The sequence below is a fragment of the Paraburkholderia sp. RL17-337-BIB-A genome (genome assembly GCF_046025895.1).
GTDB lineage: Bacteria > Pseudomonadota > Gammaproteobacteria > Burkholderiales > Burkholderiaceae > Paraburkholderia > Paraburkholderia fungorum_C.
In genome coordinates this window covers 691055-747901 of the sequence record NZ_JARESY010000001.1, presented here as the reverse complement: position 1 = coordinate 747901, position 56847 = coordinate 691055, and the positions used below count along the sequence as shown (strand labels likewise).

52 protein-coding genes (2 of these 52 only partly in view) are annotated in these 56847 nt (G+C 63.2%); 30 read left to right on the top strand and 22 right to left on the bottom strand.

Going from position 1 to position 56847, the window contains the following annotated elements; all coding sequences use genetic code 11:
- The 3 genes from P0D84_RS03520 to P0D84_RS03510 all read left to right on the top strand — a co-directional run.
- Positions 1-315 carry the 3' portion of an ABC transporter ATP-binding protein gene (locus P0D84_RS03520; protein WP_408332493.1) on the top strand. It extends 1866 nt beyond the left edge of the window, so 315 of the gene's 2181 nt are visible here — the last part of the coding sequence; its start codon lies beyond the left edge, outside the window; the stop codon is at positions 313-315.
- A gap of 491 nt (positions 316-806) precedes the next feature.
- A complete protein-coding gene (locus P0D84_RS03515; RefSeq protein WP_408332491.1) occupies positions 807-1760 on the top strand; it encodes a hypothetical protein in 954 nt (317 codons plus the stop codon).
- Positions 1761-2290: 530 nt separating this feature from the next.
- A complete protein-coding gene (locus P0D84_RS03510; RefSeq protein ID WP_408332489.1) occupies positions 2291-2785 on the top strand; it encodes a hypothetical protein in 495 nt (164 codons plus the stop codon).
- A gap of 81 nt (positions 2786-2866) precedes the next feature.
- Here P0D84_RS03510 and P0D84_RS03505 read toward each other — a convergent pair whose 3' ends face one another.
- On the bottom strand, positions 2867-3712 hold the full coding sequence (locus tag P0D84_RS03505) for an aldo/keto reductase (RefSeq protein ID WP_408332487.1): 846 nt from the start codon (positions 3710-3712) through the stop codon (positions 2867-2869).
- Between the two features lie 228 nt (positions 3713-3940).
- Here P0D84_RS03505 and P0D84_RS03500 point away from each other — a divergent pair, with 228 nt between their 5' ends.
- Positions 3941-4687, top strand: coding sequence for a GntR family transcriptional regulator (locus tag P0D84_RS03500; protein WP_408332485.1), 747 nt, complete (start codon positions 3941-3943; stop codon positions 4685-4687).
- Between the two features lie 9 nt (positions 4688-4696).
- Here P0D84_RS03500 and P0D84_RS03495 read toward each other — a convergent pair whose 3' ends face one another.
- Positions 4697-6088, bottom strand: coding sequence for a CoA transferase (locus tag P0D84_RS03495; protein ID WP_408332483.1), 1392 nt, complete (start codon positions 6086-6088; stop codon positions 4697-4699).
- A 116-nt stretch (positions 6089-6204) separates the two neighbouring features.
- Here P0D84_RS03495 and P0D84_RS03490 point away from each other — a divergent pair, with 116 nt between their 5' ends.
- Positions 6205-7440, top strand: coding sequence for a citrate/2-methylcitrate synthase (locus P0D84_RS03490; RefSeq protein ID WP_408332481.1), 1236 nt, complete (start codon positions 6205-6207; stop codon positions 7438-7440).
- Positions 7441-7522: 82 nt separating this feature from the next.
- Here P0D84_RS03490 and P0D84_RS03485 read toward each other — a convergent pair whose 3' ends face one another.
- Entirely contained in the window at positions 7523-7828 is a 306-nt protein-coding gene (locus P0D84_RS03485; RefSeq protein WP_408332479.1) for a DUF2917 domain-containing protein, read from the bottom strand.
- Positions 7829-8228: 400 nt separating this feature from the next.
- Between P0D84_RS03485 and P0D84_RS03480 the strand changes: the two genes are divergently transcribed.
- The 3 genes from P0D84_RS03480 (at position 8229) to P0D84_RS03470 (ending at position 13096) form a co-directional block, all read left to right on the top strand.
- Entirely contained in the window at positions 8229-9647 is a 1419-nt protein-coding gene (locus P0D84_RS03480; RefSeq protein WP_408339648.1) for an aminotransferase-like domain-containing protein, read from the top strand.
- A gap of 280 nt (positions 9648-9927) precedes the next feature.
- Complete coding sequence (gene mdtD / locus P0D84_RS03475) at positions 9928-11388, top strand: multidrug transporter subunit MdtD (protein WP_408332477.1); 1461 nt, start codon at positions 9928-9930, stop codon at positions 11386-11388.
- Positions 11389-11821: 433 nt separating this feature from the next.
- A complete protein-coding gene (locus P0D84_RS03470; protein ID WP_408332475.1) occupies positions 11822-13096 on the top strand; it encodes an EAL domain-containing protein in 1275 nt (424 codons plus the stop codon).
- On the opposite strand, the gene P0D84_RS03465 is transcribed toward P0D84_RS03470, so the two are convergent.
- On the bottom strand, positions 13052-14026 hold the full coding sequence (locus P0D84_RS03465) for a sigma-70 family RNA polymerase sigma factor (protein ID WP_408332473.1): 975 nt from the start codon (positions 14024-14026) through the stop codon (positions 13052-13054). The two genes, P0D84_RS03470 and P0D84_RS03465, sit on opposite strands and share 45 nt — an antisense overlap.
- A 457-nt stretch (positions 14027-14483) precedes the next feature.
- On the opposite strand from P0D84_RS03465, the gene clpP reads away from it, so the two are divergent.
- Positions 14484-15131, top strand: a complete 648-nt coding sequence (gene clpP / locus P0D84_RS03460) for an ATP-dependent Clp endopeptidase proteolytic subunit ClpP (protein WP_408332471.1) — start codon at positions 14484-14486, stop codon at positions 15129-15131.
- Positions 15132-15486: 355 nt separating this feature from the next.
- Entirely contained in the window at positions 15487-16923 is a 1437-nt protein-coding gene (locus P0D84_RS03455) for an NYN domain-containing protein (protein WP_408332469.1), read from the top strand.
- A 550-nt stretch (positions 16924-17473) separates the two neighbouring features.
- Here P0D84_RS03455 and P0D84_RS03450 read toward each other — a convergent pair.
- The 5 genes from P0D84_RS03450 to xseA form a co-directional block, all read right to left on the bottom strand.
- On the bottom strand, positions 17474-19243 hold the full coding sequence (locus tag P0D84_RS03450) for a PQQ-binding-like beta-propeller repeat protein (protein ID WP_408332467.1): 1770 nt from the start codon (positions 19241-19243) through the stop codon (positions 17474-17476).
- 291 nt (positions 19244-19534) lie between these two features.
- Positions 19535-20110, bottom strand: coding sequence for a glycine zipper family protein (locus P0D84_RS03445; protein WP_408332465.1), 576 nt, complete (start codon positions 20108-20110; stop codon positions 19535-19537).
- A gap of 507 nt (positions 20111-20617) precedes the next feature.
- Positions 20618-20899 (bottom strand): hypothetical protein, encoded by a 282-nt coding sequence (locus tag P0D84_RS03440; protein WP_408332463.1) that lies wholly within the window; start codon positions 20897-20899, stop codon positions 20618-20620.
- A gap of 214 nt (positions 20900-21113) precedes the next feature.
- On the bottom strand, positions 21114-21692 hold the full coding sequence (gene sodB, locus P0D84_RS03435; RefSeq protein ID WP_323045035.1) for a superoxide dismutase [Fe]: 579 nt from the start codon (positions 21690-21692) through the stop codon (positions 21114-21116).
- Between the two features lie 220 nt (positions 21693-21912).
- Positions 21913-23292: an exodeoxyribonuclease VII large subunit gene (xseA, locus tag P0D84_RS03430; protein WP_408332461.1), complete on the bottom strand. Its 1380-nt coding sequence runs from the start codon at positions 23290-23292 to the stop codon at positions 21913-21915.
- A gap of 592 nt (positions 23293-23884) precedes the next feature.
- Here xseA and lpxK point away from each other — a divergent pair.
- The 5 genes from lpxK (at position 23885) to P0D84_RS03405 (ending at position 27990) form a co-directional block, all read left to right on the top strand.
- Positions 23885-24901 carry a tetraacyldisaccharide 4'-kinase gene (gene lpxK / locus P0D84_RS03425; RefSeq protein ID WP_408332459.1) on the top strand — a complete coding sequence of 339 codons (1017 nt, stop codon included), beginning with the start codon at positions 23885-23887 and terminating at the stop codon, positions 24899-24901.
- Complete coding sequence (locus P0D84_RS03420) at positions 24882-25085, top strand: Trm112 family protein (RefSeq protein WP_179733995.1); 204 nt, start codon at positions 24882-24884, stop codon at positions 25083-25085. The genes lpxK and P0D84_RS03420 overlap by 20 nt, the downstream gene beginning before the upstream one ends.
- Positions 25086-25252: 167 nt before the next feature.
- Complete coding sequence (gene kdsB / locus P0D84_RS03415) at positions 25253-26053, top strand: 3-deoxy-manno-octulosonate cytidylyltransferase (protein ID WP_408332457.1); 801 nt, start codon at positions 25253-25255, stop codon at positions 26051-26053.
- A 216-nt stretch (positions 26054-26269) separates the two neighbouring features.
- Positions 26270-26935, top strand: coding sequence for an adenylate kinase (gene adk, locus P0D84_RS03410; RefSeq protein WP_408332455.1), 666 nt, complete (start codon positions 26270-26272; stop codon positions 26933-26935).
- 296 nt (positions 26936-27231) lie between these two features.
- Positions 27232-27990 (top strand): 3-hydroxyacyl-CoA dehydrogenase, encoded by a 759-nt coding sequence (locus P0D84_RS03405; protein WP_408332453.1) that lies wholly within the window; start codon positions 27232-27234, stop codon positions 27988-27990.
- Positions 27991-28170: 180 nt separating this feature from the next.
- Here the strand turns inward: P0D84_RS03405 and P0D84_RS03400 are convergent, their stop codons facing one another.
- The gene (locus tag P0D84_RS03400) at positions 28171-29013 is read right to left on the bottom strand and encodes a SirB1 family protein (protein ID WP_408339646.1); all 843 of its coding nucleotides are present in this window, start codon (positions 29011-29013) and stop codon (positions 28171-28173) included.
- 5 nt (positions 29014-29018) lie between these two features.
- Entirely contained in the window at positions 29019-30569 is a 1551-nt protein-coding gene (gene murJ, locus P0D84_RS03395; protein ID WP_408332451.1) for a murein biosynthesis integral membrane protein MurJ, read from the bottom strand.
- Positions 30570-31179: 610 nt separating this feature from the next.
- On the opposite strand from murJ, the gene rpsT reads away from it, so the two are divergent.
- Positions 31180-31458: a 30S ribosomal protein S20 gene (gene rpsT / locus P0D84_RS03390; protein ID WP_179734007.1), complete on the top strand. Its 279-nt coding sequence runs from the start codon at positions 31180-31182 to the stop codon at positions 31456-31458.
- A 217-nt stretch (positions 31459-31675) separates the two neighbouring features.
- Here rpsT and P0D84_RS03385 read toward each other — a convergent pair whose 3' ends face one another.
- Positions 31676-32023, bottom strand: a complete 348-nt coding sequence (locus P0D84_RS03385) for a DUF3579 domain-containing protein (protein WP_408332449.1) — start codon at positions 32021-32023, stop codon at positions 31676-31678.
- A 438-nt stretch (positions 32024-32461) separates the two neighbouring features.
- Between P0D84_RS03385 and argF the strand changes: the two genes are divergently transcribed.
- On the top strand, positions 32462-33391 hold the full coding sequence (gene argF / locus P0D84_RS03380; RefSeq protein WP_408332447.1) for an ornithine carbamoyltransferase: 930 nt from the start codon (positions 32462-32464) through the stop codon (positions 33389-33391).
- A gap of 237 nt (positions 33392-33628) precedes the next feature.
- Positions 33629-34855, top strand: a complete 1227-nt coding sequence (locus tag P0D84_RS03375; protein ID WP_408332445.1) for an argininosuccinate synthase — start codon at positions 33629-33631, stop codon at positions 34853-34855.
- A gap of 257 nt (positions 34856-35112) precedes the next feature.
- Here the strand turns inward: P0D84_RS03375 and murB are convergent, their stop codons facing one another.
- Positions 35113-36153 carry a UDP-N-acetylmuramate dehydrogenase gene (gene murB, locus P0D84_RS03370; RefSeq protein ID WP_408332444.1) on the bottom strand — a complete coding sequence of 347 codons (1041 nt, stop codon included), beginning with the start codon at positions 36151-36153 and terminating at the stop codon, positions 35113-35115.
- A gap of 183 nt (positions 36154-36336) precedes the next feature.
- Between murB and P0D84_RS03365 the strand changes: the two genes are divergently transcribed.
- Positions 36337-36822, top strand: a complete 486-nt coding sequence (locus P0D84_RS03365; RefSeq protein WP_028197943.1) for a YajQ family cyclic di-GMP-binding protein — start codon at positions 36337-36339, stop codon at positions 36820-36822.
- A gap of 389 nt (positions 36823-37211) precedes the next feature.
- On the opposite strand, the gene plsY is transcribed toward P0D84_RS03365, so the two are convergent.
- Both plsY and ybaK read right to left on the bottom strand, forming a co-directional pair.
- Positions 37212-37856, bottom strand: coding sequence for a glycerol-3-phosphate 1-O-acyltransferase PlsY (gene plsY / locus P0D84_RS03360; RefSeq protein ID WP_408332441.1), 645 nt, complete (start codon positions 37854-37856; stop codon positions 37212-37214).
- Between the two features lie 113 nt (positions 37857-37969).
- A complete protein-coding gene (gene ybaK, locus P0D84_RS03355; protein ID WP_408332439.1) occupies positions 37970-38461 on the bottom strand; it encodes a Cys-tRNA(Pro) deacylase in 492 nt (163 codons plus the stop codon).
- Between the two features lie 140 nt (positions 38462-38601).
- Here ybaK and P0D84_RS03350 point away from each other — a divergent pair, with 140 nt between their 5' ends.
- A complete protein-coding gene (locus P0D84_RS03350; RefSeq protein WP_408332437.1) occupies positions 38602-40167 on the top strand; it encodes a class I adenylate-forming enzyme family protein in 1566 nt (521 codons plus the stop codon).
- Between the two features lie 111 nt (positions 40168-40278).
- Here P0D84_RS03350 and xerD read toward each other — a convergent pair whose 3' ends face one another.
- From xerD to queG, 3 genes are all read right to left on the bottom strand, one after another.
- Positions 40279-41214 (bottom strand): site-specific tyrosine recombinase XerD, encoded by a 936-nt coding sequence (xerD, locus tag P0D84_RS03345; RefSeq protein ID WP_408332435.1) that lies wholly within the window; start codon positions 41212-41214, stop codon positions 40279-40281.
- Positions 41211-41681, bottom strand: a complete 471-nt coding sequence (locus P0D84_RS03340) for a methylated-DNA--[protein]-cysteine S-methyltransferase (RefSeq protein WP_408332433.1) — start codon at positions 41679-41681, stop codon at positions 41211-41213. The genes xerD and P0D84_RS03340 overlap by 4 nt, the downstream gene beginning before the upstream one ends.
- Positions 41682-41823: 142 nt before the next feature.
- Positions 41824-43065 (bottom strand): tRNA epoxyqueuosine(34) reductase QueG, encoded by a 1242-nt coding sequence (queG, locus tag P0D84_RS03335; protein ID WP_408332431.1) that lies wholly within the window; start codon positions 43063-43065, stop codon positions 41824-41826.
- A 17-nt stretch (positions 43066-43082) separates the two neighbouring features.
- On the opposite strand from queG, the gene tsaE reads away from it, so the two are divergent.
- Positions 43083-43703 (top strand): tRNA (adenosine(37)-N6)-threonylcarbamoyltransferase complex ATPase subunit type 1 TsaE, encoded by a 621-nt coding sequence (gene tsaE / locus P0D84_RS03330; protein WP_408332429.1) that lies wholly within the window; start codon positions 43083-43085, stop codon positions 43701-43703.
- Complete coding sequence (locus P0D84_RS03325) at positions 43685-45280, top strand: N-acetylmuramoyl-L-alanine amidase (RefSeq protein ID WP_408332427.1); 1596 nt, start codon at positions 43685-43687, stop codon at positions 45278-45280. Before tsaE ends, P0D84_RS03325 begins: the two co-directional genes overlap by 19 nt.
- Before the next feature lie 112 nt (positions 45281-45392).
- Here P0D84_RS03325 and P0D84_RS03320 read toward each other — a convergent pair whose 3' ends face one another.
- The gene (locus tag P0D84_RS03320) at positions 45393-46274 is read right to left on the bottom strand and encodes an EamA family transporter (protein ID WP_408332425.1); all 882 of its coding nucleotides are present in this window, start codon (positions 46272-46274) and stop codon (positions 45393-45395) included.
- 178 nt (positions 46275-46452) lie between these two features.
- Here P0D84_RS03320 and P0D84_RS03315 point away from each other — a divergent pair, with 178 nt between their 5' ends.
- Entirely contained in the window at positions 46453-47328 is an 876-nt protein-coding gene (locus tag P0D84_RS03315; protein WP_408332423.1) for a pirin family protein, read from the top strand.
- A 109-nt stretch (positions 47329-47437) separates the two neighbouring features.
- Positions 47438-48286, top strand: coding sequence for a thioredoxin (gene trxA, locus P0D84_RS03310; RefSeq protein ID WP_408332421.1), 849 nt, complete (start codon positions 47438-47440; stop codon positions 48284-48286).
- Between the two features lie 128 nt (positions 48287-48414).
- Here trxA and tcdA read toward each other — a convergent pair whose 3' ends face one another.
- Positions 48415-49272 (bottom strand): tRNA cyclic N6-threonylcarbamoyladenosine(37) synthase TcdA, encoded by an 858-nt coding sequence (gene tcdA, locus P0D84_RS03305; RefSeq protein WP_408332419.1) that lies wholly within the window; start codon positions 49270-49272, stop codon positions 48415-48417.
- A gap of 232 nt (positions 49273-49504) precedes the next feature.
- On the opposite strand from tcdA, the gene pdxH reads away from it, so the two are divergent.
- From pdxH to P0D84_RS03290, 3 genes are all read left to right on the top strand, one after another.
- Complete coding sequence (pdxH, locus tag P0D84_RS03300; protein WP_408332417.1) at positions 49505-50146, top strand: pyridoxamine 5'-phosphate oxidase; 642 nt, start codon at positions 49505-49507, stop codon at positions 50144-50146.
- A gap of 141 nt (positions 50147-50287) precedes the next feature.
- Positions 50288-51502: a class I SAM-dependent methyltransferase gene (locus tag P0D84_RS03295; protein WP_408332415.1), complete on the top strand. Its 1215-nt coding sequence runs from the start codon at positions 50288-50290 to the stop codon at positions 51500-51502.
- 102 nt (positions 51503-51604) lie between these two features.
- Positions 51605-53092, top strand: coding sequence for a DUF72 domain-containing protein (locus P0D84_RS03290; protein ID WP_408332413.1), 1488 nt, complete (start codon positions 51605-51607; stop codon positions 53090-53092).
- Between the two features lie 25 nt (positions 53093-53117).
- On the opposite strand, the gene msrA is transcribed toward P0D84_RS03290, so the two are convergent.
- Complete coding sequence (gene msrA / locus P0D84_RS03285; RefSeq protein ID WP_408332411.1) at positions 53118-53666, bottom strand: peptide-methionine (S)-S-oxide reductase MsrA; 549 nt, start codon at positions 53664-53666, stop codon at positions 53118-53120.
- 256 nt (positions 53667-53922) lie between these two features.
- Between msrA and P0D84_RS03280 the strand changes: the two genes are divergently transcribed.
- Positions 53923-54432 (top strand): flavin reductase family protein, encoded by a 510-nt coding sequence (locus tag P0D84_RS03280; protein ID WP_408332407.1) that lies wholly within the window; start codon positions 53923-53925, stop codon positions 54430-54432.
- 91 nt (positions 54433-54523) lie between these two features.
- Here P0D84_RS03280 and P0D84_RS03275 read toward each other — a convergent pair whose 3' ends face one another.
- A complete protein-coding gene (locus P0D84_RS03275; protein ID WP_408332405.1) occupies positions 54524-55033 on the bottom strand; it encodes an Lrp/AsnC family transcriptional regulator in 510 nt (169 codons plus the stop codon).
- 130 nt (positions 55034-55163) lie between these two features.
- On the opposite strand from P0D84_RS03275, the gene kynB reads away from it, so the two are divergent.
- Positions 55164-55802, top strand: a complete 639-nt coding sequence (kynB, locus tag P0D84_RS03270; protein WP_408332403.1) for an arylformamidase — start codon at positions 55164-55166, stop codon at positions 55800-55802.
- 80 nt (positions 55803-55882) lie between these two features.
- On the top strand, positions 55883-56847 hold the 5' portion of the coding sequence (gene kynU / locus P0D84_RS03265) for a kynureninase (protein WP_408332401.1). Its footprint extends 286 nt past the window's final position; 965 of the gene's 1251 nt are visible here — the first part of the coding sequence; it begins with the start codon at positions 55883-55885; its stop codon lies off the right edge, out of view.

Here is a 56847-nt window from a genome sequence, read left to right as displayed (position 1 = left end):
GACGGCCACGAGAACAGAGCCCGCATACGCCTCTCCGGCGATCTGCCGAGCGCGGCGTCGCCGCCATCCGGCTGCGTGTTCCATACGCGTTGCCCGCGCAAACTCGGGGCCATCTGCGAGCAGCAGGCCCCCCCCTTCCTCGAAGCTGGCGGCGGCGATTCTGTCCAGCCGTCCGCGCATCGCATCCGCTGCCACATCCCCATCGACGAACTGCGCGCGCTGCAAGCCGTCTCGCGCAATCACGTCGACGAGGCCGGCAAGGCCTCGGGCAGCGGCTCGGAAAACGCACCGGAAGATGCCGCGCGCAACGAATAGCCCGCAATAAAGCGGCTTTCCGCCCACGCGTTTCATCGCCGAAACGTTTTTGTGCGCTTTTTCCTCGCGGGCATCGCACGTCCCTATTCGATACCTGTCGCCACAAGGCTTTGCAGGCAATGGCATGGATATCGCTAATTACCGTCCAGAGATTCGAAGCCACATAAATCGGAAGGGAATCGGGAGTGCCGCTCGCGCGAATCGCCGTGGCAAGAAGCGATATGCAACGTAGCGTGCTCGGACGGTATCTGTTGAAGCGCGTTGCTCAAGAATGCCGCCGTGCGAAGTCCATCGCATCGGTACGGGATTCGCATGCAAGCGCTTGTCGGCGCACTGGCTGCGAAGCCGGGAAGACAGTGAGGGTGTTTGACTTGCATCCGCAAAGCAGACTCGGGGGGCGACGAGGCCCGCGTTCAGACAGGCACGCCGCCGGCGAATCAGCGTGAGAGATGGCGGCAACGAGGTGTCGACGTTCCCTCGGGAGAGACGTGATGAAGACCAGAAGATTCAATCAGTACTACTGCGGGGTCATACGGAGTGCGGCAATCGTGGCGGGCGTGGCGTTGCTGGCGACCCAGGTCGCGTACCCGGCGTCGACCGATGTGATTCCCAAATGGATGGTGCTTGCCGATGCGTCCTTGCCGGCGAGCGGCACGCACGGCGCGACGCAGCTCGCGCAGGACGATGGTTCGGCGGCAGGCGCAGTGGCCACCGGCACCGCGCCCGGCGAACCAACGGCTGCCGACGATGCGGCCCTGGTGTTTCAGCCGCATGACTGCACCACCGGCAATGTCAGCGGCTGCGTGCAGCGTGGCGGCGGCAGCGGCAACGGCGCAGCGAGCGCGGGCAACAGTGGTGGGGGTGCGAGTGGCAACGGTGCCAGCGGAGGCGCGGGCAGCGGCGCTGGCAAGGGCAACGGCGGTGGAAGCAGTGGCGGTGGAAGCAGCGGCGGCGGCAGCGGCGGCGGCAGCAGCGGCGGTGGAAGCAGTGGCGGCGGCAGCAGTGGCGGCGGCAGCAGTGGCGGTGGAAGCAGCGGCGGCGGCAGCGGCGGCGGCAGCAGCGGCGGTGGTAGCAGTGGCGGCGGCAGCAGTGGCGGCGGCAGCAGTGGCGGTGGTAGCAGTGGCGGCGGCAGCAGTGGCGGCGGCAGCAGCGGCGGTGGTAGCAGTGGCGGCGGCAGCAGTGGCGGCGGCAGCAGCGGCGGTGGAAGCAGCGGCGGTGGAAGCAGCGGGAGCGGCGGCTGCGGTTGCGGTGGTGGTGGCTCCAGCGGCGGCCCTGGTGGTGGAAAAGGAGGCGGCCCTGGTAGCGGCGGTGGCTTCGGTGGTGGTTTTGGCGGAGGCTTCGGTGGCGGGTTCGGCGGCGGCTTTGGCGGAGGCTTCGGCGGCGGTCACGGAGGCAAGGGTAGCGGCGGTAACGGTGGTGGCAATGGCGGAGGGAACGGGCATTAACAGTCGCCTGGTTCTCGGGTAGGGGGCCCCCGCGCCCTACCCGTCGCTAACGGCAGATTTCCGGATCCCGTCCGCAGTCCGCCGGCATCGGCGGTGATGCCTCGATCCCCCGGTCGAGCGTCACCGCCCGAGACCGGTCGTCTGGGCACGATCGCTTGGATCCGGTCACTTGGATCCGGTCGCTTGGGTCCGGTCGCTTGGGTCCGGTCATTTGGGTCCGGTCACTTGGGTCCGGTCACTTGGGTCCGGTTGCTTGAGTCCGGTTGCTTGAGTCCGGTTGCTTGAGTCCGGTCGCCTGGTCCGGTCGCCTGGTCCGGTCGTCTGGATCTGGTCGCCTGGGTCCGAGCCGCCTTAGGCCGGGCGCAGCCGACAGCGTCCACAGATAGCCCAGCAACCCGCCGCTGACCGCCGACAAGCAGCTCTTGCACACGGTTAAAACCAAAACAATCGATCGCGTCGCACGTGACCGGAACCAAACCGAAGCGATTGCCTCATATCAAATTCAACGTTCGATATGAGGGCAACACAACATGCAACGAAACGTCCCCCACTTCATGGCGCGCACGGCCACCGGCCTGCTGATGGTCACCGCGCTCGGCCTCGCATCGCTCGCTCATGCGCAAACTCCAGCGCGAACACCTACTCAAACGCCGCCCACGTCGACCCAGCCGCAGCCACAAACCCTCTCGCAAGCCGCCCCGCCTGTCGATCCCACCTTCTCCGCCTATTCCCTCGCGCAGACCTGCAAACAGAAAACCGACAACGTCGCGCAAGGTCAATGCGTCGGTGCGATCCGCGGCATCATCCACGGCTATCAGTACGGTGTGCTGTTCCTCGGTCAGCGCGCGTCGCTGCCGCCCAACGAAACGCAGCGGGTGTCGCTGTGTCTGCGCAATATCCAGGTGTCGTCGATCGTCGACGAATTCGTCGCCGACGCCGCCCAGGTCAATGAAGATTCGCTCAAACACACGCCCGCTGAAGTCGCCGTTCTGGGCTCCGTGCACATGCACCACGCTTGCAATTAATAAAGCAGCCGCAGCACACGCACGCGCCGATTGCAAGGCGGCTGCAGAGCGGTTGCGATTCTCTAACCGCCGCCATTGCGCTCACAGCATTTCGAGTGGCCGCTTGCTGCGCGGCGGTTTGAAATACGTGTCGATGGCAGCGATTTCAGGCGCGCCGAGTTGCAGTTGCGAGGCCCGTTGGTTGTCGCGCACGTGTTCGACCCGGCCCGCTTTCGGAATTGCGAACACACCCGGCTGTTGCAACACCCACGCCAGCGCCACCTGAAACACCGAAACGCCGCGTGCGTCGGCGATGTCGTCGAGCGGCGAGCGCTTCGGCAAACGCCCGTGATCGACCGGGCTGTATGCCATCGCCGGCATCTTGCGCGCGGCAAGCCATGGCAACAGGTCGAATTCCGGTCCCCGGCGCGCGACGTTGTAGAGAATCTGATTGGTCGCGCAGGCCTCTCCGCCAGCTGTGGCGACAAGCTCTTCCATATCGTCGGTATCGAAGTTGCTGACGCCCCAATGGCGAATCTTGCCCGCGCGGCGTAATGCCTCGAATGCCTCGACGGTTTCCGCGAGCGGCACCGAGCCGCGCCAGTGCAGCAGGTACAGATCGAGCCGATCGGTTTTCAGGCGCTTGAGGCTCTGCTCGCACGCCGCGACCACGCCGCGCCGGCCCGCATTATGCGGATATACCTTGCTGACGAGAAAGACCTGATCGCGCAGCCCCGCCAGCGCTTCCCCGACGAGCGATTCGGTGGCGCCGTCGCCGTACATTTCCGCTGTGTCGATCAGCGTCATGCCTAGTTCGATGCCGCAGCGCAGCGCGGCGATTTCGGTAGCGCGGCGCGACGGTTGTTCACCCATCTCCCAGGTACCCTGTCCCAGTTTCGGAATGCGTTCGCCGTCGGGCAGGCTCACGCTAGCGATATCGGTCGTCATGCTTTCTCCTTGAAGTGGCTAAATTGGCTAAGCGGAGCGCCACGCGCATACGGCAACGCGTGCATGTCGATGCGCGCACATCGATCGATGCGGCAGCGCATGCTGCGCAAATCATAGGGACGAGTTTAGCGGTTGGACGGGTATTGGATCGGGCACCAGGCAAAAGCCCGCTATAACGGAGCGCGCCGATGTCTTAGAATTGCCCCTTGCCCTTCTTGCGTGAGCCCCATGACCTCTGCCTCGGAAGACCGCTGGCGCGATCTGCGCCCGGACCCGGAAAACGACACGCCGCTATATCTGCAACTCGCTCGCAAGCTCGGCACGGCGATTCACGAAAACCGTTGGAACGCGGGCGAGGCCTTGCCCTCCGAGCGCGTGCTGTCCGAAGCGCTCGGCGTATCGCGGATCACCTCGCGCAAAGCCATTGCCCTGCTGGTCGAACAGGGCTTGATCCGCCGCACTCAGGGCGCGGGCAGCTTCATCACGCCGCGCTACGACGATCCGCTGTCGCGTCTGTCGAGTTTCAGCGAGATGCTGCGGCGGCGCGGCTTTACGCCGAGTTCGAAGTGGTTGTCGCGGGAGATTTCGCCGGCTAACCGCGACGAGGTGATTCAACTGGGCTTGTCGCCCGCAGCGGCCGTGACCCGCTTGCGGCGCCTGCGCCTCGCCGACGGCATCGTGATGGCCGTGGAGAACTCGACGTTCCCCGCGGCGATGATTCCTGATCCTCAGGCGATTGGCGATTCCTTGTACACGTACCTGGAGAATCGCGGCCTGGGGATTGTGCGCGCGCTACAGCATTTTCGCGCGGTGAATGCGAGCGAAGAAATCGCGCAGCAGATGAGCATTGCCCCTAACGAGGCACTGCTGCTGATCACGCGCGTCGGGTATACGGCGGATCAGCGGGCGATTGAGCTGACCGATACCTATTGCCGGAACGACTACTATGATTTCGTGGCGGAGTTGAGGAAATAAGCCATACCTTTACGCCCATTTCGCCTCATGCGCCCCGAGCCGAGCCGGCGGCAGATCAAAATAGGCGGGCGTCTCATCCAGACGCTCGGCCGGCAGAACCCCTAGAACACGCCCGAACTCGGACTGAACAGTCGCAAGGCAATCCCGCACATCGTCGATCGAGACATCGGGCGCCTTCCAGCCGTCGGGAAGTAATCCAAACGACTGCAGCCACCGCCCCGTCTGCGCGAGCGACACTCTCACGTGCCAGCTGCCGCCTTCGGTGGCTCTCCGCGCCAAGGCGGCCATCGCGCCGAACGCTGCCAGATACCCCGTGGCATGATCCAACGCCTGACACGGCAAATGCTTCGGCTCATCCCATCCCGCCGCCTCGCGTTCAGTAAAAGCAATTCCGCTCGCCGACTGCACCAGACTATCGAAGCCGCGCCGCGCTGCCCACGGCCCCTCGTGTCCATAAGCGCAAACCGAGACATACACGATCCCCGGCCGTATCCGCGCCAGCTCCTCGGGACCAAATCCGCGAGCTGTGAGCGCCCCCGGCCGGTACGCCTGCAAGAACACATCCGCGTCGCCGGCGAGGCCACGTAACGTTTCCCGCCCTGCTGCCTCGCGCAGATCGACAAGCGCCGAGCGCTTGCCACGCCCGTTGTCGATCACCAGCGGCGCAATGTTCGGCAAGTGCGGACCGTTGATCATCAACACGTCGGCGCCATGCTGTGCGAGCGCGCGCCCCGCCACCGGTCCCGCGATGATGCGCGACAGATCCAGCACCCGCACACCCGCCAGCGGCCGCTCCGCACCGCCCGGCCGCGGCGGTTCGACCGGCGCGTCGCCAATGCGCTCGATCTCGAACAAGGGCAAACGCGCAATCGCTTTCGCCTGATCAAGCGCGGCCCACTCGTCGGGCGTGCGAATCAATGCGGCGCATAAGCCGGCGTCGGCGAGCGTCTGGTCGAGCGTCGCGCCATCCCAACCGCGAATCGCGGCGGCCACCGCCGCGCGATCGTTCGCGCAGCCGAGTACCTTCAGCACCCCGTCGAGATGATGTGGAAAGTTGGTGTGCAGTTGAATCCAGCGGTCGTCTCGCGTCGCGTAGAAACCCATCACCGGATCGCGCAAGGCGGGCGGCGGCCCGTCGTCGATGCGCAGATAGCGCTCGCTGCGAAACGAGGCCAGTGCGCGCCGCATCTCCACCGTGACGTGCTGCCGGTGCCCCGTGCGCAAGCGCTGGTATTCGGCAGCCGCAAGACCGCTCGCGGCGATGGTCGCCGAGGCCAACGTGCCGACCCGATAGACCGACGGCAAGCCCGGATCCGTACCGGCAAACGAAACGGATCTCAGTGCGGTCGGATCGCCTTCCGCGGTCATCCAGATATGTTTGAGAGCGAGTTCAGGCGTCATGGCGTTCAGACGGGAACAGAGAGAAAGTGAATCGAGTCTAGAATTCCGCCCTGTCACAATCAATCTTGATTATGATAATCAATATATATTGATTTCTTCGGTTTCTCTCCGTTTCCATGCCTGACTCCCCTTCCCTGACCGCTGCCGAGGCCGCCGCCGCGCTCGGCATCAGCCTGCCTACGCTGTATGCCTATGTTAGCCGCGGCATGCTGAACTCGTCGCCGGATGCGCACGGCAAGCACCGGCTCTACGACGCCGGCGAGGTGCGGCGGCTCGCGCGGCGCAAGGAGGACGGCAAGCGCGCCGGCAAGGTCGCGCAGAAAGTGCTGGACTGGGGCGTGCCGGTGCTCGAATCATCGATCACGCTGGTGGCCGACGGCTGCCTGCTGTATCGCGGGCATGACGCCATGGAACTGGCGCGCACGGCATCGCTGGAAGATGTCGCGGCGTTGCTGTGGGAATGCAGTGCCAGGCGTATTGCCGATGCACCGGCAGTCCCGTTCGCCGCTGCCCAGTGGGCGGCGTGGCTCAAGCTCTGGAGCGACAGCACGCCGCTCGACCGCGCGCTCGTGCTGCTGCCGGCCGCCGCGGCGCAAATGCCGCGAGTGTGGGCGCTCGGTCGCGATGCGCAGCTCGATACCGCTGGCGCGGTCATGCGGCTGCTGGCCGCCGCGATGGTCTCGGCGGCGCCGTCGAACGAGCCGCTGCACAAGCAGCTGGCTTCCGCGTGGAACGTGCGCAACCGGCAGCAGGCAGGGCTGCTGCGCGCGGCGCTGGTGGCATGCGCGGATCATGAACTGAATGCGTCGACCTTCACGGTTCGCTGCATCACGTCGACGGGAACGCACCTGTTCGGCGCCGTGGCGGGTGGTCTGGCTGCGTTGGCCGGGCCTCGGCACGGCGGCGAGACAGTACGGATTGGCGCGCTGCTCGATGAAGCGTCGCGCGCCCCCGATCTCGATCGCTATCTCGCGAACCGGCTTGCGCGCCACGAACACGGCGCGCATGGGCCGGTGCTATCAGGCTTCGGCCATCCGCTTTATCCCGACGGTGACCCGCGTGCACGTCTGCTGCTCGGCATGCTCGTTGACTGCGCGCCCGCCCGCTCGCCGCTGGGCGAAGTGCAGGCGCTCGCGCGCGCCGTGCGCGACACGACCGGCGCGGAACCGACCGTCGACTTTGCGCTCGCCGCCATCGAACGGGTCCTCGGCTTGCCGGTTGGCGCTGCGTTCACGCTGTTCGCGGTGGGCCGGGTGGTCGGCTGGATTGCCCATGCAATGGAGCAGACGCGCGACGGCAGATTGATCCGGCCACGCGCGCGCTATATCGGGGAGTATGACGCGGCCAGGTGAGGGGCCGGCGAGCTTGGCAGGCCATGGCAGCCATGGCCGTCATGGCTGCTACGTTACGCAGTTGCCGCGCTTGTCTGTCGCGTTACGCCACGCCCAGCCAGCGGGGCAACCAGTTCAGAATCGGCGAACCGCGCAATGGCCGCGTTGCTGCACGTTCTGAGCCGCTCGCCAGCGCGAAACGCGCACCGGCCTGCCCTGCGCTGATCCACGCTACCGTGCCCCGCGGCAACTCGGTCGATTGCCCGGTTGCCAGCCAGTGATCCATGTTGTCACCTTCGACGGTCAGCCAGATCTCGCCCGAAATCACCTTGAAGATCGACGGACGCGCGACACGCCATGCCGACGCGGGCTCGCCATGTTCCAGTTCAAAAATACGGACTTCACGCATCGCTGCTCTCCTTCAAAGAACTTTTCTGTTGTACCGATTATTGACGTGCAATCATCGGATACCCATGCACAGTTCTGAACACTTCTATCGGAACTGTTCAGTCGAAAAACCGGACAGTTGGTGGTAGATGCACGTAGGTGCACGTACGTGGGCGTGTGCACGCAGCGCGTATGGGCGCGCGGTATGCGTCGTGTTGCTGGGTGGCTGGGTGGCTGGGTGGCTGGGTGGCTGGGTGGCTGGGTGGCTGGGTGGCTGGGTGGCTGGGTGGCTGGGTTGCCGTGCTGCCGTGCTCGTGCTGCCGTGCTCGTGTTGCCGTGCTCGTGTTGCCGTGTCGGCGTGTCGGCGTGTCGGCGTGTCCGCGTTCCGGCCGAACGGCTGTCCGGTGAAGGAGAAGAACCGCATGAAATTCGAAATCCAACTCGATCGGGATAACGGCGTTCCGCTCACCGAGCAGATCGTCACCGGCGTTACCGCATGGATTCGCTCACGCACCGCCCACCCCGGCGCAAAGCTGCCGTCGATCCGTCAGTTCGCAGCCGACTACGGCGTGAGCCGTTTCCCCGTGATCGAGGCCTACGACCGGTTGGTATCGCTCGGCTATGTCGACTCGCGTCACGGCTCAGGCTTCTATGTCGCCGACCGTCTGCCGGCGAGCACGCAATGCCAGGGCACCTCGGACCCGCGCCGCGCCGAGGACGAATCGGGGCACATCCTCCAGCAGTTCAACCACCCGGGCGAAACGCTCAAGCTCGGCAGCGGCTTCATTCCCGATGCGTGGCGCGACATGGACAGCCTCGCGCAAGCAATCCGCCACGTATCGCGCACCGACACCGCAAGCATGATCGATTACGCGACCCCGCTCGGCAATCTGACCTTGCGCGAACATCTGCAAGGCCGCATCGGTCAGTTGGGGATTCAAGCGGACGCCTCGCAGATTCTGATCACCAACGGCGCGAGCCAGGCGCTCGATCTGCTGATGCGCTACATGCTCAAAGCCGGCGACACGATGTTCGTCGAGGACCCCGGCTACTACAACCTGTACGGTCTGCTGAAGCTGCACGGCGTCAAGCTGATCGGCATTCCGCGCACCCGCAACGGCCCCGATCTCGATGTGTTGCAGGCGCAGTTGCAACTGCACCGGCCGAAGCTGATGTTCATCAACACGGTGTTCCACAACCCGACCGGCACGACGGTCGCGCCGCCGGTGGCATTCCGGCTGTTGCAACTGGCACGTGAGCACGGCTTCACCATCATCGAAGACGACATCTACGCCGACTTCCAGACTGACGTCACCGACCGTCTCGCGACCCTCGATCAACTCGAACGCGTGATCTACGTAGGCGGTTTGTCGAAGACGCTGTCGTCCTCGCTGCGAATCGGCTGCGTGGTGGCGAGCCACGCGATCATCAAGGATCTGATCGACATCAAGATGCTGACGAGTCTCGGCGCTTCGCGCTTTGCCGAGGCGGTCGCCGTGTCGCTGCTGGAGCGCGGCGCCTATCGCAAGTATCTGGAGCGGCTGCGCCGCCGCATGCGCGACGCGCTCGGCTCGACCATCCAGACACTCGAAGACGCCGGCTGGGAGGTGTTCGAAAAGCCCGTCGGCGGCAAGTTCGTGTGGGCGCGCGTGCCGCACGTCGACAACGCCGAACGGCTGGTCGCATGCGGCGCGCCGCTCGGCGTGACAGTGTTGCCCGGCAGCTATTTCCGGCCGAACATGGAAGTGAGCCCGTGGATCCGGATTCACGCGGCATTCGGCAACGAGCCGCGTGCGCAGGCGTTTTTCCTTGCTGCCGCGGCGTTGCCTGCGTCGGGGTGATCTGTTTGCCGAACCTTCGCTTGCGTTGCCTGCGTCGGGGTGATCTGCTGGCCCAGCCTTCGCGCTTAACGCGTACCCTCGGGCAAAAGAGCCGCCTGGCTGAGCGCGCGTAATAGCGCTGCGCCGCTGCACGAAAGCGCGCAACCGTCGCGGCGCTTGCTCACGTCGCGCCAGATCGAGCCTCAAGCCAGGCGATCCATCCGAAATACCCGCTGCGTTGGGCCACGCTTTTCCCTAGAATAGCGAGTCCAGCCCGTCCCTGAGCGCCCCGCCGCCGTTCATGTCCACGCCGCCGACCCTGCCCGCCGCCGCAGTTGCTGCCGTACCAGCCCCCTCGGCCCGCTCGCTGACCGTGATGCTGTGGCTCGTCGCCACCGGCTTCTTCATGCAGACGCTGGACTCAACCATCGTCAACACCGCGCTCCCCGCGATGGCAACAAGCCTCGGCGAATTGCCGTTGCGCATGCAATCGGTTGTGATCGCCTATTCGCTGACAATGGCGGTGATGATTCCAGTGTCCGGCTGGCTCGCCGACAAACTCGGCACGCGGCGCGTGTTTTTCAGCGCGATCCTCGTGTTCGGGGTCGGCTCACTGCTGTGCGCCAACGCGCATACCCTGAATCAACTGGTGATCTACCGCATCATGCAAGGCGTGGGCGGGGCGATGCTGCTGCCGGTCGGCCGGCTGGCGGTGCTGCGCACCTTTCCGGCGGAACGCTACTTGTCCGCCTTGTCGTTCGTGGCGATTCCAGGGCTCATTGGGCCGCTGATCGGCCCGACACTCGGCGGCTGGCTCGTGAAGATCGCGTCGTGGCACTGGATCTTTCTGATCAACGTGCCAGTGGGGATCGTAGGTTGCATCGCCACGTTTATCTTTATGCCGGATAGCCGTAACGAGCACACCGGCAAGTTCGATCTGAAAGGCTATTTGCTGCTAATCGTCGGCATGGTGACGATTTCGTTCGCGCTCGACGGCCGCACCGAGTTTGGTATTCAGCACGCCACCGTGCTGGTGCTGCTGATCCTGAGCCTTGCCAGCTTCGTCGCCTATGGTTTGCACGCCGTGCGCGCGCCCGCGCCGATCTTCCCGCTCGACCTGTTCAAAATCCACACCTTCAGCGTCGGTCTGCTAGGCAATCTGTTCGCGCGAATCGGCAGCGGCGCGATGCCGTATCTGATTCCTCTGCTATTGCAGGTGAGTCTCGGCTACAGCGCCTTCGAAGCCGGCATGATGATGCTGCCGGTGGCGGCAGCAGGCATGGTCGCCAAACGCGTTGTCACGACGCTAATCGTCAAATACAGCTACCGACGCGTGCTGATCATCAACACGGTGCTGGTCGGCCTGACCATGGCGAGCTTCGCGCTCACCAGCGCCGGCCAGCCGCTGTGGTTGAGGCTCGTGCAACTCGCGTTCTTCGGTGGCGTCAATTCGATGCAGTTCACCGCGATGAACACGTTGACGCTCAAGGACCTCGGCACCGGTGGCGCGAGCAGCGGCAACAGCCTGTTCTCGCTGGTGCAGATGCTGTCGATGAGTCTCGGCGTGACGGTGGCAGGCGCGTTACTCGCCACCTTCACCGGCCTGCTGCCGCGCGTGACGGCCGCCAACTCGCTGCCCGCGTTCCATGCGACGTTCCTGTGTGTCGGCATCATCACCGCGGGGACCTCGTGGATCTTCGCGCAACTGTCGCCGGACATCCGCACGCTGGGGACAAAGACTGATCCTTCGGAGCGGACCTGAGTTTCGCGCGGGGAGCGGTGATGACGGCGTGATTCGCTATGGCTCACTGTGACCCACTGCTGGGACCCGCTGAGGCTCATTGTTGGAACCCGCTGCGGATCACTGGGACCCGGCCGTGGCCCGATGCCATTCGGCACGACTCGTTCTGACTCGTCGCCGTCTCCCGTGACCGCCGCAACCCTCTTCGCGGTTATTCGCTACGGCCGCCGTCGCCGACCCCCAACGGGGCGCGGGTCGCACCACCGAAGTGCGAATCATCGCCTTGGCACCCGCGCTGGCGCACAATCTTCGTACTGACCGTGGCAACCACGCGCGCACAGTATGTTTCCGCTCGCGCATAGTTCTTGCTCGCCTATCCTGTAAACTCGCATTTTGCGCGTGCCGGCTCATATCGAGCATGCGAGCGCGCCGCCACCTCCACACGACTGACATGATGAGCATGATCGAACTCGATCCTCCCGGCTTCCAGCCGCCGCGCCCGATGGCCGGCGACGAGGGCTCCCGGCGCACCGTTCTGTACGGCGGCTACACCGTTTTCAGCGTGTTCCAGCCAGTTTTCTCGGTGTCGCACCGGCGTGCGATCGGTTATCACGCTTCGCTGCGCGCACACGACGAACATGCGCTGCAAGTGCCGTCGCACGAGGTTTTCACGCAGGCGGCGCGGCGCGGCGACCTGCTGGAACTCGGGCGTCTCGCCGAATCGCTGCATCTGGGCAATTTCAATGCATTCGACAGCCACGACGAATGGCTTTTCCTGAGCCTGCACCCGGCAGCGTTGATGGACACCAGTTACGGCGACGCACTGCTCGCCGGCCTCAAGGCGCTGGGCCTGCCGCCGCAACGGGTGGTGCTGGAAGTGTCCGAGCAGGCAGGCGGTGAAACCACGCGCTTCGCCGAGATCGTCGACGCGTTGCGCAAGTCCGGCTTCCTGATCGCGCTGGACGGCTTCGGCGCGAAGCATTCGAACATCGACCGCGTGTGGAATCTGCGGCCGGATATCGTCACGCTCGACCGCTGCATCCTCGCGCAAGCGAGCGAGCACTCGCACATCGAACGCGTGCTGCCGGGGCTTGTCTCGCTGCTGCACGAATCTGGCCAACTGGTGCTGATGGGCGGCCTGAGCACCGAGCGCGATGCGCTGATCGCGCTCGAATGCAACGTCGACTTCGTGCAGGGTGCGTTCTTCGCAGGCCCCAGCGTCGAACCGGTGAAACCGCAAGCGGCGGCCGGTTTGATGGACTCGCTCTCAGCGGCGCTACGCGAACGGGTTGCGACGCGCGAACGCGTACAATCCGCGCGGCTTGCGCCCTATGTCACGGCGCTGGAAACGGCGGCTGCCCAACTCGTGGCCGGGGAATCGGTTACCCAGGCGACCGCGCCGCTGCTCACGCTCGGCGAAACCGCGCGCTGCTTCGTACTCGACGGTTCGGGGCGTCAGATCGGCGACAACGTGCTGCCGCCGGGGCGTGCTTCGCAACGCGCGAAACGCTTCCGGCCGTTACTGCATTCGGAAGGCGCGAGCTGGGAGCGCCGGCCGTACTTCATTCAGGCGATGCGCGTGCCCGGCCGGGTGCACCTCACCCCGCCCTACCTGTCGATCAACGAGGCGCACTTGTGCGTGACGGCCTCGATCGCCGCGCACACGCCGCACGGCACACAGGTGCTATGCGTCGACATCAACTGGGAAGTCGCTGCGCATCGTAATTGAGGCAATGGTGTTCTGCTGGATCCGCGCGAGCAGCTTCATGACGGCCGCGCGACCCAGCAAGCGGTTGGCTGCCTGCAAACGCACCGCGCTGGTGACGGCGCGCAACGCGACGATCTTCACCGAACCGTCCGCAAGATTTTGCGTGGAAACGTCGATTACTCCGACAACCTCGCCTTCGCAGAGCAACGCAATACACAGTGCGCCTTCGACCGACACCACCTCTGCATGGCTCGCCTGATGCGCAAGCGCGGTCACCGTCTCCATCCAGGCCACCGGCGCCAGTTCTTGCGTGCACACTGGCACGTCGCTGACCACTTCGGGCGCATCGCTAAAGAGACGCAGTAAACCAACTCGATCCTGAGCCTCTAGCGCTGTGCGCAGGCGCTCCACGATCCGCGCATGCGCGGCAGGATCGGGCCGCGCCAGCGGCGCACCCGCGCGCTGCAGACGCGCCTTCGCACGGTGAACGATCTGACGGCAACTGGCCGGCGTACGGTCGAGGATTTTTGCAATCTCCGCGTAGTCGCAATCGAAAGCTTCGTGCAGTACGAATGCCGCGCGTTCATCCGGTTTCAGACGCTCGAGCAGCAGCATCACGCCGTACGACATCTGCGCCGCGCGCAAGGCCAGTTCCTCCGCCGATGGCGCCACCTCGTCGAGCCAGGGCTCCGGCAACCAGCCAGCGGCCTGTGACGCGCGTTCACGCTGTACGTGGCGCAGCCGGTCAATCGCCGTGCGCGTGGTGAGCGTGGTGAGCCAGGCGGCCGGTGTCTGCACCTCTTGTGTCTCGGCGAGATGCCATTTGAGCCAGACGTCCTGCACCACGTCTTCCGCTTCAGCCCGGCTGCCGAGCATCCGGTACGCCAGCGCGAGCAGGCGGGCGCGCACGGCCTCGAAGCTGGATGCCTTGTCGATTTCTTGTTCCGTCATGCGTAGACCTCCAGATCGTGGGTGGTGAAAAAGCGCGCGACGCCATGCGTGCTTGTCGAGTTAGCCGCCTGCCTAGCTCGCGTGCCTGCGTGCCTGCGTGCCTGCGTGCCTGCGTGCCTGCGTGCCTGCGTGCCTGCGTGCCTGCGTGCCTGCGTGCCTGCGTGCCTGCGTGCCTGCGTGCCTGCGTGCCTGCGTGCCTGCGTGCCTGCGTGCCTGCGTGCCTGCGTGCCTGCGTGCCTGCGTGCAACATTGTCCGTGGGCGCTGCTGCATCTGCATCCTTTTCAGCTTGACGACTGAGCATGAGTGAATGTGACAGCCCGACGCAAAAATATTCCTGTCACGTTGCCTCGCTCTGCTCCGTCATATGGGCAACAACCGGCGCAACGGATGTGCCGTTGTTCGAAACACCCACCCCTACCGGCTAATCGGCACCGTGCCACCTGAAACGAGGTAAACATGCATTCCAGCTACCCCTGCGTCACCGGCCTCGGGCTCGTGCCCACCGTGATCGAGCATTCCGGCCGCGGCGAGCGCGCTTACGACATTTATTCGCGTCTGCTGCGCGAGCGGATCGTTTTTCTGGTCGGACCGGTGAACGAACAGTCAGCCAGTCTGATCGTCGCGCAGCTGCTGTTTCTGGAATCCGAAAATCCCGACAAGGATATTTCTTTTTACATCAACTCGCCGGGCGGCTCGGTGTATGACGGCCTCGCCATCTACGACACGATGCAATTCATCAAGCCCGAGGTGTCGACCTTGTGCACCGGCTTTGCCGCCAGCATGGGGACGTTTTTGCTGACGGCCGGTCAGCGCGGCAAGCGGTACGCTCTGCCGAACGCCCGCATCATGATTCATCAACCGTCGGGCGGCGGTCAGGGCACCGCTGCCGACGTCGAAATTCAGGCCAAAGAGGTGCTCTACCTGCGCGAACGCCTCAACGCGATGATGGCCGAGCGCACCGGGCGCAGCATCGAGGAAATCGTGCGCGACACCGACCGCGACAACTTCATGTCGGCCCACGGCGCAAAGGCGTATGGCCTCGTCGACGAGGTGCTGGAAACCCGCGCGGCGCTACGCGACCCGGCTCGTCATCGTGACATGTAGCGAGCGCGCCGAGGCTGGCGGACGCCCTCCTCATACGCGTCCGGCGTAAAGAGCTATCTCGTCTTGCGCCAATATCGCGAGCAGCCGCTTGCGTTCACGGCGAGCAGGCGTTGCACGGTTGAGCTCTTACCCTTCCAGGGCCGCTGAGCTCGCACAAGCACAAGCGCGCGTCCGTTCGTCCCGCTGCGTGTGCAAACCGCCAGCCCTGAGCGTTGCCGCCAAAAGTCCTCCGTGCCGAACGGTTTTTCGCCTGACCTATCGGTGCGCCAGGAACACAAAAGCTGATCACCTCCGCAGGAGCCGCTATCATGGTCGCGATTCGTCGAATTTGACGATCGCTTCAATGGAGATATTCATGGCGTCATCCAGTGAAACCGTCAGCATGGCGCTATTCTGCGACTTCGAAAACGTTGCGCTCGGCGTGCGCGACGCGAAGTACGACAAGTTCGACATCAAGCTGGTGCTCGAACGTCTGCTGCTCAAGGGCAGCATTGTCGTGAAGAAGGCGTATTGCGACTGGGACCGCTACAAAAGTTTCAAAGGTGCGATGCACGAGGCCAATTTCGAGTTGATCGAGATTCCGCACGTGCGCCAATCGGGCAAGAATTCCGCCGACATCCGGCTTGTGGTCGACGCACTCGACCTCTGCTATACGAAATCGCACGTCAATACCTTCGTCATCATCAGTGGCGACTCGGACTTCTCGCCGCTGGTGTCGAAGCTGCGCGAGAACGCCAAGCAGGTGATCGGCGTCGGCGTGCAGCAGTCCACCTCCGATCTGCTGATCGCAAACTGCGATGAATTCTTCTTTTACGACGACCTCGTGCGTGAGAGTCAGCGCACAGTAGCCAAACGCGAATCGTCCCGCCCGCAACAGGCCGCGCAGCAGACGGCCAAACGTGCGCCCGACGAAGAAAAGTCGCGCAATAAGGAAGACCTCGAAAAGCGCCGCACCAAAGCGGTCGAGATCGCGGTGCAAACGTTCGACGCGCTCGCATCCGAACGTGGCGACAGTGGCAAGATCTGGGCGTCGGTGTTGAAGAATGCGATCAAGCGTCGTAAGCCGGATTTCAACGAGACGTACTACGGTTTTCGCGCGTTCGGCAATCTGCTGGAAGAGGCACAGGCGCGCGGGCTGCTCGAGTTCGGCCGCGACGAGAAGTCAGGCGCGTATGTTTATCGGGGCACGGCTGCAAATGTGGGTGCCGAAAACGTGAGCGAGCCGGCCGAACCTGGTGAATCGGCGGAACAGATGTATGAGGCACAGGTTGCCGAGACAGTGGTCGCCGAGTCGGGCGGCAAGCACGAGTCGCGCCGCCGCGGCCGTGGCAATCGCAAGACCGGCCGTGGTGGGCAGCAGGAAGCCTCTCACGAAGAGCGCGCGGCGCTCGGGCGCGGCGAGCACGCGCAAGTTCACACGGAACACGTGCAGCCGCAATCGCCATCAACCAGCGAGCCCAGCTTCGAACAGCCAGAATCGGCTTGGGCGGAGCCGGAGACCTTTGCAACTGAACTGCCGGTCGCGGTAGGCAACGAAGAGGCACAGGAAGAGAGCGTCGCTCAACCCAAACGCGGCAAGCAACGCGCGCCACGCAAGACGGCGGCGAAGAAGGTGAAAAAGGCCACCCCGCGAACGATCGATGACATACCAGAGATCGCGGCGCCTGCCGAAGCACCGGAGCCGTCCGTCAGCACGGAAGAAGCACCCGTGGCGGCAAAAAAGGCCGCGCGCAAAACCGCGCCGCGCAGCCGTCGTCCGCGTAAGACAGCGGCGACGAGCGACGCGGAGTAAACGTCTCGCTTCGCGTGATGTGCGCGAACTGCTTCGGTGTTGCTCACAGCACTTTGGTGTTGCCTGTAGTACTTCGGTGTTGCCTGTGGCACTTCGGTGTTGCCTGAAGCGCCCCGGTGTTGCCTGTGGCGCTCCGGTGTTGCCTGTGGCGCTCCAGTGTTGCCTGTGGCGCTCCAGTGTTGCCTGTGGCACTTCGGTGTTACCCGTAGCACTTCGGCGTTACCTGTGGCGCTCCGGCGTTACCCGCAACACTCCGGCGTTACCCGTAGCACTTCGGCGCTACCTGTGGCGCTTCGGCATTGCCCGCGTAGCACCTCGCTGTCGCCCATAGCAACCTGAGCGCCGCCGTATAAACGCAGCGGCAACAAAAAGCCCCTGCTTGTGATGAACAGGGGCTTTTCCATTTCCGCTCGGAAGCGCAGCGATCGGTCTGAAACTGCAACGGCACCAACAGAACACATATTCACCAGCTAGCGGCCCTGCAACCGCAAACCGCAAACTGCAACTGCAACTGCAATCGCAACTCCAACCGCACCCAAACTCGCTACGCTCAAAGCAACCCAAACACCGCAACCCCATTAGTCGCACCCACATACACTTTCCCTCGCGCGATCATCGGCGTGATGAATTTATTGCCCGCGCCCCATTGATCGCGCGCACCAGCCTGATTGCTGTTGTACAACTCATTCCCGAGATTGCCGGCATCGTACGCATGCAACGCGCCCGTCGTGCCGTTTTCCGCAGCCCAGACAATACCGTTGCTCGTGCCGTTGGCCGACACGGCCGGTGTCGCGCCGGGATAGACAAAGGTGATTGCACTCCTTGATGAGGCGGTGGTCGCGAGGAACGCACCCGAGACCGGCAGCGCCTTCAGGCTGTCGCCCATGCCGCCGTAGTACACCACCCCGTTGTAGTAAGCCGGCGAGCCCCAGATGCCGCCCGCGAGCGTGCCGGTCAACACCTGCCAGATATTGTTCGTTGTCGGATTGAATTTACCCATCGAGTCGCGATCGACCACATAGATCAGGTTGTCCTTGCCCGCCGCCACCGCGAGGTGCTTGACAACGCCGGCCGTGGTCGTCTGATCCGGCAACAGCATCACGCCACCCGAGCCGAAATCGTTGTCCGCGTTTGCCTCGGCCACGACGTTATTCATCGCGAAGTAATCGGTGACCTGCAGGTTTCCTAACGACAGCTTCATCAGCGAGTTGCCGAAGTCGCCGTCCACCGGAAAGCCCTGCGCGTTCAGCGTGGTGCCGAATGTGCCGTTGCCGTCCACGACGTAAATCGACGTGCCGTCCGACGCCATTCCCGAGCCGGCCATCCAGATCGAACCCTGGCTGCCGTTCGGCGCGACGTCGAAGACACTGGTCTGCTTGAGCGTAGCGGCGCTATAAGCCATCAACCAGCCGGTGTAGGCGCCCGACATGCAGTGTGCAGTCCAGCCCATGTAGACGTTGCCGCCGACCAGCGTGAGGGCCGCGCGTACCGTGTGGAGCGACGGATTGAACGTGAGGACGCCGTTGACGCCCTCCGCGCCGTTGCCGGGGAAAGTCGCCGCGATCTCCGTCGGACCGCCGAGCACCTCGGCTCCCGTCGTCAGATCGAGCGCGTGCAGGCGATGGTGGTATGCACCGCCGCTGTCCTTGGTCATCGCCACGGCATACAGCACGCCATTCGTGCCGCGATTGCGATCGATCACCGGCGTCGACGTAATGCCGATTTCCGGCGTGATGTCCTGGCAACCGTGGTCGTCACTAGGTGTCTCGCCATTGCCGACCAGGGAGACCTTCCACAACTGGGCGAAGCTGGTGGCGTCATAGGCGTACACACTGTCGTGTTCGGTCGCGACGTAGACCACGTCATGCGGCGTGCCGCCAATCGGCAGACTGGTCACGAACAGCGGCTGTGCATCGACCTTGCCGTCCGCGGCGAGAAACGCAACCTTGCCGAAGCTGGCTGACTTGACGTTCGCGGTTGTCAGTGTCGTCTCGGCAAGCATCTGCCCGGTGCGGGCGAGATCGTTGTGATGCATCAGCACGTCGGTGGCGAATGCCGTCGTTCCCGTGGATGTGCTGCCCGACCCGCTTGAGCCGGTGCTTGAGCCAGTCCCGCCCGCGCCGCCGGTGGTCGAGCCACCGGTACTTCCGCTGCCACTGCTGCTACCGCTGCCGCCTGCCGAACCCGAGGCGACACCTGATGTACCGCCCGAGCCCCCGCCGCAAGAAAGGAAGCAGGCAGCGACGAATGCAACGCCCAGCCACCCGCACACGCGGGACCACACTCTCGGATTGAACGTCCCGGTTTGTGGTCGCTGCATAGTCGCCTCGTTTGCACGATGCCCGGCCAGGTCCGTACGCCGGGCTACGTCGAACGGCGAAGTCAGAAAGGGCGTTGGCCGGCAGGGATGGAATAGAGTTGCGGGCTGCTTAGGAGCGCCAGATACCCGGCGCCCCTAGCCCTTGTCCCCAACCTACGCCCTTTGCCCGGCCGCCTGCCGCCATCGTTTCGCGTCTTTCCGCCAGAGAGGACGAAAGCTCGACAGCAACAAGCTTGCCTGGTACCTGGCGCAAACGGCTCGTTTCAGTGAAGCGCAGTTGCCGATCGACCTTTAGTACGGGTAAGGCGCGTACATCACCGGAGGCGGGGCGACATACCTCGGCGGCGGCGCGTAGTAATACGGCTGCGGTGCGTAATAGGCCGGTTGCGGTGCATAGTAGGCCGGCGCCTGCGGCTGCGAAATTGTGTTGCCCTTCGAGGTCATGCACTGCGCGTACGCGGCGTCGTAGCGCGCTTGCAGGCCGGCGGCGGAATACTGCGCGCCATTTGCCCCGTTCGCGCCGCCTATCAACAATCCACTGCCCGCCCCAATCGCCGCGCCCGCGCCGGCATTGCCCGCCGCCGCGCCGAGCAGTGCGCCGACGGCCGCGCCGCCGAGCGTGCCAAGCGCCGCACTATTCACGCTGTTCGTGGTTGCGGCCTGAGCGGCCGCGTTCGGGTCGGTCGAACGGTTCGCGTAGTCGCGACATGCATAGTCGTCCTGCTGGAACTGCCCGAGCGGCTCGCCGCTGCGCGGCAGGGCAACCACACTCGGACCGCCCGGCGGCATGACCGCGCAACCGCCGAGCGCGAGCGCAACGAGCGCGGCAGGAATGGCGATGCCTATCGATTTGGTGCTGGAGATCATGTTGGTGCGCTTCTAGGACATTGGGAATTCAAACGTTAGGCCAAACGGCACCGTCCCTGGTTACAGGATCGTTACAGAAAGTTTTTCGCTTACATTCCACATTCCCGCCCTCGTCCGCGCGGACGGCATCGCGCCCTGCAAGCCGCGCTCAATCACGTCATACCGAGTAACGCTTGTAAGTGAAACCGCAATCTGTTTGCGCAGCGAGTGGCCTAAACTGGCTCGCGCCAACATCGCGCAATCCGCTCACCGAACGGCACGGTATGTGACATGCCAAGGCAGTCCGACTGAGCGAGCGGGCACTTTGCCCTCGCGGTCAACGGACACGGTCAATAAAACAGAGGATAACTCGATGAACCGGCTTGTTTTCGTAGCGGCGACGGCTTGCGCCGCCTGCATATCGCCCGTTTTCGCGCAGTCGAATACGACAGTCCAGAGCAGCGTGTTCCAATCGCCGACCACGACATTTCCCAGCGCGTCGATCGCGCAGAATTTCCAGTACATCAATCACCCGCCGCCGCCCGCCCCGGCGAGTTCGGTTTCGCCCAGCGGCGGCAGGCGCGGCGGCGGTCGCCACCGGCAGATGTCGGCCGATTCCGATACGACCGGGACCGCGTCGACACAACCTTGAACGAACGTGCGCAAGATCTGAATCAATGCGGTGCAATGGTCCGCAGACGTCGCCGCAGTTACCAACTGTGACAAAGCTGGCACTCGCCGTCGGTCCGGCAGGCGGGCGCCGTTGACCAGCGCGCCGGCGTAGATCACGGTCGTCAATTGATTCGTCACGTCGGGCTCCGCTTAGCGTCCACCGGCGGCAGGCTGTATCCACTCTCGAGGCGCTAAAAAACGGAAAGCCCTCGCGAAGGAGGGCTTTCCATTTTACTACCCGTTCCAGACTTCATTGCAGCGATCCGTTCGGACCGCCGATTTAGTTGGAAATCCGAACTATGTTGTCACGCTAAGTTTTCAGCTAAAGACAACCAGCCGGCAACCAGCAATCTCACGCGAAGTTCTTCGACGCGAATTCCCAGTTGGCGATGTTCCAGTATGCTTCAACGAACTTCGGACGCGCATTGCGGTAGTCGATGTAGTACGCGTGTTCCCACACGTCGATCGTCAGCAGTGCCTTCGCATCGGTGGTCAGCGGCGTGGCGGCGTTGCTCGTCGACACCAGGTCGAGCGAACCGTCAGCCTTCTTCACCAGCCATGCCCAGCCCGAGCCGAACGTGCCGATTGCGGTCTTGGCGAATTCTTCCTTGAACTTGTCGAACGAACCCCACTTGGCGTTGATCGCGTCGGCCAATGCGCCGGTCGGCGCACCGCCACCTTGCGGCGACAGGCTGTTCCAGAAGAACGTGTGGTTCCACACTTGCGCTGCATTGTTGAAGATACCGCCCGATGCCTTCTTGACGATCTCTTCGAGCGACAGATTTTCGAACTCGGTGCCCTTGATCAGATTGTTCAGGTTGGTCACATAGGTCTGGTGATGCTTGCCGTAGTGATACTCGAGCGTCTCTTCCGACATGTTCGGAGCGAGTGCGTTTTTCGCGAACGGCAGCGGCGGGAGCGTATGTTCCATGGTGCTTTCCTTGTGTCTGTATCTGTTGTGGGGGGAGTCTGCGGATAACGCTTTAGAGCACTCGATTGTAGGCGAGTTGGAATAACCCCGCAAACCAACGGACTTTATGTCGGGCATCGCCGAACATGCCGGACATGTAGCGTAATTAGTGCGTTCACAGAGGTCGTGCCTGGCCCCTGCGGAGGTTAAAAGTACGCGTTGGCATGCTGTCGGCGAAGTGTCAGAAACCGTCGGTCAAGCGCGGTTGCACATCGGCGAGCGCAATGTCCGCTGCGCCTTCGGCAAGATGCACCGTGAGACGCCGCCCGGGTTTCAGCGACGACGGCGCGCGCACCGCGCGGCCGCTCTGCGCGTCTAGCACGGCAGCATAACCACGCTCCAGCGTGCGCTGCGGACTCAACACCTCGAGCCGCGCGGCCAGCGTGTCGATCCGCGCTGACTGACGTTCATGCTGGCGTAACAAAGCTGCGTCCAGACGCTGCGTGAGATTGCCGAGCCTCGCCTGATGCGCGGCGAGATCAGGGCGCCAGCGCTGCCAGCGCATCTGCAACAGAGAAAACCGCGCTCGGGCGTCACGTACGGGACGCGCGCCCGCCGATGCCAGCCGCACGCTCAATTGCTGCACGTGCGTGCGTTGCCGCGCGAGCCGCTCCGCTGGCGACACGAGCCGGCGCGCGAGCCAGTCGAGTTGTTGGGCGCGCCGCTCCATCATGCGGCCGAAGCCACGGGCGAGCGTCGCATGCCGGTGATCGAGCTCGCGCAGCAACAGCACGCGCTGCGGACTGACGAGTTCGGCGGCGCCAGTGGGCGTCGGTGCGCGCACGTCGGCGGCAAAGTCGGCGATCGTGAAATCGGTTTCGTGACCCACGCCGCTTACCACTGGTATCGCGCTTTCAGCGATCGCGCGCGCAAGCACTTCTTCGTTGAACGCCCACAAGTCTTCAATCGAGCCGCCGCCGCGGCACACGATCAGCACGTCGACTTCGCGCCGCGCGTTGGCCACATCGACCATCGCGGCCAGTTTGGCGCTGACGCCCACGCCCTGCACCGGCGCCGGGTAGACGATCACCGGAATATGCGGCGCGCGACGCGACAAAGTGGTCAGGACATCACGCAATGCCGCGGCCTGGAGCGATGTCACGATGCCGATCGCGCGCGGATGGGCCGGCAAAGCACGTTTGCGTTCGGCGGCAAAGAGACCTTCGGCTTCGAGTTGCGCCTTCAGCCTGAGAAACGCTTCGTACAGACGCCCTTGCCCGGTGCGGCGCACCGCTTCGACGTTCAGTTGCAGTTCGCCGCGCGGCTCGTACATCGTCACCAGCGCGCGCACTTCGATGCGATCGCCTTCGCGCGGCGTGAACTCGGCGTACTGCGCGCGTCCGCGGAACATCACGCACCGCATCTGCGCCTGCGCGTCCTTGATCGAGAAATACCAGTGGCCGCTCGCGGCGCGCGTGAAGTTCGACACCTCTCCGGCCACCCAGACAAGCGGAAACGAGCGCTCGAGCATCGTGCCAATGGCACGGTTGAGCGCGGAAACGGGGACGACGACTTCACCGCCGGGCGTGGCCGACGAGGCAAAAGGGCTTTCGGGATTCATGCGAGGGGTATCTGTGACTGGCCGGACAGACGATAGACCGAGTGGCCATCGGCGTCTAGCGCAGCAGAAGAATTGTTAAAAGTGTCCACATGTCGGGACCCACTACACGAGTGCCGTCAGATCGCCCGCCAGGCCGCGACACTTGGAAGCATGTCTTTGATTTATATGGTGTTTATATCTCGCTAATAGGAGCGATTGCCGATACGGAGCGCTCGGCGCGGCCTTCTCAGCCCATCGACTGGCGGGTTCTCCACAAAGTTATCCACAGGCAGTGGATGCCGTTCGAAGCGCTGTGTCGCCGCGCCGCGCGAGGCGCCCGACTTGCCGGGCGGGACGCACGCGCGCTAGAGTGGCGGGTTCGACGGCATGCCGAACGCCCCACAACGCTCGCCCTTGCGGCACACTGCACCACACTGCGCGAGCGCATCGGCAGTTGCCGCTGCTTCACCTCTTTGCTGCACTTTTCACTTCACCTTTCGATCGTCCGGAGAACCGCGTTGATGCTTGCCCCGCGTCTTGCGCCTAGCGCTTCCACGCCGCCGTCCCGGCTCCATTGGGCGTGCGGTGCATCGCCCGTCCTTGCGGCTTGCCGATGAGCGAACTGAACAACCGTCTCGAAGCACGCCTTGCGCGCGAATGGCAGCAGCGTGGCCCGCTGGCGTGGGCGCTGATGCCCTTCGCGTGCGTGTTCGGCGCGATTGCCGCCGCGCGTCGCGCCGCTTTCTCGTTCGGCTGGCTGAAGTCCGTGCGCATTGGCGTGCCGGTGGTGGTGGTCGGCAATGTGACCGTCGGCGGCACCGGCAAGACGCCGACCGTCATCGCGCTGGTCGAAGCCTTGCGCGCCGCCGGCTTCAAGCCCGGCGTGGTGTCGCGAGGTTACGGCGCACGCGTCAAGGGCCCGACGGCGGTTCTCTCCACGTCGGCGGCGAGCGTCGGCGGCGACGAACCGCTGCTGATCGCGCGCCGCACCGGCGCGCCGGTGTGGGTCTGTCCGGATCGCGTCGCGGCCGCGCAGGCGCTATGCGCCGCGCACCGCGACGTCGACGTGATCGTCAGCGACGACGGCTTGCAGCATTACCGCCTCGCCCGCGACGCCGAACTGGTGGTGTTCGATCACCGGCTCGGCGGCAACGGTTTTCTGCTGCCGGCGGGTCCGCTGCGCGAGCCGTTGTCGCGCCGCCGCGATGCAACGCTGATCAACGATCCGTACGCCCGCACGCTGCCCGCCTGGCCGAACACATTCGCACTGAAACTGGCGCCAGCCGATGCCTGGCATCTCGACAATCCGGGGCTCCGCCGCCCGCTCACCCAGTTCAGCGGCGATCGCGTACTGGCCGCAGCCGGCATTGGCGCGCCGGAGCGTTTTTTCGCGACGCTGCGCGCGGCCGGCCTCACGCCCGCCACCCGCGCGTTGCCGGATCACTACGCGTTCGAGCGCAATCCTTTTACGGACGTCGACGCGGACGCCATCCTGATAACGGAAAAGGATGCGGTAAAATTAGGGTCCTGGCACGACGCGCGCATCTGGGTTGTTCCGGTCGAAGCCGCGCTCGATCATCGCCTCATTGCATTAGTTGTGGAGAAAGTCCGTGGACGCTCGCCTGCTTGAAATTCTCGTCTGCCCGATCTGCAAGGGCCCGCTCAGCTACGACCGCTCCGCGCAGGAACTGACCTGCAACGCGGACAAGCTTGCCTATCCGATCCGCGACGGCATTCCCGTCATGCTGGTCGACGAAGCGCGGCAGACCGTGGAAGGCACGCCGGTCGATCTGAATCCGGGCTCCGTCGCCTGAGTCAGCTTTGCCCGATGCAGGGCGCCGGGTTCCGCGTTCTGCGCGCCCCGCGCTTTGGTCTGCATCATTGATCAGCGTTCGCGATCCGCATTTGCCGTCTTTCCCGTCAGCGCCCGCGGTATGCTCGCGAGCGCTTCCTTCCGGTTTCATCGCCGCGCCCCCTTCCGATGACCAACGCCAACGCCACTACTCCCCCCTTCATCGCCGTCGTGCCGGCCCGGCTCGCCTCGACGCGTCTGCCCAACAAGCCGCTCGCCGACATCGGCGGCAAGCCGATGGTGGTGCGGGTCGCCGAACGCGCACGCGAATCGGGCGCGCAACAGGTGCTGATCGCCTCCGACGCGCAAGCGGTGCTGGATGTGGCCCGCGAGCACGGCTTCGAAGCCGTGCTGACGCGCGCCGACCATCCGTCGGGCACCGACCGTCTCGCGGAAGTGGCGGCGCAGTTCGGCTGGAGCGACGAGACGATCGTGGTGAACGTGCAGGGCGACGAGCCGCTGATCGACCCGGCGCTCGTGTGCGGCGTGGCGTCGCACCTCGCTTCGAGCCAAGGATGCGCAATCGCCACCGCCGCGCATCCCATCACCGACCCCGCGGAAATTTTCAATCCGAACGTCGTCAAGGTCGTGCTCGACGCGCGCGGCGTCGCGCTGTACTTCTCACGCGCGCCGATTCCTTGGGCACGCGACACGTATCAGCCGCATTGGCCCAACGTCGCTTCGATGCCCGCCCCGCCGGCGCCTGGGGTCGTCCACCGGCACATCGGCCTGTACGCCTATCGCGCCCAATTCCTGCGCACCTATCCGAGTCTCGCGATCTCACCAATCGAACAGGTCGAAGCGCTCGAACAACTGCGCGCGATGTGGCACGGTGAACGGATCGCGGTGCTCGTCACTCAGAATGCGCCGCTGCCAGGCGTCGACACGCCCGCCGATCTCGCGCGCGTGCAGGCTCTATTCGGGTCTTGAGCGTAAAAACCCATGGCATAATCGGACGGTTATGCGCGCCTCCCGCTAAACGCGAGAGTCAGGGTTTGCCCCGGTCGCGCGCCGTGTTCATCTTGCAGCGCCGTCGTGTTCGACGTGCAGCGCGAAACTCGAACCGGCAGCTGACGCGGGTCCCTCGACGAATCGTGGGATGGCTGCAGCGCCAACAAAGAATTCACATAGATCTGGAGATATCACATGCGTTTGATCCTTTTGGGTGCGCCCGGCGCGGGTAAGGGCACTCAGGCAAACTTCATCAAGGAAAAGTTCGGCATTCCGCAGATTTCCACCGGTGACATGCTGCGCGCAGCCGTCAAGGCAGGCACGCCGCTTGGCCTCGAAGCCAAACGCTTCATGGATGCCGGCGAACTGGTCACGGACGAGCTGATCATCAACCTGGTGAAGGAGCGCCTGCAGCAGCCGGATTGCGCGAACGGTTATCTGTTCGACGGTTTTCCGCGCACCATTCCGCAAGCTGAAGCCATGAAACATGCGGGCGTCGCGATCGATTACGTGCTGGAAATCGACGTGCCGTTCGACGAGATCATCGTGCGTATGAGCGGGCGCCGCTCGCACGCCGCGTCGGGCCGCACGTACCACGTCAAGTTCAACCCGCCGAAGGTCGAAGGTGTTGACGACGTGACGGGCGAAGCGCTGATCCAGCGCGAAGACGACAAGGAAGAAACAGTCAAGAAGCGCCTCGACGTGTACGTTGCCCAAACCAAGCCGCTGATCGAGTACTACAACAGCTGGGCGCAAAACGGCGATTCGTCGACCTCGCTGAAGGCGCCGCAATATCGCCGCATTTCGGGCCTCGGCACGGTCGACGAAATTCGCGACCGTGCGTTCGACGCGTTGAAGTAATTCCCCGCATCAGCGTTGCTTGTTCGAAAGACCCGCCCGATTCCGGCGGGTTTTTTTATGCCGCGTCGCACGGCGCACGTTCTTGTGCGTAATTGCGTGTTCTTGCGTGCGCTCCTTTTCCGCCGGCTTCAGTATTGATTAGCCATCCATAGCGGTTCGCAGGCGGAAGACCGCGCCACGCCCTACCCGCTGCCCCACCCGTCACTTCGCTTTCCGCGCTGCAACATAGCCGTTACAATCGATCATCGAAAGGATATTCGATCGAGACATTACTGAACCGAAGCAAAGGAGAAGACATGGAGATTCCTGACAACGTATTCCTGATCACCGGCGGTGCATCGGGCCTCGGCGCGGCCACAGCGCGCCTTCTCGTCGAGAACGGCGGCACGGTGGTGCTCGCCGATCTGAATCAGGATGCTGGTGAGGCACTGGCAAAGGAACTCGGCGGCGTGTTCGTCAAATGCGACGTGAGCCGCGAAGACGACGCCACCCAAGCCGTCGAAGCCGCCACGAAGCTTGGCACGCTGCGCGGCCTCGTCAATTGCGCGGGCGTTGCGCCGGCAATCAAGACAGTCGGCAAAGACGGTCCGCATCCGCTCGAATCGTTCGCACGCACCATCTCCATTAATCTGGTCGGCACCTTCAACATGATCCGGCTCGCCGCCGCGGCCATGTCGAAGAACCAACCGAATGCGAATGGCGAGCGTGGTGTGATCATCAACACCGCATCGGTGGCGGCGTATGACGGCCAGATTGGCCAGGCCGCTTATGCGGCGTCCAAGGGCGGCGTGGTCGGCATGACGCTGCCGATCGCACGCGATCTGTCGCGCAACGCGATTCGCGTGATGACGATTGCACCAGGCATCTTCGAAACGCCGATGCTGCTCGGCATGCCGCAGGAAGTGCAGGACGCGCTTGGCGCGATGGTGCCGTTCCCGCCGCGTCTCGGCAAACCGGCAGAGTACGCGATGCTGGCCAAGCAGATCTTCGACAATCCGATGCTCAACGGCGAAGTGATTCGCCTGGACGGCGCGATCCGCATGCAGCCGAAGTAAGGCTGGATCCCGCGTGCCGCTTGGTGCGGCCGCGCCAATGAAAAACGCCTGCGCATGAATCATGTGCAGGCGTTTTGATTTGACCGCGTTTTGCTCATCAACGGTAGCTGGAGGCAGCCGCTAATTCCTTGCCTTCGCTGCTTGAGCTATGAGCCTGATCCGCGGGCGCACAAAGCGCTTTTAGTCGCGGTCGTCGTACTGGGTGCGTTGGCGCAGTTCATGTAGCTGCGACTCCACCACCGTTGCGTCTTCGGCATCCGGCCGGTCGCCGAGATAGCGCTCGAGATCATCGAGCGCCGGACGCAGGTAATCGAGCCGCGCATACGCGAAACCGCGATCGCGCACTTCCTCGATACTTTCCGGCAACAGGATCACGAGACGCTGCTGCACGGCCAGCAGACGCTGCCAGCGTTCCGTCTGAAGATAAGTCGACTTCAGATTGCGCAGCATCCGGGCGATGATCTCGCGGCGCGTGGCCGGCTGCAGCAACATGCGCAGCGCCCTGCTCACCGACTCGCCCGCCGACGCCACATACGGCTCCAGCATGTCCACCATCTGCGATTCGGACAGCGAATGCCCGCTGGTCGGATCGAGCATCACGTCGCCATCCGGCGTCGTCACGCGCAACAGGAAGTGGCCCGGAAACGACACGCCGCGCGCCGGAATGCCGATCTGTTCGGCCATCTCCAGATACAGCACTGCCAGCGAAATCGGAATGCCACGGCGCCGCTTGAGCACCGCGTTCAGATGGCTGTTGTCCGGATCGTAATAATCGTTGAGGTTGCTGGCGAAACCCAGCTCGCGGAAGAAGAACCGGTTCAGAATGCCGACCTTCTGCCTGATGTCGGCATCGTCCGGCATACGGCGCTGCAGGCGCACGACCAACTCGTCGATCTCGGCCAGCGTGCCTTGCAAATCGAGATCGGGATAAGCGTCCTGCGCGAGCGAGAGGGCCGCCTCGGTCAGCGGCAGGCTGTCATCTTCGGCAACCAGCGTGCTGAAATAGTCGAGAACTCGCGTCATCGTGATCACTTCACTCGCCTTTTGAAATACGCGTACTTGAAGCCCATCAGCCAAAGCATACCGAAATATAGCGCGGCAAACAGAACGAGGCACGCACCCAGCAACACGATACGGTCGACCGGCCGGCTATGCATGCCGATCCAGTCGAAGCTGATCGCGAGCCAGTGCATGGCGCCGGCCAGCACCAGACAGGCGCCGAGCAATTGCACGAAAAACTTCAGCCAGCCATGCGACGGCGTATAGATGCCGCGTTTGCGCAGGCCGAGGAACAGGAACAATGCATTGACGCAAGCGCCGAGCCCGACGCTCAGCGTAAGGCCTGCATGCGAAAAAATGGGCACGAACAGATAGTTGCTCAGCTGCGTGACGATCAGCACACCGACGCCGATCTTCACCGGCGTCTTGATGTCCTGCTTCGCGTAGAAACCGGGCGCGAGGATCTTGATCAGAATCAGGCCGATCAGGCCGATGCCGTAGGCCGACAGCGCGCGGGCGACCATCACCACCGAGTTGCCGTCGAACTTGCCGTAGTGGAACAGCGTGGCGGTAAGCGGCTGGGCGAAGAAAAACAACGCGACGGCGCTCGGCGCGGCCAGCAGGAAGGTGACGCGCAGCCCCCAGTCGAGCAGCGACGAATACTCGTGCGGATCGGCATCCACGTGCGCCTTCGAAAGGCTCGGCAGCAGGATCGTGCCGAGCGCGACGCCGAGCAGCGCGGTCGGGAACTCCATCAGCCGGTCGGCGTAGTTGATCCAGGAGACCGCGCCCGGACCGATGCGCGAAGCAATATTGGTATTGATGATCAGGCTGATTTGCGCGACCGACACGGCGAACATCGCCGGCACCATCTTCGAGAGCACCCGCTTCACACCGCGATGCGCGAGCGCCTTCACCGGATTCAACCCGATGCGCGGAATCATGTCGATTTTCTTCAGACCCGGCAGTTGCACGAGGAATTGCAGCACACCGCCGGCGATCACTGCCCACGCGAGCGCATAAACCGGCGTTTGCAGGCGCGGCGCGACGAACACCGCCGCGACGATGAAGGCGACGTTCAGCAGGACCGGCGCGAACGCGGGCAGCGAAAAGTTCTTGTACGTATTCAGCACGCCGGACGCCAGCGACGTCAGCGAGATGAAAATGATGTACGGGAACATGATGCGCGTCATGGTGACCGCGAGCGCATACGCCTGGCCCTCATGCGCGAGACCCGAGGCGACGATGAACACCACGCCCGACGCCCCCACCACCCCGATCAGCGAGAGAATCGCGAGCGCCCAGGCAAGCACCGTCGACGTGGCGTCGACTAGCGCCTTGGTGGCGTCGTGTCCTTGCTGGTTCTTGAACTCGGCGAGGATCGGCACGAAGGCCTGCGAGAACGCGCCCTCGGCGGAAATGCGGCGCAGCAGGTTCGGAATACGGAAGGCGACGTAAAACGCGTCAGTGAATTGACTGGCGCCGAACGCGCGAGCGATCAGCGTTTCGCGGGCCAGTCCGGTCACGCGCGACAGCAGCGTGAAGCCGCTGACCGTCAGCAGGGCTCGGAATAGATTCATGGGGCGCTTATTATACGGGTGCCGCAGGTGCGGACGACGAGCCGGAACGCGAATCGGACCGATTTGCGCCGCAGACGTTCGTTCGGATGCGCGGATCGGGTTGTTTTTTGTTGTTTGCGGCACGCGTTGCGCGCTTGAACAACCGAAGTTGTCGGACTGGTTCGACGCGCTGATGCGCGGTGTGGGAGTGGCGGCTGCCCCCCGCTCGCCCGGTGCGCTGCCGATGGCACACGCCCCCTTCCCCCGGCCCCTCTCCATTGAGGCTTACAAATCCAAGGCATGTCCGGCAGCGCGCGCATATCGAATTGGCGATTCTCCGTTGCCACGTGCCTGATTTTGTTGCTATAATCGCCGGTTTCGAAGCTCGCTCAATTTTCGGACGGGGTTCAGGCACGCAGTACGCGAGCATCGCTCAAGCCGTATTGAGGCGCCGACCAAACCTCGAAACACACCGGAACACGGGCCCGCCTTCGCGTAGTCCGATCGAGTTTTTCGACTCATTTCGACACTTTTGCGCTCTTGGGCAATCGCTTCCAGGAGTTCGATCTAAAAGCAGCACCTACCACTTGAAGGTCAGGTACTGGAAACAGGAACAGGATAAGGAACCGTCATGGCTAACACCGCACAAGCACGTAAGCGCGCCCGCCAGGCCGCCAAGGCAAACTCGCACAACTCGGCACTGCGCTCGAAGTTCCGCACGGCTATCAAGGCTGTTCGCAAGGCAATCGAAGCCGGCGACAAGGCTAAGGCCGCTGAGATCTTCCAGGCATCGTCGAAGACCATCGACATCATTGCCGACAAGAAAATCGTTCACAAGAACAAGGCAGCTCGCAACAAGAGCCGTCTGGCTGCAGCCCTCAAGGGTCTGCAAGCACCCGCAGCGCAGTAAATTCGGTCAGCCCGCTTCGGTGGGCTACCTCCTGTTTCCGCTGCAACGGAAAGGCTCGCTTCGGCGGGCTTTTTTGCTTTGAACTGACAGATCCGCACCGCAGCCTGTGACTTGTCGCGTCGCGCTCGTAGCCGACAAACTACTCACCGAGGCCTCAGCCATAAAAAAACCCGCTGCTTGCGGGTTTTTTTTCTTTTACCGTTCCGGCTGACTTGCGCTATATCACGTGCCTTTTCTCTAGCGGCGTGGCGTGCTCAAGCTGCAACTCGCACGCCTCAGTCACAACGAGGTCATTGTCTTTCGCAAAGTTCAGGACGAAATCGAAGGCCATCGGCTCGACGTCGCGCAAGCGCGAATCGAGAATCACGCATTTGAGGTCGCCGATCATGGTGGGCCGGACGTACAACGAGTATTGCAGGTAGGCATTCGGCCCCTTGCCACGCGGGCTAGGACCAAAGCATGCCATCACACCCGCGAGCCGCTCCGACCAGTCGCTCGGCCGAAACTTTTTCCCGGTCGACGTGATGCCCTGAATGAAATATTCGGTTGGAGCTGCTTCGGCCATGTAGGAATACCTGTGTGACTGCCCAGCGGGATGACGGCAAAGCGGACTGCAAAGTGGCTTTGGGACGCCTGGACACGTTGACCGCGCCTGAATGGCGAGCTGCGCCGCCAGAAATCGCGAAGGGCCGGACAAGCCGCCTCGGCGCTCATCATGACGGCGGACCGCGCGAGGAAACTTTCCGGAGCGCGCGAGCCGTGTCCCGCAAGCTCAATACCGGCCTGCTGGGCTTAGGAATAACCGGTAGATTATAGCGCAGCACACCTTTTTCCGCAGCGCACACAAGCCCTTCGCAAGGTTACAAAAAGCCTTCAAAGCGCTTTTCCGGCCTTTTGGCCGACTCGTCAAACGGGGCGAAATCCTTTATGCTGCATTGAGTTACCACAAACGACGGCGGCGCCGTCCGGCAATCCTGCCGGGTGAGACCGCCGTATTTGTTTCATGACCGCCAAGAAAATTCGCCACTACCTGCAGTTCAAGGATTTCTCGCTGGAAGACTACGAGTACGTGCTGGAACGCGCGCGTATTCTGAAACGCAAATTCAAGAACTACGAGACCTACCACCCGCTGCACGACCGCACGCTGGCGATGATCTTCGAGAAAAACTCGACTCGCACGCGCCTTTCGTTCGAAGCCGGCATCTTCCAGCTGGGCGGCCACGCCGTCTTCATGAGCACGCGCGACACGCAGCTCGGCCGCGGCGAACCGATTGAAGACGCAGCGCAAGTGATCTCGCGCATGGTCGACATCATCATGATCCGCACGTTCGGCCAGGACATTCTCACGCGCTTTGCCGAGAATTCGCGCGTACCGGTAATCAACGGGCTGACCAACGAATACCATCCGTGCCAGGTGCTGGCGGACATCTTCACGTACTTCGAGCATCGCGGTCCGATTCGCGACAAGACGGTCGCGTGGGTCGGTGACGCGAACAACATGCTGTACACGTGGATCGAAGCCGCCCAGATTCTCGGTTTCAAGCTGCGCCTGTCCACGCCGCCGGGCTACAAGCTCGACCGCGCCATGGTCGCGGCTGAAAGCGCACCGTTTTATCAGGAATTCGACGATCCGAACGAAGCCTGCACAGGCGCCGATCTAGTCACCACAGACGTGTGGACCAGCATGGGCTTCGAGGCCGAAAACGAAGCACGCAAGAAAGCCTTCGCAGACTGGTGTGTGGACGCCGACATGATGGCGCGTGCCAATTCCGATGCATTGTTCATGCACTGCCTGCCCGCCCACCGCGGCGAGGAAGTCAGCGCAGAAGTGATCGACGGCCCGCAAAGCGTCGTGTGGGACGAAGCGGAAAATCGTCTGCACGTGCAAAAGGCGTTGATGGAATATCTGCTGCTCGGCAAGCTGAATCATTAAGCAAGCCACGTGCAGCACCTGCGTGAAGCGCGACGGGGCCTTGAATACGAGGCAAGGCGTCCACGTTTAGCGCCACGCATCGAGCCGCGGTCCACAGCTACACGCGGACCCGGCTATGTCACCGCACTGCCCCGAAAACGCGGGCAGGCGGTGGTTTAGTGTCAAAATAGTGGTTTTCCGCGCTCCGGAACCGCCGGTGCGCCTTGTTTTCCCGCTTTCTCCAGCTACGAGTTCATCATGAGCGATATCAAGAAAGTCGTGCTCGCCTATTCGGGCGGCCTCGACACCTCCGTCATCCTGAAGTGGTTGCAGGACAATTACGACGCCGAAGTCGTCACGTTTACGGCCGACATCGGCCAAGGCGAAGAGCTGGAACCGGCGCGCAAGAAAGCCCTGCAACTCGGCATCAAGCAGGAAAACATCTTCATTGAAGACCTGCGCGAAGAATTCGTGCGCGACTACGTGTTCCCGATGTTCCGCGCCAACACGATCTATGAAGGCGAGTACCTGCTGGGCACGTCGATTGCCCGTCCGTTGATCGCCAAGCGTCAGATCGAAATCGCCCGCGCCACTGGCGCGCAAGCGGTGTCGCACGGCGCGACCGGCAAGGGCAACGACCAGGTTCGCTTCGAACTCGGTTACTACGCGCTAGAACCGGGCATCAAGGTGATCGCACCGTGGCGTGAATGGGATCTGCTGTCGCGCGAAAAGCTGCTCACGTACGCTGAAAAAGCCGGCATTCCGATCGAAATGAAGCACAAGCAAGGCGGCGCGCCGTATTCGATGGACGCGAACCTGCTGCACATCTCGTTCGAAGGCCGTCACCTGGAAGACCCGAAGGCCGAAGCCGAAGCCGATATGTGGCGTTGGACGGTGTCGCCGGAACAGGCGCCCGACCAGGCTGAATACCTCGACATCGAGTACGAGCACGGCGATCCGGTCGCGATCAACGGCAAACGTCTGTCGGCGGCTGAAATGCTGACTGAGTTGAACCGTTTGGGCGGCAAGCACGGCATCGGCCGTCTGGATCTGGTCGAAAACCGTTACGTCGGCATGAAGTCGCGCGGCTGCTATGAAACGCCAGGCGGCACGATCATGCTGAAGGCGCACCGCGGCATCGAGTCGATCACGCTCGACCGCGAAGTGGCTCACCTGAAAGACGATCTGATGGCGCGTTACGCTTCGCTGATTTACAACGGTTACTGGTGGAGCCCGGAGCGCCGCGCAATCCAGGTGCTGATCGACCACACGCAAGAGAAGGTCAACGGCTGGGTGCGGGTGAAGCTGTACAAGGGCAGCGTGTCGGTTGTCGCGCGCGATTCGAAGGAAACGCTGTTCGACAAGACCATCGCTACGTTCGACGACGACGGCGGTGCTTACAATCAGGCCGACGCTGGCGGGTTCATCAAGCTGAATGCATTGCGCATGCGGATCGCGGAGAACGCACGTCGTCAGCGTAGCTGAGGACGTGCGTTTCGGTGAAGGCTAACTTAGCGTTAGCGAAGTTAAGCGCCAGGAAGCGCGGCCGACACCGAAGCGCAGACGCAAAAAAAGGGCGCCAGGAGGAAACTCCCGGCGCCCTTTTCAATTGCTACGCCCCATTTATCCGCTCACGAAGAACCTGATCCGCGTTCAGTTCCAAACCGCGTCTGACCGCGCGACGACCAACACCCCTGCACAAATCGCTGCATCGCCACTGATCGACGCCAGCGACTGCCGTGTCACAAGCAAACCGGCTCCGCCTCCAGCTCCACGCCAAACCGCGCCAACACATCCCGCTGAATCGCTTTCGCGAGCGCCAACACCTCAGCTCCGCTCGCTCCGCCAAGATTCACCAGCACCAGCGCCTGCCGCTCATGCACGCCTGCGGCGCCCATTGCGCGGCCCTTCCAGCCACATCGATCGATCAACCAGCCGGCCGCGAGCTTCACCCGCCCGTCCGCTTGAAGATAAGACACGATCTCGGGCTCCTTAACCTTCAGCGCCTCGAACTGCGTTGCCTCCACGACCGGATTCTTGAAGAAACTTCCGGCGTTACCCAAATGAAGCGGATCAGGCAGCTTGGCGCTCCGTATCGCGACTACCGCATCGAAAATCGCCTGCGCGCTCGGCGCCGCATCGGCGTGGCCCCCCGCAGTCAGTTCACGCGCAATATCCGCATACCCAGCGCGCGGCTGCCAAACCTTCGGCAAGCGGAAAGTGACCGAAGTAATCACAAAACGGTCACGCCCTTCCCGCTTGAAAAAACTGTCGCGATAGCCGAATCGGCAGGCTTCGGCATCGAGCTCGACTACCGCGCCCGTTGCCAGCTCAACCGCCCGCAGCGACGCAAACCGCTCGCACATCTCCAATCCATACGCGCCGATGTTCTGAATCGGCGCCGCTCCCACCGTGCCCGGAATCAGCGCGAGGTTCTCCAGGCCGGGCAGCCCTTGCGATAAAGTCCACGCGACAAAGTCATGCCACGGCTCGCCGGCGGCCGCCTCGACGTACCATGCGTCGTCGTCCTCGCGCACGACACGTCGGCCTCGCAGCGCCACCAGCAGCACCAGTCCGGCGAAGTCTCCCGTCAGCACGACATTGCTGCCGCCACCCAGCACCAGCCGCGGCAAGCCGGCGGCCCGCGGATCGCGCACGGCACCCATCAATTGCGCTTCCTGCTCGATCCGGCACGCAAACTGCGCGCGAACATCGAAACCGAAGGTGTTATGCGCCTTTAGCGGATAGCCGGCAATGAACGCGGCGGAATCGGAATGGGACATCAGAATGAGAAGAGTGGAACACGAACGAAACGACATCGGGCCCCGGACGCACAACAATGCGCAGCGGCCTTAGGCAAAAGGGAGTGGCGTCGGTAAAATGACATCCGGTCCGTGATTATAGCGAGTGCCCCGTGAGCAGCCGACCGGCCGCGCCACGCACCGCAGCACTATTGGGAGAAAACAATGCCATCGTTTGACGTCGTCTGCGAAGCAGACATGATCGAAGTCAAGAACGCGATCGAGCAGTCCAACAAGGAAATTTCCACCCGCTTCGACTTCAAAGGGTCGGACGCACGCGTCGAACACAAGGAAAGCGAAATCACCGCCTACGCCGACGACGACTTCAAGCTCGGCCAGGTCAAGGACGTCCTGCTGTCGAAAATGGCCAAGCGCAATGTGGACGTGCGATTTCTCGACTACGGCAAGATCGAGAAGATCGGCGGCGACAAGGTCAAGCAGGTCATCAAGATCAAGAAAGGCGTGTCCGGCGATCTGTCGAAGAAAATCGTGCGCCTCGTGAAGGACAGCAAGATCAAGGTGCAGGCGAGTATTCAGGGCGACGCGGTGCGCATTACCGGCGGCAAACGCGACGATCTGCAAAGCGTGATCGCGATGCTGCGCAAGGACGTGACCGATACCCCGCTCGACTTCAACAACTTCCGCGACTAAACGCGCGTCACGTAGAGTACCGGGCGCGCGTTCAGGCGCGGAAATGGGTGTGTTGAGGTTCGGCGAATATTGAACGCCCGGCAACCAGCGGCATCAAGGGCCGCCACGGAGCGCCTGGCTGCGTTGAGCCTCGGCACCGGTGCATGTCGACCGCTCGGCAACCAGGCTCACCACGAACGCCCGGCTGCGTTGAGCCTCGGCACCGGTGCATATTGAACGCTCGGCAACGAACCACGCAGAGATTCAGCACCGGGCGCTCAACTGAGTTGAGGCGCAGCACCCGGCGTGTGCCGAACGCTCACCACACAGGCAGTGCGCTTTCAGGGCGCACGCCGTAAGCCAACCAGGACACGCCGGCTAACACCCGGTCGGATGCGCCCTGCTCGCGTTCAAGGTTCGTTACCGCCTGCCGCGCTAGCGGCTGCTTCGGTTTTCTTCTTGGCGCCGATGCGGCTTTCCTGGCCGTGCATCAGCTTGGCGATGTTGCCGCGGTGGCGCCACACCAGCAGCGAACTCATCACGACAATCGCCAGCGCGATGATATGCGGCCCGAACAGAAAGCCGTCGAAGATCGGCGCGAACACCGCCGCGGCCAATGCCGCCAGCGAAGAATAGCGTGTGAAGAATGCCACGATCAGCCACGTCAGCAAGGTGGCGATGCCTAGGATCGGGTTGATCGCGATCAGCACGCCTGCTGCGGTCGCCACGCCCTTGCCACCCTTGAAGCGGAAGAAGATCGGATACAGGTGGCCGAGAAACACGGCGACGGACGCAATCGCGACCGACGTATCGTCAAGACCGTAGCGCGCGCCGAAGTGCACCACGAACCACACCGGCAGCCATCCTTTGAATGCATCGCCGATCAGGGTGAGAATCGCGGCCTTCTTGCTGCCGCTGCGCAGCACGTTGGTGGCACCCGGGTTACCTGAGCCGTACGAGCGCGGGTCGTCCAGCCCCATCGCGGCGCTCACGATCACGGCAAACGACACCGAGCCGATCAGGTAGGCAACGACAGCAACAATCAGGTTTTGCATCTGGGACTCTTATAAGGATCGGCGGTCTGAAACTCGATACTCCAACCGCAACAGGGAACAAAGCGGCGCACATTCTACCGAACCCACCTGCCCGGAAAACATTCAGGCAAACATCAATCGACGCTCGCGCACTGAACCGGTTTCGCGGCCAGCAAGCCGGTCAATATCCCAGGCTCGATGCTGATCAGAAAACCGCGCCGCCCGCCGTTCAGCCAGATCTTGTCCATCTCGAGAATGCTCGACTCGACGTACACCGGCATCTGCTTGCGCGTGCCGAACGGCGAGGTGCCGCCGATCAGATAGCCCGAATGCCGGTTCGCCACCTCGGGCTTGCACGGTTCGACGCGTTTGACGCCAATCTGCCGCGCCAGATTCTTGGTGCTGACGGTGCGGTCGCCGTGCATCAGCACGATCAGCGGCTTGGCATGCTCGTCTTCCATCACCAGGGTCTTCACGACATGATGTTCGTCCACGCCGAGCTGGCGCGCCGATTCCTCGGTGCCGCCGTGCTCGACGTAATCGTAAGGATGTTCACCGAAAGTGACGCCATGGCGGCGCAGAAACTGCGTCGCGGGCGTTTCGGAGACGTGTCTGGATTTGCTCATCGGCGCATTGTAATGGCGAGTTTGCACAACGGCTATTTGCCGAACGGCCAATTGTGCGGGTCCGGCGATTGTGGCACGATCGTTCGCAAATCTTCCTGCGCACGGCACGCCGGGCATCGAATCGTTTTCTGGAGACAGCGTTGAGCCTTGATTCATCATCCACCCGTTCCACGATCGACATTCCCGCTCTGCTGGCCGCCCTGCCCGAGCGTATTGCCGACATTCCGGCGCACGCCGCCGCGCGCGATCCGCGGCACGTCGCGTTGATCGAGGATGCGCGCCGCCTCACCAATGCGCAACTTCTGGAAGCCGTCGATGCCACCGCCGCGCTATTGCGCGAATGGGGCGTGCGTGGCGGCGATCGCGTGATGATCGTGGCCGAGAACAGCATCGTGCAAATCGTGCTGCTGTTCGCGACCGCGAAGCTCGACGCGTGGGCGCTGGTGTCGAACGCACGCCTGTCCGCCGCCGAACTCGACGCGATCCGTGCGCACGCGCAGCCTCGCGTGGTCGCTTATGCGATCGAAAGCTCCGCGGACGCCCAACAGCATGCAGAGCGGCATCAGGCCGTCACAGCGCCTGCCATCACACCGGATATCGGTGCCTGGTCGTACGCGCTCGACCCCACCGCGAAAGCCGAACCGGTCGAAGCCGTCAATCACCGCCAATGCGCCGCGCTGATTTACACCACGGGAACCACCGGCGCGCCGAAAGGGGTGATGCTGTCGCATCGCAATCTGCTCTTCATTGCGGCCGTCTCGAGTCGCTTGCGCAACGTCGGGCCGGACGATGTCGTGTATGCCGTTCTGCCGATCTCACACGTGTATGGCTTCGCCTCGGTTTGTCTCGGCAGCTTGCACGCCGGCGCGACCCTGCGCCTCGCACCGCGTTTCGCGCCGGAAGCCGTGCGGCGGGCGCTCGGCGAAGAGCGGGTGTCGATCTTCCAGGGTGTTCCGGCCATGCACGCCAAACTGCTCGAACATTTGCAGACGCACGGCCACGCGTGGTCGGCGCCGCATCTGCGCTTTGCCTATTCGGGCGGCTCGCCACTCGACGCCGCGCTGAAAGCGCAGGTCGAAAACGTCTACGGCCTCCCGCTGCACAATGGCTACGGTATGACGGAGAGCAGCCCGACTGTGTCCCACACCATGCTCGATGCGCCGCGCAGCGATTGCTCGGTCGGCGAAGTCATTCCGGGCGTTGACGTGCGCTTCGTCCGACTCGACGGCGTGGATGCCGCAGCTGGCGAAATCGGCGAACTATGGGTGCGTGGCCCGAACGTGATGCTGGGTTACTACCGCAGCCCGGAGCAGACCCGCGCCGCCGTCACCGAAGACGGCTGGCTCAAGACCGGCGATCTCGCACGGCAGGACACGGACGGTGCGTTGCACATCGTTGGGCGCAGCAAGGAGTTGATCATCCGTTCGGGCTTCAACGTGTACCCGGCGGAAGTCGAGCACGTGTTGAACGCGCATCCGCAAGTGGTGCAATCAGCGGTGATCGGTCGTGCAGTGGAGGGTAACGAGGAAGTGGTCGCGTTCGTCGAGCTGATCGCGGGCGCGAAGGTGTCGCCAGCTGAACTCATCGCGTGGTGCGCGGAGCGACTCGCGCCGTACAAGCGGCCTGCCGAAGTGCGGGTGCTCGCCGCGTTGCCGGCGGCGTCGACTGGCAAGATTCTCAAGCACCGGTTGCGCGAGTTCGTCTAAGCGGCAGCGGCAATGCTTCGGCTTTCGGCGTCGGCTCGGGCTCGGCTGGGCTGCACAAAAGCCACTCGCATGCGCACTCGCACCCCACACAAGTGCCAACGCCAACCCTGATCACCCCCGCGGATGATGCTGCGCATGCAGCGACTTCAACCGTTCGCGGGCCACGTGCGTATAGATTTGCGTGGTCGAGATATCCGTATGACCGAGCAGCAATTGCACGACGCGCAAATCGGCGCCATGGTTCAGCAGGTGCGTCGCGAACGCGTGCCGCAGCGTATGCGGCGAGAGTGGCGCATGAACAGCGGCCGCCGCCGCGTGACGCTTGATGATGTTCCAGAACTGCTGGCGGGTCATGCCCTCCGCGCGGCTCGTGACGAACAGCGCATCCGTCGCGCGCGCCCCCAGCAACGCAGGACGCGCTTCGCGCAGATAGCGTTCGATCCAGCCGTGCGCCTCTTCGCCGAACGGAATCAGGCGCTCTTTTGAGCCCTTGCCCATCACGCGCACCACGCCGTCGTTCAGGCCCACTTCCACCGTCTTCAGCGTGACGAGCTCGGTGACACGCAAACCGCTCGCGTACATCAACTCCAGCATGGTGCGGTCGCGCAGGCCTAACGGCGTGTCGATATCCGGCGCACCGAGCAGTGCTTCGACTTGCGCTTCGCTAAGCGTCGACGGAAAACGCAGCGGCTGCCTGGCCGAACGGATGCGCACCGTCGGATCGACTTTGGTGCGATGCTCGCGCACCGCCCAGCCGTAGTAGCGGCGAAACACCGAGAGCCGCCGGTTCGCCGAGGTGGATTTGTCTTTCTGACGCGTCGCGCTATAGGCGTTGAGATCGGCCTCGCTGGCGGTGTCGAGCGACGTGTTGCGGGTGTGCGCGAGCCATTCGCAGAACAGCCGCAGATCGCGCCGGTATGCATCGAGCGTGTTGCGCGACAAGCCGTGCTCGAGCCACAACGCGTCGCAGAACGCGTCGATCGAGGCCGAACTGGCCACAAACAAAGGTGACGCGATGGGCGTGTCTTCAGTCAGGGTATCGCTCATGCGTAGGGAATGCCTTCATGCGCCAGCAGCCAGCGCTTGACGTTGCGAAAAAAGCCATCTTCGGCATGATGCGCGAATCCGCCGATGCCGCTCGAACTGACCACCCGATGGCACGGAATCACGATCGGAAAGTAATTGGCGCCGCACGCCTGGCCAACCGCGCGCGGGGCGCTGCCGAGTTGCCTCGCCAGTTGGCCATAGGTCCGTACGACGCCTGGCGGGATGTCGCTAATCGCTTGCCAGACGCGCTGCTGAAACGCGGTGCCGACCGCCGCCAGCGGCAATTCGAACTTCGCGGAGGCACGCTCGAAATAACGCTCGATCTGTTCGACGGCCTGCTTCGCGAGAGGCGTGTCCGGCGCGACGTTCTGCGTCGACTCCGGCAGATAGACGATCTCGCGCACAGCCTCGCCTTCGAGGCGGATGCCGACCTTGCCGAACGGTGCATCGATCACTGCGTTAAACATGGTACTTGCTCCGTGATAGGCGGGGCGCTTTTGTATTTGCATGACGGCGAAATTCAATCGCCGCATCAATAACCGCGGGCGGCGTGCAACGCGCCGTCACCCGCCGCGGGTCCTGCCACGCCCCCGCCCGATTGGCGCTACTTTACGCCGCTTCCAACGCCCATTCCACATGCTCGCGCACCACCGCGGAAGGGTGTTCAACCCGTAACTTCAGCGCGTCAACAATCGCCTCGCGCGCGTCCGCACTCAAACTCCCGGAAGAATCACGCAGCGCATTACCCATCCCCACCGCCAGGTTACGCAGCCAGCTTTCATAGCCAATGCGACGAATCGCACTCCCCTGCATGCGCGTATCGAACTCGTCGGCGCTCCACGCAAAGAGTTCGACGAGCGTCGCGCGATCGAGGCCATGCCGCACATCGAAATCGTCGACCGGCGCGGCCTGCGCAAACTTGTTCCACGGACACACGAGCTGGCAATCGTCGCAGCCGTACACACGATTACCGATCAGCGGCCGCATTTCCAGGGGAATATTGCCCTTCAATTCGATCGTCAGATACGAAATGCACAGACGTGCATCGACCTTATAGGGCGCCACGATCGCACCCGTCGGGCACGCGCCGATGCAGCGCGTGCAACTGCCGCAGTGCGAGCCCGGCGTTTCGGGCGCATCGTCCGGCGACGTCTCGGCATCGGTGGGCAACGGCACATCGACATAGATTTCGCCGAGGAAAAACAGCGAACCGGCGTCGCGTTGCAGCAGCAGCGTGTGCTTGCCGCGCCAGCCGATGCCGGCCTTCTGGGCAAGTTCTACCTCGAGCACCGGCGCCGAGTCGGTAAATACGCGGTAACCGAATGCACCGATCTCCGCCTCGATTTTCTCGGCCAGACGTTGCAAACGGTTACGCATTACCTTGTGATAATCGCGGCCTCGCGCATAGATCGACACCACCGCCGCCGACGGGTCCGCGAGCCGCGCATGCTCGGCTGCGCGCCAGTCTTGCGGTGCGAGCGGCGAGTCCTGCAACGCGCTTTCGGGCGCCTTTCCACTCAATGTCTGCGCGGGCAAATAGGCGATGCGCGCGGTAATCACACGTCGCGTGCCGGCCACAAGCTCGGCGGGGCGCGCGCGTTTCATACCGTGTTTCGCCATATAATCCATCTCGCCGTGGCAACCCGCTTCCAGCCATGCCGCAAGCGGCGCCTCGGCAGCGGAGAGATCGGTGTCGCTAATGCCGATCGCGCCGAAACCCAGTTCACGGCCCCACGTTTTGATGTTGAGCGCGAGCGCATTCAACGCCGCTTCATCGAAATGACGCTCGGCACGCGCATCGTCGTTAGACGCAGGCGTGCAGGGAACAGGGGACTCCGGACTTCGGTTCATCACGCCATTTTACGAGAATGCCCGTCAATCCCGATCTCGCGATCCAACCGCCCGCCAATGTCCTGCTCGAACGCTCCTTCGCGCTCGCGGACGAGGCCGCCACGAATGCATTCGGTGAGCGCTTCGCACAGGCGATCGAGAGCGTGCGCGCGTTGCCGCACAAGCCTCGGCACGACCCGCAGCAAACAACACAGCAGGAAGCGCAACAACACGCCCCGCTCGCCGCGGATGAGCAAGCATTCCACGGACTGCAAGTGCAACTCGTCGGCGACCTCGGCGCCGGCAAAACCACCCTCGTGCGCGCCACCCTGCGCGGCCTCGGCCACGTCGGCCGCGTGCGCAGTCCTACTTACACACTCGTCGAACCCTACGTGCTCGAACGGCCCGCTGGGGAACTCGCGCTCTATCACTTCGATCTGTACAGATTCACCGATCCGGCCGAATGGGCCGACGCGGGATTTCGCGAGTACTTCGACAGCGGCGCCATCTGCCTCGTCGAATGGCCGCAGCGCGCGGGCCGCCTGCTGGGCGTGCCGGATCTTGTCTTCTCGCTCGACCTGGACCACGATGGCAACGGCCGCGTACTCGTCGCACGGGCATATAGCGAATCAGGAAAGGCATGTCTCGAAAGATGTTGATCAAACCATTCCGCTCGATCGAATCGGCGGCGACCGCAACGCATAACTGGCGGCGCCGGCAGATTCTGCGCGCGGGCGCGTCCACGCTGATGCTCGGCCTTGTCGCTCCGCGTCTCGCGTGGGCGAGTTCGGTGCTCGGCGTGCGGGTCTGGCCGGCGCGCGACTACACGCGCGTGACGATCGAGTCGGATCAGCCATTGCAGAACGCACAGCAATTGCTGCAGGGGCCTGACCGGCTGGTGGTCGACCTGAGCGGCCTCGATCTGGATCAGGCACTAAAGGATCTGGTGTCGAAGATCACGCCGAACGATCCGCAGATCGAGTCGGTGCGCGTTGGGCAATATCAGCCGCACGTCGTGCGCATGGTGTTCGATCTGAAGGGTTCGGTGAAGCCGCAAGTTTTTACGCTGCCGCCGGTCGGCGCGTACAAGTACCGGCTGGTGTTCGACCTGTATCCCGCCGTTGCGCCTGACCCGCTAATGGATCTGCTCGCGCAGACCGAGCACAAGCAGCAAACGCTGGACGAAAACAGTGCGCCGCCCGCCACGTTAAGTGGCCCGGGCACTACGCCGCCCACCGCCGACAACAGCGAAGCTTTCTTCGAGCGTTACGCGCAGAACGGCGGCAGCAGCGGCGGCGGTGGGACGGCGCCGGGCGTGCCGCGCCCGTCCGCGCATGGCGCACCTCCGGTTCCGCCCATCCTCGGCAAGCCTGCAACGCCGAGCGCGCCGGTTGCGCCCACCGCGCCGCCCACCGCGATCGCCCGCAACAAGGGAGGCACGAGCGGCAGCAACCTGGGTGGCGACGACAGCGATAGCGACGACAACTACGCCTTCACCAACCCGAAAACCGGCAAGAGCAACACGGTGCGTCTGTTGACCGTCGCGATCGATCCGGGTCACGGCGGCGAAGACCCGGGCGCGATCGGCGGCTCGGGCACGTACGAGAAGCACGTCGCACTCGACATCGCGAAGAAGCTGCGCGCCAAGATCGACGGCCAACCGAACATGCGCGCCATGATGACGCGCGACGCCGACTTCTTCGTACCGCTGAACGTGCGCGTGCAGAAGGCGCGGCGCGTGGGCGCGGACCTGTTCGTCTCGATCCACGCGGATGCGTTCACCACGCCCGATGCAAAGGGCTCGTCGGTGTTCGCGTTGTCGGACCATGGCGCGTCGAGCGCCGCGGCGCGCTGGATGGCGAACAAGGAGAACTCGTCGGATCAGATCGGCGGGATCAACATCAAGTCCGCCGACGCCACCGTCAACCGCGCGCTGTTCGATATGTCGACCACCGCGCAGATCCGCGATTCGATGCGCTACGGCAACTTCGTGCTGAAGGAAATCGGCGGCATCAACAAGTTGCACAAAGGTTCGGTGGAGCAGGCGGGGTTTGCCGTGCTGAAGGCGCCGGATATTCCGTCGATCCTCGTGGAAACGGCCTTCATCAGCAACCCGGACGAGGAACGCCGCCTGAACGACGACGCGTATCGGGAGAAAATGGCCGATGCGATCATGACCGGCATCAAGCGCTATTTCGCGGCGAATCCGCCGTTGGCGAAGAGCCGCATGACGTAATGTCATCGGGCATGGCAGTGGATCATGCGAAGCCCTGATGGCGAATAGAAGATCGGCCGCTGATGCGCCCGTTTCTTTTTTCACGCGAATCGATCTACGCGACGACGCGCGCTCAGCGCGCCGCCGCAAATCGCTGCACGACCCACCCACCGAACACATTCACCGCCAGCCCCGCCATCACGAGCAGGGCGCCCGCGATCTGCGCCACGGACAACTGCTCGTCGAGGAACAGGGACGCCGAAGCCAGCCCGACAATCGGCACCAGCAGCGAGAACGGCGCCACCTGGCTCGCCGGGTAGCGCGACAACAGCCGGCTCCACAATCCATAGCCGATCAGCGTGGCGATAAACGCGAGGTAGACGATGGCGAAAATCGACACTGCACTGATGCCGGACAACGCCGCGACAATCCGCTGCGGCCCTTCGAACGCGTACGACAGTGCGAAGAACGGCAACGGCGGAATCAGGCTGCCCCACACCACCAGCCCGACCAGATCGACCTTGCCGACCTTCTTCGTGACGATGTTGCCGAGCGCCCACGAACCCGCGGCGCACAGCGTGAGGACGAAACCGGCGAGCGTCATGGCATGACCGCCCTGCATGCCGATGATCGCGAGGCCGCCCGCCGCGATCAGCAAACCGACGACGTTCGGCACGCGAAAGCGCTCATGCAGAAACAGCGCCGCGAAGATCAGCGTGAAGAAAGCCTGCGCCTGCAAGACGAGCGACGCGAGTCCCGCCGGCATGCCGACGTACATCGCCGAGAACAGAAAAGCGAACTGCCCGAACGAAATCGTCGCGCCGTAAGCGAACAGCCAGCGCCATGGCAACTGCGGCCGCTTGACGAAAAACACCGCCGGCACGGCGGCGAGCGCGAAACGTAGCGCGCCAAGCAGCATCGGCGGCACGCCATGCAGGCCCACCTTGATCACGACGAAATTGACGCCCCACGCCACAACGACGACGAGCGCGAGCAGTAAGTCCTTGGGCGACATCCCGGTCTCCATTTGATTGTTCGATCTGGAATTTTAGCGGAGCCCGCAGCGTCAGGGGACGGCACGCGTTACGGAATCCCGGAGGGGGAAAGCGATGCAAACCGTCGGCGTTCCGGGCTCCGCAGTAGAATCGACAATTAACCAAAAATCCGATTCCACCTTCCAGCCGAGCCTGCCCATGTCTTCCTCGATCAAAGCAGTCCTCAAACCGCATCTGCGCGACGTCGGCAGCCTCACCGTGCGGCGCGTGCTGCCGGCTATGGCCGCGCGCCTGATCGGCCCGTTCATCTTCTTCGACCACATGGGACCCGCCACGCTCGAACCCGGCGTCGGGCTCGACGTGCGTCCGCACCCGCATATCGGCCTTGCAACCGTCACGTATCTGTTCGAAGGCTCCATCATGCATCGCGACAGCCTCGGCTCCGAGCAGAAGATCGTCCCGGGCGACGTCAACTGGATGACGGCAGGTCGTGGCATCGTCCATTCGGAGCGCACGCCGGCCGAAGACCGCGCGAGCGGCCTGGCCATACACGGCATCCAGACCTGGGTCGCGCTGCCGCTCGAAGACGAGGACATCGAACCGTCGTTCTCGCATCACGCGGCCGAGACTTTGCCGGTGGTCGAGCGCAACGGCGTCACGCTGCGCCTGATCGCGGGCACCGCGTTCGGCGAAACCTCGCCGGTCGCGACCTTTTCCGGCACGCTGTATGTGGCCGCTGAGTTCGCCCCGGGCGGCGCGTTCGCGCTCGAACCGGAGCACGAGGAACGCGGTGTCTATCTGGTGGACGGTGACCTGGAGATCGACGGCACGCCGCTCGAAGGGGGTCAGATGGCCGTGCTCGCGCTCGATGAAACCGTCACGCTTGCCAGCACCCACGGCGCGCGCGCCATGCTGCTCGGCGGCGAAAAACTGGATGGCGAGCGCTTTATCGAATGGAACTTCGTCGCCAGTTCGCGCGAGAAGATCGAAGCTGCCAAGCTGGCGTGGACCAATCAGGAGATGGGCAAGGTGCCGGGGGAAACCGAATGGATTCCGCTGCCGACCAGAAAATGAGCGCGAGTCAGTGCGCGCATCGGCGCAAACAACAGTGAGCACAAGGCGCATTGAATTTGCCGCACTCGGCCCCACTTAATCAACAAACCGTTTTATCGACGAGGACGCAATGGACACCACTCTGGCCACTTTCGAACAGGACGTCATCACGGCGTCGACCCTGGCCCCTGTGCTGGTCGATTTCTGGGCGCCCTGGTGCGGCCCCTGCAAGACGCTCGGGCCGATGCTTGAGAAGCTCGAAGCTGAAGCCGCAGGCAAATGGAAGCTCGTGAAGGTGAACGTGGATGAGAACCAGGAGCTGGCCGGGCACTTCCAGGTGCGCAGCATTCCGCACGTCATGGCATTTGCAGACGGCCAGCCGGTCGATCAATTCGTCGGCGTACTGCCGGAAGGACAGTTGCGCGAGTTTATCGAGCGCCTCGTGCCGCAAGGCGCGGACGCGGCACGTCTTGAAGCGCAAACCGCGCTGGCCGAAGGCCGTCGTGAGGATGCGTATGACGCGCTGCAAGCCGCCCTCGCCTACGATCCCGGTTTCGACGAAGCACGCATGGACCGCATTGAAATGCTGCTCGAAGACAACCGCATCGACGAAGCGCGTAACGAAGTCGACCTGCTGTCGCCGAAAACCACGCAAGGGATCGACGCCCGTTTCAACGCAATCAAGACCCGGCTCGACGCAGTGGACGCGGCGGCTGATCTGCCGCCTACGGATGCACTCGAAGCCGCGGCCGCAGCGAACCCGGACGATCTCGAAGCACGCTTCGATCTGGCTAGCGCACTCATCGCCCGCCGCAAATACGAAGACGCGCTCGAGCATTTGCTGGCGATCGTGCAACGCGACCGCACGTTCCGCGACGACGTCGGCCGTAAGACCATGTTGTCGGTGTTCGACCTCGCCGCACACCAGCCGGAGCTGGTGTCGCAATGGCGGCGCAAGCTGAGCGCGTTGTTGTTCTGATTTGTATTGTGTTCAGGTGCGGCGAGGGTGCCGCGCCTGAATGCGCCGTGGCATGAACCGCAGCAACTCGCGCCCTCGCAATAGCTCAATGGCTTAATGCCTGACGGCCCGCGTAACGCCCTACCGCTTCAACCCGCTGCCTGCTTCGCCAACGCCCGCAACACATGCGCGGCCGCGGCAAAGCCGAAGCTCGCAGTCACACACACGCTCGAGCCAAATCCCGCGCAGTTCAAACCGACCGGTCCCGTATGACCCGGCGACGTGGTGACGTGCTCCGCTCCCTCGTCGATATCGCACACGGCGGCTTCTGGATAGATCAGCGGCTCATCGGAATACACCGCGCTTACCTTGAACTTCGCCTTCGGACCACGCGGAAAACCATGTTGTTTGCGCAGTTGTCCGCGTACTTTCGACAGCAACGGGTCCTGGATAGTCAACGCGAGATCGTCGATACGAATACGCGTCGGATCCAGTTGGCCACCCGCACCGCCCACCGTAATCAGCGGCTGCTTCTTTTCGACGCACCACGCGATCAACGCGGTCTTGGTGCGTACGCTGTCGATCGCATCGATCACGTAATCGAACCCACCGCCGAGCGTCGCCGCGAAATTGTCCGGCTCGACGAAGTCTTCAATCAGCCGCACGTCGCAGAACGGATTGATTGCCGCGATGCGTTCAGCCATCGCCTCGACCTTCGGTTTTCCGTAGTTACCGTCCAGTGCGTGGATCTGGCGGTTCGTGTTGCTCTCGGCGACGTTGTCGAGATCGATCAAGGTCAGTGTGCCGACCGCGCTGCGCGCCAACGCCTCCGCGACCCACGAGCCGACCCCGCCGATGCCGATCACGGCGACGTGCGCCCCTTCGAACGCGGCGAGCGCCGGTCCGCCGTACAAGCGGGCAATGCCGCCGAAGCGCCGCGCGCGGTCGGCGGTTTCACTCCCGTCGAGGCCGGTAGTAAGATCGGAATGCGCGGTGGTGCTGGACATGGTGGGAGGCTCGTTCAAAGCAGGTAAGACACAGAGTGGTCACGCTGAAGCGTTCGTAGCCCGTATTTTGCCTGATCGCGCAAATGCACATGGCCGCAGCAACCTCGATGCACGAATAGCCGCAAACGTCACGACGTGGTTGTCCCCACAGCGCGGCGGGCCTTGACCTGGTCGCGGGCAAAAAATTCACGCCTTGGCTATACTAATTGAACTGTAGCGTTCGCATAAGAACATGACCTCACTCGCCGAACTTCGGAAAAACTATTCGCTGGGTTCGTTGGACATTGCCGATATAGGCCGCAACCCGTTTCGTCAATTCGACACGTGGTTTCAACAAGCGGTAGACGCCCAACTGCCCGAACCGAATACGATGACGCTGGCCACGGTCGACTCGCGCGGCCGGCCGTCGGCGCGCATCGTGTTGATCAAAGGGGTCGACGAGCGCGGCTTTGTGTTCTTCACCAACTACGAAAGCCGCAAGGGCCGCGAACTGGCCGCCAATCCCTACGCTAGCCTGCTCTTCTATTGGATCGAGCTCGAACGCCAGGTGCGCGTCGAAGGCTGCATCGTTAAAACGAGCCCTGAAGAAAGCGATACGTACTTCGCGTCGCGCCCGCTCGGTTCACGCATCGGCGCGTGGGCATCGAATCAGAGTCAGGTAATTGAAAGCCGTTCGCAGCTCGAAACACGCGAACGCGAAATCAGCCTGCAATACGGCGACCAACCGCCGCGCCCGCCGCACTGGGGCGGTTATCGTTTGGTACCCGAAGCAATTGAATTCTGGCAGGGCCGGCCGTCGCGTCTGCACGACCGTTTGCTCTTCACGCGTTCAAGCGAAAACAGCGATTGGCAAATCTCCCGCCTATCGCCTTGAATCCAAATACAACGCCGTATGCGCGTTGCCCACGCAGCAGCGCGCGACGGCTGGATCGCGCCTCGCGGTATGGGAGTTGCACCGCAGTGAGCCGCGATCCACACAGGCTTTGCTTTAGTTCAACGGACACGGAGAGTTCACATGTTCTGGGAGAAGAAGCTGGCGCAGTGGGTGGAAGACGTCAAAACCAAGGCTAACCTGCCAGCACGCCTTGTGCTGTGGGACGGCCAGCAACACGACTTCGGGCAGTTCGCCGCACCTCAGGTCACGCTACACGTCAAAAGCGCCACAGCGCTGCCGTATCTGCTCGAACCGAGCCTCGACAATCTCGGCGAGGCATACGTCAAGGGCAAGATCGACATTGAAGGCAAGCTGTCGGACATCATCAATATCGGCTATCAGCTGGCGCGCAACACCGTCACCAGCGCGAGCAAGCTGGCGCGCGTGCGGCGCTACTTCAATCATTCGAAGTCGTCGGACAAGAAGGCCATTCAGTACCACTACGATGTCTCGAACGAGTTCTACAAGCTGTGGCTCGACGAGAATATGGTGTACTCCTGTGCGTACTTCGAGAACGGCGATGAAGACCTCGCCACGGCGCAGATCAAGAAGATCGATCACATCCTGACCAAGATCCAGTTGCAACCGGGGCAGCGGCTGCTCGATATCGGCTGCGGCTGGGGCGCGCTTGTGCTGCGCGCAGCGCAGAAGTTCGGCGCGAAGTGCGTCGGCGTGACGTTGTCGCAGAACCAGTTCGATCTCGCCACCGCGCGCGTGAAAGCCGCGGGTCTGGAAAACCAGATCGAGATTCGTCTGCAGGATTACCGCGACGTCGTTGGACAGTTCGATCGCATCACCAGCGTCGGCATGTTCGAGCATGTGGGCCGCAAAAATCTGCCGGGTTACTTCGAGAAAATTCGCGATCTGCTCGTCGACGACGGAGTCGCCATGAACCACGGCATCACGTCGAGTGATTCGGACAGCGGCGAAACCGCGCTGGGCGGCGGTGAATTCATCGACCGCTATGTGTTTCCCGATGGCGAACTGCCGCACATCAGCCTCGCGCTCGAAGCCATGCAGCGCGGCGGGCTTGAAGCGGTTGACGTCGAAAGTCTGCGCCGTCACTATGCGCACACGCTGGACCTCTGGGCGGAAAACTTCGAGGCGCATGCGGACGAAGCCCGCAAGCTGGTCGACGACGAAAAATTTCGCATCTGGCGCGTGTACCTCGCCGGCTGCGCGTACGCGTTCGAAACCGACGACGTCTCGATCTACCAGGTGGTGTGCCGCAAAGCCGGCCGCAGCGCAAAAACCTTGCCGTGGTCGCGCCGCTATATGTACGACAAAACGTTGTGATACGGTTGCGCCGCGGCGATTTGCCGTTGCTGCGTGCCAAGGCGATATGCTTGCATGAGCGGGCCGACGCGGCGGAAACCTTAAACAACAGGTCGAACATCGATGGACCAGAGCGGGACAAGCGAAGTTGAGCAGCCAGCGAGCGGCGAGCATGACGCGCAGGCGGACGCCGTGCAGTTCGATCTGTTCGGGATGCCGGTGGAGACGTCGGCAACGCCGTTGAAGGCCGATGCGGGCGTGAGGGTACAGCGCGCGTCTGCTGGAGCTGGAGCCGGAGCGGAGACTGCAGCTGGAGCCGAAACCGGAGCAGGAGCCGGCACCGGAGCCGAAGCCACTACCAAAGTCGCTTTAACAAGCTCGGCTGCAACGCCAACGTCCGCTGCCACAGCGCCGGCCGAGCGGCGGCGCCAGCCTCGCGCAAAGGCAAGCGGCACCACCCTGCTCTGGCAGGAAGACGATGTGCCGGTACCGCCCGAAGCCGAAGCCGAGACCGCGACCGACGCCAAAGCCAACACAGCGCCAGCAACTGCGGACACGCCAAAGAAACGCCGTACCCGCGACGTTCTCGCCGCCCCACCCTCTCCCGAACTCCTGGCGCTCGCCGCCGACCTGCCACCGCAGGTCCACCTCGGTACGTCGACATGGTCGTTTCCAGGCTGGAACGGCATCGTCTACGGCGACGACTACAGCAATAGCAAACTCTCGCGCGAAGGTCTGACGGCTTATGCCGCGCATCCGCTGCTAAGAACAGTCAGCATCGACCGGTCGTTTTACCAGGCGCTCACTGTCACCGAATACTTGCGCTACGCGCAGCAGGTGCCCGAGCACTTCCGCTTCATCGTCAAAGCGCCGATGACGATCACCGACGCCACCGTACGCGCCGAACGTGGCGAGCCGGTCTCGCTGAACCCCTGCTTTCTGAACGCGCAAATGGCGATCGACGAGTTCGTCACGCCATGCCTCGAAGGCCTCGGCGCGAAAGCCGGCGCGCTGGTGTTCCAGCTCTCGCCGTTGCCCGACCAGATGCTTGCGCAACCGGCGGCATTCATCGAACGCCTTGCCGGGTTCCTGATGGCGTTGCCCAAGCTGCCTGACGGCACCTGCTACGCGATCGAAATCCGCGACGCGAGTTTGCTCACGCCGCGCTTCATTCGCACGCTGAAAACGGCGGGCGTGCGGTATTGCGTGGGGATTCATGCGCGGATGCCGGATCCGCTGCGTCAGGCGGCGGCGCTCGCGCTGCTGGACGGCGAGCCGGCCGGTCCGCTGATCGTGCGGTGGAGTTTGCACGGCGGCTTCAAATACGAGCAGGCAAAGGCCAAGTACGAGCCGTTCAACCAACTGGTCGACCAGGACCCGACGACCCGCGCCGCGCTCGCCGAGCTGGCCGCGCGCTATGCGCTGGCCGGCCAGCCGGTGGTGATCGCGATCAATAACAAGGCGGAAGGATCGGCGCCGTTAAGCTGCGTGGAACTGGCAACGTCGATTATCGAAGCGTATGCGCGGCTTGCTCATGAATACGAGCATGAGCCGCAGTTGCCAGCTGAAGGCGAGCAGCAGGAAGACGGCGAACGCGGCGAGCCAGCCTAGACCTCGCCGCCCACCGCCAAACCGCTCAGCTCACCTTGATCCGATGCGCAAACTTCTGACGAAACTTCGCGACTTTCGGCGCCACCACGAACGAGCAGTACCCTTGATTCGGATGCTGCGCGAAATAGTTCTGGTGATACGCTTCGGCCGGCCAGTAGTTGCCGTCGAGCGGCAGCACCTGGGTGACGAGCTGGCCTTCGTAGATCTGCTGTTCGCCGATCTCGCGAATCGCCTGTAACGCCGTTTCACGCTGCGCATCGGAGTGCGTGAAAATCACCGAACGGTATTGTGTGCCCACGTCGTTACCCTGCCGGTTCAACTGGGTCGGATCGTGGATCGCGAAAAAAATATCGAGAATCTCGCGATAGCCGATCTTCGCCGGATCGAAGTCGACGTTCACGACTTCCGCGTGGCCCGTCACACCGTCGCACACCTGTTCATAGGTCGGCCGTTGGGTCTGGCCGCCGGCATAGCCTGACTCCACCGAGTTCACGCCTTCGACGCCCAGATACACCGCTTCGAGGCACCAGAAACACCCGCCACCGAGGGTGGCGACTTCGCCTGTCTGACTCATGCTGCTTGCTCCTTGATACTGATAGTCGGCCGATGCCGGTCCCGCTTAGCAGCAATGCTCATTCCACAACCGGGACTTTCCAGCTTAGCGGTTTTTCCACTAACCGGCAGGGGTCGCGGCCAGTCCACCGCGATTGCAGTTAAAATTGGGACAAATCGACGATTTTCACTATGACTTTCGAATCATTTGTTTCCAGCCGCACGCGTGATGGGTTTAGCCTGGTGTTCACCTGGCTTGGCTCCGGGGCTTCCGCCCGATGAAGCGCGCCAGCCCGCCCAATTTCGACCAGGCCGCCTTCAAACAGGCGCTTAGCCAATTCGCCACTGGCGTCACTGTCATTACAACGCGAGCCGCGTCCGGCCAATTGATCGGCATCACGGCCAGCTCCTTCAATTCGGTTTCGCTCAATCCGCCGCTGGTGCTGTGGAGTCTCGCCAGCCGCTCGGCGTCGATGCCGGCGTTCCGGGCGAACAGCCACTACGTAGTCAATGTGCTGGCCGCGTCGCAAATCGATCTGTGCAAACGCTTCGCCACCGTGAAGGGCGACCGTTTCGAAGGCGTGTCGCACGCCGAAGGCGACACCGGCATGCCGGTGCTCGACGGTGCGCTCGCCTGGTTCGAATGCCATAACCGCAGTCGCTACGAAGAAGGCGACCACGTCATTTTTGTCGGCGAAGTGGAGCGCTGCGGCGTTCACGAAAACGCCGCGGAAATTGCACCGCTGGTCTTTCAGAACGGTCTGTTCCACGGACTCAAGCCGCTCTGAGGCGGTGCGGCGGCTTTTTAACAGCGGCCTCAAGTAGCTAGAAACTGCGCGGCGCAACGCGCAAAGGTACAAGCCGCCCCGCCGCTCGCACTCAGTTATGCGATGCGCTGTGTCCGCTGGTTTTCGTCACTAGCGAAACCGGCACGCCTGAATCTTCCTTCAGCGTTTGCAGCACGATATTCGAACGAATATCCATCACGCCCGGCGCCTTATAGAGGCGTTGCAGCACGAAATCCGAATAGTGTTTGAGATTGTGGGCGAGCACCCGCAGCAGATAATGCGTCTCACCGGTCACGACAAACGCGCCGACCACTTCCGGCCAATCCCGCACCGCCTCCGCAAAACGCTCGTGCCAGTTCTCCTGGTCGTTGCGCATCGACACCTGCACGAACGCTTCCAGTTCGAAACCCAGCACCTCGCGGTTAAGACACGCGCGGTAATGCTCAATGACGCCCTGCTCTTCCAGCAGGCGCAGGCGTCGTAGACAGGCCGACGGCGAAAGCGAAATGCGCTCCGCGAGGTCGAGATTGCTGATCCGTCCTTCTTGCTGAAGCACCGTCAAGATACGGCAATCGGTGGCGTCGAGCGAGATCGCGTTCATATTCGGTCTCCCTTTCCCATTTGACTCAAATTATGTTCCAAGACACCGCTTAGAAGGAGATTTTTTCGCAATCACATTTCGCCGCAAGCCACCTATCATTCCAGGATAGACACAATCCGCCGATGGAGACATGGACACACTCTGGGACATCACCCCCGCCGTCGATACCGCGACGCCCGTCTGGCCCGGCGATACGCCGGTCGGCATAGAACGCGTGTGGCGCATGGAGGCGGGCTCGCCCGTCAACGTCGCGCGGCTGACGCTGTCGCCGCACACCGGCGCCCACACCGATGCCCCGCTGCACTACGACGCCGAAGGCGCGGCGATCGGCCACGTCGCCCTCGATGCGTACCTTGGACGCTGCCGCGTGATTCATTGCATCGGTGCTTCGCCTGTTGTGACGCCACAACACCTGACCGGTTCGCTCGATGACCTGCCGCCCCGAGTCTTACTACGCACTTACAAAAACGCGCCGACTGCGACGTGGGACAGCGCGTTCTGCGCGGTAGCGCCCGAGACAATCGATCTGCTCGCTGCCAGGGGTGTGAAACTGATCGGCATCGACACACCCTCCCTCGATCCGCAGGAATCGAAGACGATGGACGCGCACCATCGGATTCGCGCGCATCAAATGGCGATCCTCGAGGGCATCGTGCTGGACGCCGTCGCGCCCGGCGACTACGAACTGATCGCGCTACCGCTCAAACTGACCACGCTCGACGCGAGCCCCGTGCGCGCCGTGTTGCGCGCGCTGCCCGACTCCCGCTGATCGCCGAGGCTCACTCAGGAAAACCGCATTACGCATTCATCGCATCCGCCGAACTCCTTGATCTGATTGACAGGACCACCATGAACACCCGTGAAGAAGCATTGGCGCTCGATAGCACCGACCCGCTCGCGCCGCTGCGCGACCAGTTCGCGCTCTCGCCGACCACCATCTACCTCGACGGCAATTCGCTCGGCGCGCCGCCGGCCGCCGCCGCGCAGCGCGCGCAAACCGTTATCGCCGCCGAATGGGGTGAAGGTCTGATCCGCAGCTGGAACAATGCCGGCTGGTTCGAACTGCCGCGCCGCCTCGGCAACAAGCTCGCGCCGCTGATCGGTGCGGCGGACAACGAAGTGGTTGTCACCGATACGATTTCGATCAACCTGTTCAAGCTGCTCTCAGCCGCCGTGCGGGTGGCGAATGCGCGCGATCCGAAACGGCGCGTGATTGTCTCCGAGCGTTCGAATTTCCCGACCGATCTGTACATCGCGCAAGGGCTGATCGAACAGCTCGACCGCGGGTATGAATTGCGCCTCGTCGACGATCCGTCCGAACTGCCTGCCGCGATCGGCGATGACACCGCAATCGCGATGATCACGCATGTGAACTACCGCACCGGCTATATGCATGACATGGCCGCGCTGACCAGGCTGATTCACGACAAGGGCGCGCTTGCGCTGTGGGACCTCGCGCATTCAGCGGGTGCGGTGCCGGTCGATCTCAATGAGGTTGGCGCGGATTACGCGGTGGGCTGCACGTATAAGTATCTGAATGGCGGTCCGGGTTCGCCCGCGTTCGTGTGGGTGCCCGAGCGCCATCAAAACGAATTTTCGCAACCGTTGTCCGGTTGGTGGGGCCATCGCGCGCCGTTCAAAATGGACCCGGCGTATCAGCCCGATGACGGTATCGGCCGCTTTTTGTGCGGCACGCAGCCGATGGTGTCGATGTCGCTGGTCGAATGCGGGCTCGATGTGTTTTTACAAACCGATATGCAGACGATCCGCGCGAAGTCGCTCGCACTGACCGATTTGTTTATCGAACTGGTCGA

Bases quoted from the DNA above. Each gene is read 5' to 3' on its own strand.
- P0D84_RS03515 (WP_408332491.1), top strand. From the start codon at position 807: ATGAAGACCAGAAGATTCAATCAGTACTACTGCGGGGTCATACGGAGT.
- P0D84_RS03510 (WP_408332489.1), top strand. From the start codon at position 2,291: ATGCAACGAAACGTCCCCCACTTCATGGCGCGCACGGCCACCGGCCTG.
- P0D84_RS03505 (WP_408332487.1), bottom strand. From the start codon at position 3,712: ATGACGACCGATATCGCTAGCGTGAGCCTGCCCGACGGCGAACGCATT.
- P0D84_RS03500 (WP_408332485.1), top strand. From the start codon at position 3,941: ATGACCTCTGCCTCGGAAGACCGCTGGCGCGATCTGCGCCCGGACCCG.
- P0D84_RS03495 (WP_408332483.1), bottom strand. From the start codon at position 6,088: ATGACGCCTGAACTCGCTCTCAAACATATCTGGATGACCGCGGAAGGC.
- P0D84_RS03490 (WP_408332481.1), top strand. From the start codon at position 6,205: ATGCCTGACTCCCCTTCCCTGACCGCTGCCGAGGCCGCCGCCGCGCTC.
- P0D84_RS03485 (WP_408332479.1), bottom strand. From the start codon at position 7,828: ATGCGTGAAGTCCGTATTTTTGAACTGGAACATGGCGAGCCCGCGTCG.
- P0D84_RS03480 (WP_408339648.1), top strand. From the start codon at position 8,229: ATGAAATTCGAAATCCAACTCGATCGGGATAACGGCGTTCCGCTCACC.
- mdtD (WP_408332477.1), top strand. From the start codon at position 9,928: ATGTCCACGCCGCCGACCCTGCCCGCCGCCGCAGTTGCTGCCGTACCA.
- P0D84_RS03470 (WP_408332475.1), top strand. From the start codon at position 11,822: ATGAGCATGATCGAACTCGATCCTCCCGGCTTCCAGCCGCCGCGCCCG.
- P0D84_RS03465 (WP_408332473.1), bottom strand. From the start codon at position 14,026: ATGACGGAACAAGAAATCGACAAGGCATCCAGCTTCGAGGCCGTGCGC.
- clpP (WP_408332471.1), top strand. From the start codon at position 14,484: ATGCATTCCAGCTACCCCTGCGTCACCGGCCTCGGGCTCGTGCCCACC.
- P0D84_RS03455 (WP_408332469.1), top strand. From the start codon at position 15,487: ATGGCGTCATCCAGTGAAACCGTCAGCATGGCGCTATTCTGCGACTTC.
- P0D84_RS03450 (WP_408332467.1), bottom strand. From the start codon at position 19,243: ATGCAGCGACCACAAACCGGGACGTTCAATCCGAGAGTGTGGTCCCGC.
- P0D84_RS03445 (WP_408332465.1), bottom strand. From the start codon at position 20,110: ATGATCTCCAGCACCAAATCGATAGGCATCGCCATTCCTGCCGCGCTC.
- sodB (WP_323045035.1), bottom strand. From the start codon at position 21,692: ATGGAACATACGCTCCCGCCGCTGCCGTTCGCGAAAAACGCACTCGCT.
- xseA (WP_408332461.1), bottom strand. From the start codon at position 23,292: ATGAATCCCGAAAGCCCTTTTGCCTCGTCGGCCACGCCCGGCGGTGAA.
- lpxK (WP_408332459.1), top strand. From the start codon at position 23,885: ATGAGCGAACTGAACAACCGTCTCGAAGCACGCCTTGCGCGCGAATGG.
- kdsB (WP_408332457.1), top strand. From the start codon at position 25,253: ATGACCAACGCCAACGCCACTACTCCCCCCTTCATCGCCGTCGTGCCG.
- adk (WP_408332455.1), top strand. From the start codon at position 26,270: ATGCGTTTGATCCTTTTGGGTGCGCCCGGCGCGGGTAAGGGCACTCAG.
- P0D84_RS03405 (WP_408332453.1), top strand. From the start codon at position 27,232: ATGGAGATTCCTGACAACGTATTCCTGATCACCGGCGGTGCATCGGGC.
- P0D84_RS03400 (WP_408339646.1), bottom strand. From the start codon at position 29,013: ATGACGCGAGTTCTCGACTATTTCAGCACGCTGGTTGCCGAAGATGAC.
- murJ (WP_408332451.1), bottom strand. From the start codon at position 30,569: ATGAATCTATTCCGAGCCCTGCTGACGGTCAGCGGCTTCACGCTGCTG.
- rpsT (WP_179734007.1), top strand. From the start codon at position 31,180: ATGGCTAACACCGCACAAGCACGTAAGCGCGCCCGCCAGGCCGCCAAG.
- P0D84_RS03385 (WP_408332449.1), bottom strand. From the start codon at position 32,023: ATGGCCGAAGCAGCTCCAACCGAATATTTCATTCAGGGCATCACGTCG.
- argF (WP_408332447.1), top strand. From the start codon at position 32,462: ATGACCGCCAAGAAAATTCGCCACTACCTGCAGTTCAAGGATTTCTCG.
- P0D84_RS03375 (WP_408332445.1), top strand. From the start codon at position 33,629: ATGAGCGATATCAAGAAAGTCGTGCTCGCCTATTCGGGCGGCCTCGAC.
- murB (WP_408332444.1), bottom strand. From the start codon at position 36,153: ATGTCCCATTCCGATTCCGCCGCGTTCATTGCCGGCTATCCGCTAAAG.
- P0D84_RS03365 (WP_028197943.1), top strand. From the start codon at position 36,337: ATGCCATCGTTTGACGTCGTCTGCGAAGCAGACATGATCGAAGTCAAG.
- plsY (WP_408332441.1), bottom strand. From the start codon at position 37,856: ATGCAAAACCTGATTGTTGCTGTCGTTGCCTACCTGATCGGCTCGGTG.
- ybaK (WP_408332439.1), bottom strand. From the start codon at position 38,461: ATGAGCAAATCCAGACACGTCTCCGAAACGCCCGCGACGCAGTTTCTG.
- xerD (WP_408332435.1), bottom strand. From the start codon at position 41,214: ATGAGCGATACCCTGACTGAAGACACGCCCATCGCGTCACCTTTGTTT.
- P0D84_RS03340 (WP_408332433.1), bottom strand. From the start codon at position 41,681: ATGTTTAACGCAGTGATCGATGCACCGTTCGGCAAGGTCGGCATCCGC.
- queG (WP_408332431.1), bottom strand. From the start codon at position 43,065: ATGAACCGAAGTCCGGAGTCCCCTGTTCCCTGCACGCCTGCGTCTAAC.
- tsaE (WP_408332429.1), top strand. From the start codon at position 43,083: ATGCCCGTCAATCCCGATCTCGCGATCCAACCGCCCGCCAATGTCCTG.
- P0D84_RS03325 (WP_408332427.1), top strand. From the start codon at position 43,685: ATGTCTCGAAAGATGTTGATCAAACCATTCCGCTCGATCGAATCGGCG.
- P0D84_RS03320 (WP_408332425.1), bottom strand. From the start codon at position 46,274: ATGTCGCCCAAGGACTTACTGCTCGCGCTCGTCGTCGTTGTGGCGTGG.
- P0D84_RS03315 (WP_408332423.1), top strand. From the start codon at position 46,453: ATGTCTTCCTCGATCAAAGCAGTCCTCAAACCGCATCTGCGCGACGTC.
- trxA (WP_408332421.1), top strand. From the start codon at position 47,438: ATGGACACCACTCTGGCCACTTTCGAACAGGACGTCATCACGGCGTCG.
- tcdA (WP_408332419.1), bottom strand. From the start codon at position 49,272: ATGTCCAGCACCACCGCGCATTCCGATCTTACTACCGGCCTCGACGGG.
- pdxH (WP_408332417.1), top strand. From the start codon at position 49,505: ATGACCTCACTCGCCGAACTTCGGAAAAACTATTCGCTGGGTTCGTTG.
- P0D84_RS03295 (WP_408332415.1), top strand. From the start codon at position 50,288: ATGTTCTGGGAGAAGAAGCTGGCGCAGTGGGTGGAAGACGTCAAAACC.
- P0D84_RS03290 (WP_408332413.1), top strand. From the start codon at position 51,605: ATGGACCAGAGCGGGACAAGCGAAGTTGAGCAGCCAGCGAGCGGCGAG.
- msrA (WP_408332411.1), bottom strand. From the start codon at position 53,666: ATGAGTCAGACAGGCGAAGTCGCCACCCTCGGTGGCGGGTGTTTCTGG.
- P0D84_RS03280 (WP_408332407.1), top strand. From the start codon at position 53,923: ATGAAGCGCGCCAGCCCGCCCAATTTCGACCAGGCCGCCTTCAAACAG.
- P0D84_RS03275 (WP_408332405.1), bottom strand. From the start codon at position 55,033: ATGAACGCGATCTCGCTCGACGCCACCGATTGCCGTATCTTGACGGTG.
- kynB (WP_408332403.1), top strand. From the start codon at position 55,164: ATGGACACACTCTGGGACATCACCCCCGCCGTCGATACCGCGACGCCC.